Annotated in this window: 48 protein-coding genes (2 of these 48 cut by a window edge); 27 read left to right on the top strand and 21 right to left on the bottom strand. The window is 62.1% G+C overall.

From position 1 onward, the window contains the following. Positions 1-38, bottom strand: partial view of a nucleoside/nucleotide kinase family protein gene (locus tag H351_RS05245; protein ID WP_021345896.1) — the 5' portion only. Its footprint begins 604 nt before the window's first position; 38 of the gene's 642 nt are visible here — the first part of the coding sequence; the start codon lies at positions 36-38; its stop codon lies off the left edge, out of view. 117 nt (positions 39-155) lie between these two features. On the opposite strand from H351_RS05245, the gene H351_RS05250 reads away from it, so the two are divergent. Genes H351_RS05250 through H351_RS05270 form a run of 5 tightly spaced genes read left to right on the top strand, consistent with a single transcriptional unit; the run spans position 156 to position 6,222 of the window. After that, positions 156-755, top strand: a complete 600-nt coding sequence (locus H351_RS05250; protein WP_021331692.1) for a TetR/AcrR family transcriptional regulator — start codon at positions 156-158, stop codon at positions 753-755. 42 nt (positions 756-797) lie between these two features. Beyond that, on the top strand, positions 798-1,679 hold the full coding sequence (locus H351_RS05255; RefSeq protein ID WP_029256539.1) for a crotonase/enoyl-CoA hydratase family protein: 882 nt from the start codon (positions 798-800) through the stop codon (positions 1,677-1,679). A gap of 14 nt (positions 1,680-1,693) precedes the next feature. Continuing rightward, positions 1,694-3,337, top strand: coding sequence for an AMP-binding protein (locus H351_RS05260; protein ID WP_029256538.1), 1,644 nt, complete (start codon positions 1,694-1,696; stop codon positions 3,335-3,337). A 58-nt stretch (positions 3,338-3,395) separates the two neighbouring features. Further along, positions 3,396-4,973, top strand: a complete 1,578-nt coding sequence (locus tag H351_RS05265; RefSeq protein ID WP_420876484.1) for an acetyl-CoA hydrolase/transferase family protein — start codon at positions 3,396-3,398, stop codon at positions 4,971-4,973. A 37-nt stretch (positions 4,974-5,010) separates the two neighbouring features. Then, positions 5,011-6,222: a PucR family transcriptional regulator gene (locus H351_RS05270; protein WP_029256536.1), complete on the top strand. Its 1,212-nt coding sequence runs from the start codon at positions 5,011-5,013 to the stop codon at positions 6,220-6,222. Here H351_RS05270 and H351_RS05275 read toward each other — a convergent pair whose 3' ends face one another. Next, complete coding sequence (locus tag H351_RS05275) at positions 6,223-7,050, bottom strand: SDR family oxidoreductase (RefSeq protein ID WP_019745803.1); 828 nt, start codon at positions 7,048-7,050, stop codon at positions 6,223-6,225. A 171-nt stretch (positions 7,051-7,221) separates the two neighbouring features. On the opposite strand from H351_RS05275, the gene H351_RS05280 reads away from it, so the two are divergent. Continuing rightward, a complete protein-coding gene (locus H351_RS05280) occupies positions 7,222-8,454 on the top strand; it encodes a PucR family transcriptional regulator (protein ID WP_019745802.1) in 1,233 nt (410 codons plus the stop codon). A 4-nt stretch (positions 8,455-8,458) separates the two neighbouring features. On the opposite strand, the gene H351_RS05285 is transcribed toward H351_RS05280, so the two are convergent. Continuing rightward, positions 8,459-8,806 (bottom strand): hypothetical protein, encoded by a 348-nt coding sequence (locus H351_RS05285; RefSeq protein WP_019745801.1) that lies wholly within the window; start codon positions 8,804-8,806, stop codon positions 8,459-8,461. A 225-nt stretch (positions 8,807-9,031) separates the two neighbouring features. Here H351_RS05285 and H351_RS05290 point away from each other — a divergent pair, with 225 nt between their 5' ends. Together H351_RS05290 and H351_RS05295 are read left to right on the top strand one after the other, a co-directional pair. Beyond that, complete coding sequence (locus H351_RS05290) at positions 9,032-10,117, top strand: TerC family protein (protein WP_019745800.1); 1,086 nt, start codon at positions 9,032-9,034, stop codon at positions 10,115-10,117. A gap of 176 nt (positions 10,118-10,293) precedes the next feature. After that, positions 10,294-11,223: an alpha/beta hydrolase gene (locus H351_RS05295; RefSeq protein ID WP_037119910.1), complete on the top strand. Its 930-nt coding sequence runs from the start codon at positions 10,294-10,296 to the stop codon at positions 11,221-11,223. Here H351_RS05295 and H351_RS05300 read toward each other — a convergent pair. From H351_RS05300 to H351_RS05320, 5 genes are all read right to left on the bottom strand, one after another. Then, positions 11,206-11,877: a Dabb family protein gene (locus tag H351_RS05300; RefSeq protein WP_029256534.1), complete on the bottom strand. Its 672-nt coding sequence runs from the start codon at positions 11,875-11,877 to the stop codon at positions 11,206-11,208. The genes H351_RS05295 and H351_RS05300 overlap by 18 nt on opposite strands. After that, on the bottom strand, positions 11,870-12,217 hold the full coding sequence (locus tag H351_RS05305; protein WP_019745797.1) for a hypothetical protein: 348 nt from the start codon (positions 12,215-12,217) through the stop codon (positions 11,870-11,872). The genes H351_RS05300 and H351_RS05305 overlap by 8 nt, the downstream gene beginning before the upstream one ends. A 45-nt stretch (positions 12,218-12,262) precedes the next feature. After that, a complete protein-coding gene (locus H351_RS05310) occupies positions 12,263-13,780 on the bottom strand; it encodes an MFS transporter (protein ID WP_020909510.1) in 1,518 nt (505 codons plus the stop codon). Between the two features lie 132 nt (positions 13,781-13,912). Continuing rightward, on the bottom strand, positions 13,913-15,376 hold the full coding sequence (locus tag H351_RS05315) for a benzaldehyde dehydrogenase (protein ID WP_029256533.1): 1,464 nt from the start codon (positions 15,374-15,376) through the stop codon (positions 13,913-13,915). 92 nt (positions 15,377-15,468) lie between these two features. Next, positions 15,469-16,359 carry a LysR family transcriptional regulator gene (locus tag H351_RS05320; RefSeq protein WP_019745794.1) on the bottom strand — a complete coding sequence of 297 codons (891 nt, stop codon included), beginning with the start codon at positions 16,357-16,359 and terminating at the stop codon, positions 15,469-15,471. Positions 16,360-16,482: 123 nt separating this feature from the next. On the opposite strand from H351_RS05320, the gene H351_RS05325 reads away from it, so the two are divergent. From H351_RS05325 to H351_RS05335, 3 genes are all read left to right on the top strand, one after another. Further along, the gene (locus H351_RS05325) at positions 16,483-17,850 is read left to right on the top strand and encodes an NAD(P)/FAD-dependent oxidoreductase (protein WP_019745793.1); all 1,368 of its coding nucleotides are present in this window, start codon (positions 16,483-16,485) and stop codon (positions 17,848-17,850) included. Positions 17,851-17,929: 79 nt separating this feature from the next. Beyond that, entirely contained in the window at positions 17,930-18,682 is a 753-nt protein-coding gene (locus tag H351_RS05330) for an IclR family transcriptional regulator (protein ID WP_029256531.1), read from the top strand. Positions 18,683-18,781: 99 nt separating this feature from the next. Further along, entirely contained in the window at positions 18,782-19,969 is a 1,188-nt protein-coding gene (locus H351_RS05335) for a 4-hydroxybenzoate 3-monooxygenase (RefSeq protein ID WP_029256530.1), read from the top strand. A 341-nt stretch (positions 19,970-20,310) separates the two neighbouring features. Here H351_RS05335 and H351_RS05340 read toward each other — a convergent pair whose 3' ends face one another. Next, positions 20,311-21,633 (bottom strand): ClC family H(+)/Cl(-) exchange transporter, encoded by a 1,323-nt coding sequence (locus tag H351_RS05340; protein WP_029256529.1) that lies wholly within the window; start codon positions 21,631-21,633, stop codon positions 20,311-20,313. Between the two features lie 113 nt (positions 21,634-21,746). Next, positions 21,747-22,367, bottom strand: coding sequence for a LysE/ArgO family amino acid transporter (locus tag H351_RS05345; RefSeq protein ID WP_029256528.1), 621 nt, complete (start codon positions 22,365-22,367; stop codon positions 21,747-21,749). A 75-nt stretch (positions 22,368-22,442) separates the two neighbouring features. Here H351_RS05345 and H351_RS05350 point away from each other — a divergent pair, with 75 nt between their 5' ends. The 5 genes from H351_RS05350 to H351_RS05370 all read left to right on the top strand — a co-directional run bounded on the left by H351_RS05350 (position 22,443) and on the right by H351_RS05370 (position 29,628). Further along, positions 22,443-23,336, top strand: coding sequence for a LysR family transcriptional regulator ArgP (locus H351_RS05350; RefSeq protein ID WP_029256527.1), 894 nt, complete (start codon positions 22,443-22,445; stop codon positions 23,334-23,336). Between the two features lie 131 nt (positions 23,337-23,467). Then, on the top strand, positions 23,468-24,940 hold the full coding sequence (locus H351_RS05355; RefSeq protein WP_029256526.1) for a class I adenylate-forming enzyme family protein: 1,473 nt from the start codon (positions 23,468-23,470) through the stop codon (positions 24,938-24,940). An 85-nt stretch (positions 24,941-25,025) separates the two neighbouring features. Further along, a complete protein-coding gene (locus H351_RS05360; protein ID WP_029256525.1) occupies positions 25,026-26,873 on the top strand; it encodes a DUF3556 domain-containing protein in 1,848 nt (615 codons plus the stop codon). Then, positions 26,870-28,303 (top strand): phytoene desaturase family protein, encoded by a 1,434-nt coding sequence (locus H351_RS05365; protein WP_029256524.1) that lies wholly within the window; start codon positions 26,870-26,872, stop codon positions 28,301-28,303. Before H351_RS05360 ends, H351_RS05365 begins: the two co-directional genes overlap by 4 nt. Positions 28,304-28,338: 35 nt before the next feature. Beyond that, the gene (locus tag H351_RS05370) at positions 28,339-29,628 is read left to right on the top strand and encodes a PucR family transcriptional regulator (RefSeq protein ID WP_019745783.1); all 1,290 of its coding nucleotides are present in this window, start codon (positions 28,339-28,341) and stop codon (positions 29,626-29,628) included. Between the two features lie 91 nt (positions 29,629-29,719). Here the strand turns inward: H351_RS05370 and H351_RS05375 are convergent, their stop codons facing one another. After that, on the bottom strand, positions 29,720-31,027 hold the full coding sequence (locus H351_RS05375) for an HNH endonuclease signature motif containing protein (protein WP_059016322.1): 1,308 nt from the start codon (positions 31,025-31,027) through the stop codon (positions 29,720-29,722). 116 nt (positions 31,028-31,143) lie between these two features. On the opposite strand from H351_RS05375, the gene H351_RS05380 reads away from it, so the two are divergent. The 7 genes from H351_RS05380 to H351_RS05410 all read left to right on the top strand — a co-directional run bounded on the left by H351_RS05380 (position 31,144) and on the right by H351_RS05410 (position 42,667). After that, a complete protein-coding gene (locus tag H351_RS05380; protein WP_029256523.1) occupies positions 31,144-32,442 on the top strand; it encodes an SWIM zinc finger family protein in 1,299 nt (432 codons plus the stop codon). Next, positions 32,439-33,923: a DUF5691 domain-containing protein gene (locus tag H351_RS05385; protein WP_029256522.1), complete on the top strand. Its 1,485-nt coding sequence runs from the start codon at positions 32,439-32,441 to the stop codon at positions 33,921-33,923. Before H351_RS05380 ends, H351_RS05385 begins: the two co-directional genes overlap by 4 nt. Further along, positions 33,920-35,035 carry an ATP-binding protein gene (locus tag H351_RS05390; RefSeq protein ID WP_051636517.1) on the top strand — a complete coding sequence of 372 codons (1,116 nt, stop codon included), beginning with the start codon at positions 33,920-33,922 and terminating at the stop codon, positions 35,033-35,035. Before H351_RS05385 ends, H351_RS05390 begins: the two co-directional genes overlap by 4 nt. Further along, positions 35,032-37,218 (top strand): DUF5682 family protein, encoded by a 2,187-nt coding sequence (locus H351_RS05395; RefSeq protein WP_029256520.1) that lies wholly within the window; start codon positions 35,032-35,034, stop codon positions 37,216-37,218. The genes H351_RS05390 and H351_RS05395 overlap by 4 nt, the downstream gene beginning before the upstream one ends. Continuing rightward, positions 37,215-38,378, top strand: coding sequence for a VWA domain-containing protein (locus H351_RS05400; RefSeq protein WP_029256519.1), 1,164 nt, complete (start codon positions 37,215-37,217; stop codon positions 38,376-38,378). The genes H351_RS05395 and H351_RS05400 overlap by 4 nt, the downstream gene beginning before the upstream one ends. Positions 38,379-38,470: 92 nt before the next feature. Next, positions 38,471-40,093, top strand: a complete 1,623-nt coding sequence (locus H351_RS05405) for an MFS transporter (protein ID WP_029256518.1) — start codon at positions 38,471-38,473, stop codon at positions 40,091-40,093. A gap of 237 nt (positions 40,094-40,330) precedes the next feature. Beyond that, positions 40,331-42,667 carry a putative bifunctional diguanylate cyclase/phosphodiesterase gene (locus H351_RS05410; protein ID WP_021331710.1) on the top strand — a complete coding sequence of 779 codons (2,337 nt, stop codon included), beginning with the start codon at positions 40,331-40,333 and terminating at the stop codon, positions 42,665-42,667. A gap of 1 nt (position 42,668) precedes the next feature. Here H351_RS05410 and H351_RS05415 read toward each other — a convergent pair whose 3' ends face one another. Then, positions 42,669-43,793, bottom strand: coding sequence for a GGDEF domain-containing protein (locus tag H351_RS05415; protein WP_021331711.1), 1,125 nt, complete (start codon positions 43,791-43,793; stop codon positions 42,669-42,671). 121 nt (positions 43,794-43,914) lie between these two features. Beyond that, positions 43,915-45,354, bottom strand: a complete 1,440-nt coding sequence (locus H351_RS05420; protein WP_029256515.1) for an amino acid permease — start codon at positions 45,352-45,354, stop codon at positions 43,915-43,917. A 148-nt stretch (positions 45,355-45,502) separates the two neighbouring features. Here H351_RS05420 and H351_RS05425 point away from each other — a divergent pair, with 148 nt between their 5' ends. Further along, the gene (locus H351_RS05425) at positions 45,503-47,035 is read left to right on the top strand and encodes a PucR family transcriptional regulator (protein ID WP_244891443.1); all 1,533 of its coding nucleotides are present in this window, start codon (positions 45,503-45,505) and stop codon (positions 47,033-47,035) included. On the opposite strand, the gene H351_RS05430 is transcribed toward H351_RS05425, so the two are convergent. The 3 genes from H351_RS05430 to H351_RS05440 all read right to left on the bottom strand — a co-directional run bounded on the left by H351_RS05430 (position 47,011) and on the right by H351_RS05440 (position 50,729). Then, entirely contained in the window at positions 47,011-48,447 is a 1,437-nt protein-coding gene (locus H351_RS05430; RefSeq protein WP_029256513.1) for an aldehyde dehydrogenase family protein, read from the bottom strand. The two genes, H351_RS05425 and H351_RS05430, sit on opposite strands and share 25 nt — an antisense overlap. Next, positions 48,444-49,817 (bottom strand): 4-aminobutyrate--2-oxoglutarate transaminase, encoded by a 1,374-nt coding sequence (gene gabT, locus H351_RS05435; protein ID WP_029256512.1) that lies wholly within the window; start codon positions 49,815-49,817, stop codon positions 48,444-48,446. The genes H351_RS05430 and gabT overlap by 4 nt, the downstream gene beginning before the upstream one ends. Before the next feature lie 102 nt (positions 49,818-49,919). Further along, positions 49,920-50,729, bottom strand: coding sequence for an alpha/beta fold hydrolase (locus H351_RS05440; RefSeq protein WP_029256511.1), 810 nt, complete (start codon positions 50,727-50,729; stop codon positions 49,920-49,922). A 75-nt stretch (positions 50,730-50,804) separates the two neighbouring features. Between H351_RS05440 and H351_RS05445 the strand changes: the two genes are divergently transcribed. Then, entirely contained in the window at positions 50,805-51,566 is a 762-nt protein-coding gene (locus H351_RS05445; protein ID WP_029256510.1) for a DUF2127 domain-containing protein, read from the top strand. On the opposite strand, the gene H351_RS05450 is transcribed toward H351_RS05445, so the two are convergent. After that, entirely contained in the window at positions 51,550-52,689 is a 1,140-nt protein-coding gene (locus H351_RS05450) for a cation:proton antiporter (RefSeq protein WP_029256509.1), read from the bottom strand. The genes H351_RS05445 and H351_RS05450 overlap by 17 nt on opposite strands. Positions 52,690-52,696: 7 nt before the next feature. Beyond that, complete coding sequence (locus tag H351_RS05455) at positions 52,697-53,059, bottom strand: hypothetical protein (RefSeq protein WP_029256508.1); 363 nt, start codon at positions 53,057-53,059, stop codon at positions 52,697-52,699. Between the two features lie 272 nt (positions 53,060-53,331). Here H351_RS05455 and H351_RS05460 point away from each other — a divergent pair, with 272 nt between their 5' ends. Together H351_RS05460 and H351_RS05465 are read left to right on the top strand one after the other, a co-directional pair. Then, positions 53,332-53,778 (top strand): cupredoxin domain-containing protein, encoded by a 447-nt coding sequence (locus tag H351_RS05460; RefSeq protein WP_029256507.1) that lies wholly within the window; start codon positions 53,332-53,334, stop codon positions 53,776-53,778. Between the two features lie 82 nt (positions 53,779-53,860). Continuing rightward, positions 53,861-55,651 carry a CocE/NonD family hydrolase gene (locus H351_RS05465; RefSeq protein WP_029256506.1) on the top strand — a complete coding sequence of 597 codons (1,791 nt, stop codon included), beginning with the start codon at positions 53,861-53,863 and terminating at the stop codon, positions 55,649-55,651. A gap of 18 nt (positions 55,652-55,669) precedes the next feature. On the opposite strand, the gene paaI is transcribed toward H351_RS05465, so the two are convergent. From paaI to paaZ, 3 genes are all read right to left on the bottom strand, one after another. After that, on the bottom strand, positions 55,670-56,038 hold the full coding sequence (gene paaI / locus H351_RS05470) for a hydroxyphenylacetyl-CoA thioesterase PaaI (RefSeq protein WP_046380079.1): 369 nt from the start codon (positions 56,036-56,038) through the stop codon (positions 55,670-55,672). A 66-nt stretch (positions 56,039-56,104) separates the two neighbouring features. Beyond that, positions 56,105-56,416: an EthD family reductase gene (locus tag H351_RS05475; RefSeq protein ID WP_003943191.1), complete on the bottom strand. Its 312-nt coding sequence runs from the start codon at positions 56,414-56,416 to the stop codon at positions 56,105-56,107. Between the two features lie 6 nt (positions 56,417-56,422). After that, positions 56,423-57,671, bottom strand: partial view of a phenylacetic acid degradation bifunctional protein PaaZ gene (gene paaZ, locus H351_RS05480; protein WP_029256505.1) — the 3' portion only. It continues 794 nt past the right edge of the window; only the last 1,249 of its 2,043 coding nucleotides appear in the window; its start codon lies beyond the right edge, outside the window; the stop codon is at positions 56,423-56,425.

The following is a 57,671-nucleotide window of genomic DNA, read 5'->3' on the forward strand; positions in this document are numbered from 1 at the left end:
TCGAGCGTCAGCGAGACGGTCGGCGGTGAGGTCCTCACTTGTTGCTCCGATCAGTCCGAGGTCCGGTGGATCGAGGGTACGCCGGCGGTCTTCAACCGTTGACAGTCTGAATGGACTGTGAAACTGTGAGCCATGCCACTCGAGAGACTGGAGGTGTGACCGTGACCCTGCGTGACGCGCAGCGCGAAGCCACGCGCCACCGGATTCTCGATGCGGCAACGGATTTACTGATAGCGGACGGGTATTCGTCGTTGACGACGCAGTCGGTTCAAACGGCTGCCGGAGTCAGTCGGGGCGCTCTCCTGCACCACTTTCCGAATATGCAGGAGCTCACTGCCGCGTTGGTGTCGAATATCGTCGTGCGGAACGAGGCGGCGGTGAGGTCGGCGATGTCTCGACAAGACCCGTCGGTGGATACGATCGAGAATTCGATCTCCGCTTTGTATTCGGCGTTGACTCAGCCGCCGTTCCAAGCGGAACTCGAACTGTGGTCGGCGGCTCGGACGGATCCGGTGTTGGCGGAGGTTCTCCGCGAATCGGAGCGCGTCGCCGGGCGGGATTTGCAGCGAGTTGTCCATGACGCGTTCGGGCCTGAAATTGTTGCTTCCGAGAACTATTCGCAAATTGCAGATCTAACCGTGCTGATGCTCCGTGGTTTGGCGTTGTCCCGGGCGGTACACAAGAGCGATGCCTCTGCGCGTCGTTCGATCAGTCAATGGGCGGGCGTCGTTCGCCTGCTGCTCACCCAGAACTAGCGCAACTCGTTTCGTTCGAGATGCGCTCGATCGACAGGACCGATGATGACAGATTTTGCGACCCTGAAATACGAGACCTCTGGTGGTAAGGCGTACATCACCCTGAACCGCCCCGATCGGCTCAACGCAATCGACGATCGGATGCCGTCGGACATCCGAAATGCAGTTGCGGCGGCCAATGACGACGACGACGTTCGCGTGATCATCTTGCAAGGCGCAGGCAAGGCGTTTTGCGCCGGGTACGACCTCAAGAAGTTCGCCGAAGGAGATCTCGACGGAAAGTGGAATCAAGGCCCGGTGTGGGACCCCATCAAGGACTTTCGGGGCATGAAGCAGAACACCGACGACTTCTTCACCCTCTGGCGATCGCTCAAGCCGACCATCTGCAAAGTTCAGGGTCATGCAGTCGCAGGCGGAAGCGATATTGCGCTGTCTTGCGACATGCTGATCATGGCTGACGACGCCCGCATCGGATACCCGCCTGCTCGCGTCTGGGGTTGCCCGACCACAGCTATGTGGGTGTACCGCCTCGGGGCGCAACGCGCCAAGCGAATGTTGTTGACGGGAGACACCATTGACGGTGTCACCGCCGCCGATTGGGGATTGGCGCTCGAATCGGTGCCGGCCGACGAACTGGACGCTGCGGTGGAGGCGTTGACGGATCGCATCGCCGGTGTCCCGCTCAATCAATTGGCAATGCAGAAGATGATGATCAATCAGGCGTACGACAACATGGGGTTGCAGGGTACCCAGGTGCTGGCAACCCTGTTCGACGGAATCACGCGCCACTCGCCGGAAGGGCGCTGGTTCAAGGATTTTGCCGAACGCGACGGATTTCACGCCGCGGTGCAGTACCGCGATTCCGGCCGCAAGATTCCAGACGGAGGCGGGCCGCTCCCCGAATCCGACACCCCTTCACGATAGAAAGTGGATGTGAGATGAGCAGTGTTCTCGAAACGTCGTACTTCCCCGCGGACGTGTCGGACCCGATAGTGGAACAAACGGTCGGCGGGCTGCTCCGAGAGTGCGCCGCGGACTCGCCGAACCTGATTGCAATCAGAGAAGTGGTTCCGACGCAATCGCATTCGTTGTCCGGTGCCTCCGAGACGGATCGCACCTGGACCTTTGCGGAACTCCTGGGTGAAGCGGAGGTGTGCGCGCACTACCTCTTGTCGCAGTTCGACCGCGGCGACCGGATAACGGTCTGGGCTCCGAACATTCCGGAGTGGATGATTCTGCAGTACGGCGCCGCGCTCGCCGGAATGGTTCTGGTGACTGCCAATCCGGCGTTGGGCGCCGAGGAGTTGGCGTACGTCTTGTCGCAGTCCCAGTCCCGCGGGTTGTTCCACACCGGAAAGTTTCGCGGCGGTGACATGGCGGCGGTGGCATCCGAGGCGATTTCGATTGCGGGAGCAGAAGTTCTGGCAGTGAACTTCGAGGACTGGGATCGTCAGGTTCGAGGTTGGGCCGGCGAACGGGGCGCACTGCCGGAAGTCTCTCCTGACGACAATGCGCAGATCCAGTACACGTCGGGAACCACCGGAGTTCCCAAAGGTGCGCTGCTGCATCACCGAGGACTGGTCAACAATGCCGATTTCGTCAGTCGGAGAGGTCAATTCCCCGAACGGGGTTCGGTGGTCTCGGCGATGCCGCTCTTCCACACCGCTGGGTGCGGCATCCTGGTCCTCGGCGCCGCACAGCGAAGAATGTCCATCGGTCTGATCCAGTATTTCGACCCGACTGCGGTTCTCGATGCGGCGGAACGCTTTCGCGCGGATGTGGTCAGTGGAGTTCCGACGATGCTGATCGCGATGATCAACGACGCCAGCTTCGCGAGCCGCGATTTCTCGACCTGTTCGGTGGTCGTGTCGGGTGGGTCGTCGGTCCCGCCCGAACTCGTGAGCACGGTGGAGTCGGCCTTCGGTGCGGGGTTCAGCATCGTCTACGGACAAACCGAGGCGAGCCCCGTGATCACGCAGACCAGCCCCGCCGACACCCCCGAAGACAAATCGGAGACGGTCGGTCTCGCGTTGCCGCAGGTCGAGGTGAAGATCTCCGACGTGGTGACCGGGGACAGCGTGCCACTCGGCGAACAAGGTGAGATCTGCGCGCGCGGGTACCTCGTCATGACCGAATACTTCCGCAACCCGGAGGCTTCGGCTGCCACCGTGGACAAGGACGGTTGGTTGCATACCGGCGACTTGGGGACGATGGATCACCGTGGATACGTCCGGGTGACCGGCCGGCTCAAGGACATGATCATCCGCGGCGGGGAGAACATCTATCCGCGAGAGGTCGAGTCCGTGATCTTCACGCATCCGAAGATCCTCGATGTAGCGGTCGTGGGTGTGCCCGACGAGGTATGGGGCGAGCGGGTGGTTGCCGTCATCAGGTGGAAAGACGAGTCCGACCAGCCGACCGCAGCCGAACTGGTCGAGTTCTGCACCGAGCGACTGGCACGCCACAAAGCACCCAAGGAGTGGTTCAGTGCAGAAGCATTTCCTCTGACCGGCTCGGGCAAGATTCAGAAATATCGAATTGCAAGCCTGGTCGGCGAGGGCGCCTACGGCGTCGTCAGCTGACCCGAGCGCATAGCACGTCGGAGCGATTCTGTCTGGGTTATCCCCGTAAATCGCTCCGATGTGCCCTGTTTATCCTGGTGGCGTGAGTTCATCTTTCGGTGAGACCGGACACAAAGCCACCTCCAGCCGCATCCGCGCCACAGCCTTTGCGTCGAAGGTGATGCCCGCGTCCGACGCAGTGAAGTTCATTCACCCCGGCGACACGGTCGCGATCAGCGGTTTCGCAAGCGCCGGTACTCCCAAGGTGATCATTCCGGCGCTGGCCGAGCGCATTCACCACACCCGGGGCAACGGATCGAACTTCACGATCAATCTCCTGACCGGCGCGTCGGTGTCCACCGAGACCGAAAGGCTGCTCGCCGAGGTCGACGGAATCGCGCTGCGAATGCCGTATCAGTCCGAGGCCACCGCGCGTCGCCGCATCAACGACGGTCGCATGGACTACGTCGACATCCATCTCTCCCACGTTGCTCAGCAGGTGTGGGAGGGCTACTACGGCAACGTCGACGTCGCGGTCGTCGAAGTCGCCGGTGTCACCGAATCAGGTGAACTGATTCCCTCCGCGTCGATCGGCAATAACAAGACGTGGCTCGACGTCGCAGACAAGGTCATTCTCGAAGTCAACTCCTGGGTGCCCGAGGCGATGGAAGGCATCCACGACGTCTACTACGGCACCGCGTTGCCGCCGCATCGCAAGCCTCTCGAGATCACCCGCGTCGAAGACCGGATCGGCCAGACGACATTCCGAGTGGATCCCGCGAAGGTTGTGGCCGTTGTCGAGACGGACTGCCGAGACAGCGCGAGCCCTCTCACTGCACCCGACGCCGTCAGTGAGGCGATCGCCGGCCACGTCCTGGAATTCTTCGACTTCGAGGTGCGCGCCGGACGGATGCCGGCGGATACCTTGCTTCCGCTGCAGGCAGGCATCGGCAATGTTGCCAATGCGGTCCTCGGCGGTCTCGATCGGGGGCCGTACCGCGGCCTGACCTGCTACTCCGAGGTCATCCAGGACGGGATGCTCAAGCTGATCAAGGACGGAACCGTCGCGCATGCGTCGTCGACGGCTTTGGCGCTCACCGACGAGGGCATCGAAGAACTGACCGCGAACATCGACTTCTACCGCAACCACATCACGCTCCGTCCGCAGGAAATCAGCAACCACCCAGAGGTGGTGCGCAGACTCGGAATCATCGCCATGAACGGCATGCTCGAGGCCGACATCTACGGCAACGTGAACTCGACGCACGTCATGGGGACGAAGATCATGAACGGAATCGGCGGCTCGGGGGACTTCGCCCGCAACGGCTACGTGTCCATGTTCCTGAGCCCGTCGACGGCCCGCGGCGGTGAGATCTCGGCGATCGTTCCGATGGTTCCGCACGTCGACCATACCGAGCACGACACTCAGGTGTTGGTCACCGAGCAGGGGTTGGCCGATCTGCGCGGTCTGTCTCCGCGGCGACGCGCGCGCCTGATCGTCGACAACTGTGCTCACCCGGAGTTCCGGCCACTGCTCCGCGATTACATCGCTCGCGCCGACGCTCAGCCGGGCGCGGGGCAGACGCCGCACATCCTGGGCGAGGCATTCTCGTTCCATCAGCGGTACATCGACACGGGTTCGATGCGCCTTTCCTGACGCCGGGCAATTCCGCTGACAGTGAGAGAATGCGAGGGTGAGCCGAACCGGGGTACCTGACGACGCCATCCGCCGGGTTGCCGCGGCAGGGGCGGACGACGCCGGTGGCCTACCCGTCGAGTTGCTGGGTGATTTCCTGGACGTGCTCAGTGTCGCCGTATGCGAGGGGAAGCCGCTGCAGCGTCGTCAGCTGCATCGTTTCCGCGCCCGTGGTGAAGAAGCGGCGCAGCAGGGTGTTGCCCTGCGAGCCTTGCTCGATCTTTATCTCTCCTCGGCTTGGCGCCTGTGGCGTGAGCTCCCCGCTGTTATTGCGGCACAATCGGATCCGACTGCCGTCGTCTCGGCCGGCGAAGTCATGCTCCGTGCCGTCGACGATGCCGTCGCCGAACTGGCCGAAGGATTTCAGTTGGCCAGGCGTTCTCTGGTCCGCTCGCAGGTATCGGCACGCCGTGAGTTCGTCGACGACCTGTTGACCGGTGGAGCCGATGTCGTCGGATTGTTAGGTCGTGCTTCGGGATTCGGGCTCCATCTCAGCGGTCCGCATGCCGTCGCGGTGGTGACCGCGACGCGCGAGTTCACCGACGACAATCCCTTGGTGCGGGCCGTCGAACGTGCCGTGCTCGGCAGCAAGGGTGACGCCGACGCGTTGGTTGCCAGCAAGAGCGGCAAACTGGTCGTCGTTTTCGCGGCGCCGGACCGTGATGCCGTTGATCACGTGCTGGCGGGTATTCGGTCGGCTCTTGGACCGGGAACCGATGACGACGGGCGAGTTCAGTTGCAGCGGCGTGCTTTGGACGGCACCTGGCAGATCGCTGTCGGGCGCCCTCGCACCACTGCTTCGGGCGTCGTGGCGTCGTACCGGGAGGCGCTCGACGCACTGGACCTGGCGCAGCGCCTGTCGTTGACCGCACCGATCATCGATGCTCGTGACCTGCTGGTCTACCGCGTTCTGGTCAACGACAGGCCGGCGGTCACCGACCTTATCCACACCCTGCTCACCCCGCTGCTCGAGGCACGCGGCGGCGCTGGGCCGATGATCGACACCCTGCTCGCGTACTTCTCCGCCGGCGGCAATACGGCAAAGACCGCCCGAGGCCTGCATTTGTCGGTCCGGGCGGTCACGTACCGCTTGGACCGTATCCGTGAACTCACCGGCCAGAACGTCAACGACCCCAACGACAGCTTCGCGCTCCACGCTGCCGTGTTGGGCGCGAAGTTGCTCGACTGGCCGGCCACGGAGCTGGCCTGATCAGCTGGTGCGCGCCCGTTCCTCGTAGGCAGCACGGGCCGCGGTGTCCACGTCGCCGAGAAACTGCGTCTCGACGCCGAACAGTCGGCTCAATGCCTCGTAAGGCCGTCGGGGTACGAAACCCTGTGCCTGGACAAGCAGTCCGGATACTCGCGTAATGCGCACGCGTGGTCGAGGTTTGGTGATCAAGCCGACGATTGCTTCGGCGATTTCCTCCGGCTGAACCTCACGGAAACCCTTCATTCCCGAAGTCCCGGAAGTGAGTTGGGTGTTGGTGAGCGTCGGCAGTACGGACGAGACGTTCACTCCGGTGCCACGAACTTCCTTGCGGACAGAATCGGTGAAGCCCAACACCGCATGCTTGGCGCCGCAATACGTCGACAAACCGGGGCACGGGAGTTCGCCGGCAAGCGAAGCGATGTTGATGACGTGTCCACGTCCGCGTGGAAGCATCCGTCGCAGTGCGAGTTTGGTTCCCGTGATCACGCCGAGGACGTCGATCTCGATGATGCGTCTGGTCACGGTGTCGTCCTCGTCGACGATCCGTCCGACCGGCATGATGCCCGCATTGTTGACCAGTACGTCGATCGGGCCGAGTTCACCTTCGACGGTGTCGAGGAAGTCGAAGAACGACGCGGGGTCGGTGACGTCGAGACGCCCGAACGTACGGATGCCCAAATCTTTTGCAGCCTGCGCGAGAGTGGCTTCGTCGATGTCGCCGATCGCGACCCTCGCGCCCAGGCTGATGAGCCGTTTCGCGGTGGCGTATCCGATGCCCCTGGCGCCACCGGTGATGACCACTACCTGACCGTCGAAAGGCTTGTTCATATCGCGAGCGTCTCCAAAAACTAGAGGGATGGGATTGCAGTGACGTAAATCTGCAGCGACGTGAAACTGCAGTGAGATGTGATTGTGGACCAGTTGAAGTTGGGTAGATAGGGCTTGTTGGCCGAACCAAGGCGATAGATTTATGACTAAGTCACAATTCGGGGAGGCGCCATGGAAACATCGGAGTTGGACGGCTGGATTGCGAATCTCGCACCCATCTATCTCCAGCCGGAGGTGATCGACGGTTTCGTCCAACGCATCGACGACGCCATTGCCGAGGCCAATCCCGAGGTAGCGGCTGATCGGGAGCTACGACGCGATGTGGATGCGAGCACCGCGGCGCAGCTCCGCGTCATCGTGGCGGCGATCGCGGGCGGTTCCCAGGAGGTCACGCCGCCGGCGGAGTCGGTTGCGCTTGCACTCACCGTCGCTCGGCGCGGTATGGATCTTCGGGTCCTGCTCAAGATCTACGGCGCCGGACGCCTCGCGATGCTGGGTTTCGTCGACGAGTCGATAGAGGCACTCCCGATCGGTCCGGAACTCAAACGCGCACTTCTCGTTCGAGTGTGGGGTTCGGCGATGAGATGGCTGGAAGTGACCACCGAATTGTTGGTCGCGACGTACGCGAAGGAACGGGAGAGCTTGGCGCGCGGCGCTTTTGCGCGTCGGTCCGAGACGGTGCACGCGATTGTCGCGGGCGAAGCCCTTCACTCCGACGAAGCGTCCCGGATCCTGGACTATCCGATGCGGCGCCACCACACGGCGTTTGTTCTCTGGACGGACGACACCGACCCGGCTGCAGACGTATTGGCGCGGTTGGACTCGTACGCCCGTACCTTTGTGGACGAGTCCAATGGCGAGCGTGTTCTGACTTTGCCTTCGGGCGCGCGTGAGCTGTGGTCGTGGGTCGCGCATTTCGACGGCCAGGAGTGGGCGTCACATGTTGATGCCCGGCATTCGGATCTTCGCGTTGCAGTGGGAGCGAGCGGTTACGGAATGGAAGGATTCGCTCGCAGTCATCGCGAGGCGCTCGCCGCGCAGCGCGTGGCGGTCCGTTCCGGGGGCTCGCCGGGTATCACCGTCTACGAGGATGTTCAGGTTCCCTGTCTGCTCACCGAAGATCTGGGCGAACTGCGTGAGTTGGTGGCTCGGGAACTGAAAGGCCTGGCCGGCGCGGACGGCGTCACGACGCGCATCCGTGACACCGTCCGGGTCTACTACGAGAACAACTGCACCGCGGCCGCTACTGCCGCAGCCCTCGGTCTGCACAAGAACACCGTGCGGTATCGACTCGATCAGGCCGAAAAGCTACTGGGTCGCAGCGTCGACCAGCGTCGCCTGCCGACGGAGTTGGCCCTCATCGCACTGGAGAGCTACGGAGCCACCATCGCGCCGGCGCCGTGATTCGCTACTGCATGTCATCGAGTCCGGGGAGCGAGTAGCCGGAGTTGTCATCCCAATCTGCGGGGGTGTCGTCGAGTGAAACGTCCCAGTCGGCGTCGGGCACCGCTCGCCGGAGTTCGGTCAGTGCCTTGAACCAGTAGACGAGTGACGGAATCACCTCGGTCGGATCGCTCGAGATCTTGGTCGAGCCGTTGAGCAGAGTGTTGGGGATATCCGACGGGTAGAGGTCCAGGACCTCGTAGTCGAACGGAAATTCGTCGTTGTGGACGGCGATGAGTCGGTCGACTTCGGCCTTCTCGTCGTCGGTCAGCGGTGTGGAGCGGACGGCGGAGTAGTACAACGAGGTGCTCATGTTTGCCAGGCTAGAACAAGTTGCCTTCCAACGGCGGTTTCGGATGCAACACCTTTGGATTGCATGATCTCGGCAACTTTAGATACAAAAGTCGTCGATATTTCGACAGGGATGGATAGAAGTCGGCAAGGAACACTGGAGAAGACGGCGAGACGGCCGTCCGAACCCAGTGAAGGAGCTCCCCGTGACCGCAGTCATCAGTGCCATTCGGGTAGGTGGTCAGCGATGAACGTTCCCATGTGGGCGTGGGCCGCGTTCGCCGCAGTCATCGTCGTCATGTTGCTCATCGACTTGCTCGCCCACCGCGGCGCGCATGTCATCGGCTTCAAGGAAGCGGCCTGGTGGAGTGCACTCTGGGTCGGTTTGTCTCTCGTGTTCGCGGTGGTTGTCACCCTGACCTTGGGGGTGAACTCGGGCGTCGAATTCACAACAGCCTGGCTGTTGGAGAAGAGCCTCTCGGTCGACAACCTCTTCGTGTTCGCCCTGATCTTCGGTTACTTCAAGGTGCCCCGTGAGTACCAGCACCGTGTGCTGTTCTTCGGTGTCATCGGCGCCCTGATCTTCCGCGGAATCTTCCTCGCTGCCGGCGTTGCCGTGGTCAGCAAGTTCACGGCCGTGCTGTTCGTCTTCGCCGCCATCCTGCTCTACAGCGCTTACAAGCTGCTCAAGGACGACGACGAGAGCTTCGATCCGGGTACGTCGCTGGCAGTTCGCCTGCTGCGCAAGATCATGCCGGTTCGCGAGGAATACGCGGGAACCAAGTTCTTCGTCAAGGAAGCCGGAAAGCGCGTCGCAACACCGCTGTTCGCCGTCGTCGTCGCCATCGAAGCCGCCGACCTCGTGTTCGCAGTCGACAGCGTCCCGGCAGTCCTGGCAGTGAGCGACGACCCGTTCATCGTGTACTCCAGTAACGCGTTTGCGATCCTGGGTCTGCGTGCCCTGTACTTCCTGCTCTCGGGTCTGCTCGAGAAGTTCCACTACCTCTCCAAGGGTCTGTCGATCATCCTCGCCTTCATCGGCGTGAAGCTGATCATGCAGGCCAGCCACAAGGTGATCAGCACGTCGATCCCCGAGATCCCCTCGCTGGTCAGCCTCGCGGTGATCATCGTGGTCTTGGCAGGCTCGATCATCCTGAGCCTCAAGAAACCGCTACCGCAAGAGCCTGAGGCCGAAGAGGTTGCGTCCGGTGATGCACCGGTCGACCTCGAGAAGACAGGCCCGAATGGGGGCGTCGAGTCTTCCGACATCGCGCTTGCTGCCGGCGAGCACGACGACGATGACGACAAGGTGGATGCTCGCAGTAGGAGCTGACGCCTGATCGGCTGAACCGAATCGAAAAGGGAGACCACACAACGAGGTGTGGTCTCCCTTTTCGTTTCTCACGACTTCTCGTAACCAAACAGACCACTGATCGGGAAGGTGTGTTCTCACTCGGCCGCGCGCGATCTACCTTGGCGGATGCCCGACGTCCGAGATCAGGAGTGCACATGACAATTCACGCGGAAGTCATCACCATGCTGGCCACGCTCAACGCCGCATTTCCGGATGTCACCAGCTTCGAGCCGTCGGAGTTACGTGCTCTGCTTCGGAATCGACGCGCCCCGTTGGAGCGGCTTCCCGATTTGCGTACGGTCGAAGATCTCGCAATCGAGGGCCCCGGTGGAGATCTGGCGATCCGTGTCTACCGCCCGCACACTTCCTCCGACGCCATACCGCTGGTCGTCTTCGCTCATGGCGGAGGCTTCGTGTTCTGTGACCTGGACAGTCATGACGAATTCTGCCGGTCCATGGCGGAAGGGGTTGGCGCCGTCGTCGTCTCCGTCGATTATCGTCTGGCCCCTGAGCACCCCGCGCCGGCAGCACACGACGACGTCTACGCCGCATTGGAGTGGGCGGTGAAACACGCGGCACAGTACGGCGCAGACCCGAGCAAGATAGTCCTTGCCGGCGACAGCGCGGGCGGCAATCTTGCTGCGACAGTTGCCATCGCCGCCCGCGATCGTGGGGGGCCGGCGGTTGCGGCGCAGGTTCTCATCTATCCGGTGATCGACGACGATTTCGACACCGAGTCCTACCGTCTCTACGGTACCGACCACTACAACACGACCACGGCCATGAAGTGGTACTGGGACCAATATGCTCCCGAACGCCGAGATGACGTGCGGGTGATACCCACTCGGACCGAGTCATTCGCCGATCTTCCAGCTGCTGTTGTCGTGACAGCCGAGCTGGATCCGCCGTGCTCGTCCGGTGACGAGTACGCGAAACTGCTTGCCTCGGCCGGCGTCCCCGTGCAGCATCATCGCTTCGACGGGTTGTTTCACGGGTTCCTCACTATTCCGTCATTGTCGCTCACAGAGCCGGCACGCCAGAAAGTTTGGGCGATGATCCGCGAGGTATCAGCCGCCGCTCGATAGGATCTCGTCGCCCAGTTCGCCGAAGGTATGGCAGATTCTTTCGCGCACAATGACTTCGGTGCATTCGGGATCGAACCATCGATCAACGACGCTCCAGTGGATCGGATGATCGAGGTATTGGGTCTGCAGTGATTCGAGGTCGGTGAACTCCTGCTCCCACACATGGGTCCACGGCGCTTCGTCACGTGCAGGTGTTGCGCCGGTCGCCGCACTCACCCGACTGAGTCGCCAGGCAGCGATCGAGGAGATATGCCCGGGCAGCTTCAGCAAGTCGCTTTCGAAGCGTTCGATTTCGTCCTCGGAGGTAGTGGGTTCAACGCGAATCAGCAACGCTCGATACACCCCGTTCGGGCCCGTGGCGCGCGAGCGACCCTCGGTTCCGGAAACGTACTCGGCGCCGTGAAAGCGTTCGATGGCATCGTGGTGAAGTTCGGCGTCGACGGAATCGCTAACGGCTCGCCACGCGGCTTCATTCGCGAACTGAAGATAAACGATCAGATCTCCGCCGTTGATGGCGCCGGGCAGAGTAGCGGTGACGAGATGGCGAACTGCGCCCGACGATTCTGCCACTGCCGCAATGGTGTTCACCGCATTCGCCCAGCCGTCCGAGTCCGTGCTGTCGGCAGCAAAAACAACCCTCGTGACGTTATACATCGGCCAGTGCCTCGACGTCGTCGGCAGCAGCCGCCATGGTGCGGCTACGTTCGCAGATGAGTGGTTCCATGGCATCCCACCACTGCCGAAGCGTGGTGTCGCCGCGACTCAGACGAGTCATGGCCCACCAACCGGAGGCTCCGTCGACGGTCCACGTGATAGTCACGACGTTCGGTTCGTACTCGGACCACAACGGCGGACTGACAAGTATGTTGTCGAGGGTCAGGCTGCGTCGCCGGGCGTTCGGCAGGTAGCCGGCACGCCATTCGTCGACGAACTTCTGCCCGCATCCGGGATTCGTGACGATCCGGTCGATCACGTAGAGAGTCTCACCTGCCATGTGCGCAGGCTACGTTCCGTCTAAGTCTCTGCGGTACTACCGATCTCACGCAGCGGGAGGTTGTTCGGAAGCGGAAGGGGAGTGCGCCGGTCGGAGCCCCAGCCACCCCACCAGTCCCACCAGAACGAAGGCAACGCCCGCGGTCGCGAACGTGACGGTGAAGGCAGATTCGCTTGGCATCGCCGGAACCCCTTCGGGGAGGTTCGCGATTGTCATCGACGCCAGAATCGTTGTCACTACTGCGCTGCCGATGGCGCTGCCGGTGGAACGTGAGATCGAGTTGATGCCGTTGGCGATGCCGCTCTGATGATGCGGGACGTTGGACATGATGATGGCGGGCATGGCTGCATAGCCGAGGCTCAGGGCGGCGCCGATCACCATGCCCGCACCGATGACCGACGCGGTGTGGGTGTGGTCGAACGCGAGCCACGCAAACGGCACCGCGCCCAGGATCGCAGTGAGTCCCAGAACGAATCGCGGCCCACGCAGCCTGATGAGACGACCGCCGATCGGGGCGGCGATCAGCGAAACTATCGCGCCAGGCAGCAGGAATTCGACCGACGCACGCAGAATGCTCGCGTCGAAGCCGTATCCAGTGAGATCGCGGGGAAGTTGTGCGAGATACGAGATCCCGAGGAAGTTCGCGAACATGCCGAAGCCCACCACGACGCCGGCAAGATTTGCCATCATCACCGGGCGGTGGACGAACATCCGCATGTCGACAAGCGGTTCGTCGACGATCTTCTCGATCCATACCCAGACTGCGAACATCACGATCGAGGCCACGAAAACACCGACGGTCAAGGGCGACAACCACCCCCATTGGTGGCCTTGAGAAATCGCCAGAAGAAGCAGAAGTAGTGCCGCGCCCAGACTCAGCGCACCGATGAGGTCCACGCGCCCACCGCTTTTGTGCGTGGTGGGCGGGACCAGCGTGGCGACGGCAATCAAGGCCAGCACTGCGAATCCGGTGGCCATCCAGAAGGCGTTGCGGTAGTCGGCATCCGGAGCCGATGTGAGCAGACCGGTGGCCACGAGGGCGAGTCCGCTGCCGAATGCGAGAGTTCCGCTGACCAGGGCCATGGCGCCGGGAAGCTTCTGTGGTCGTATCTCTTCGCGCAAGACCGAGAGTGCGAGAGGGAAGATCGCGGTGGCTGTTCCCTGGAGTACACGGCCGAGGATCAGCAGTGGCAGATTGTGTGCCAATGCCGCGACAATCGAACCGATCACCATGACGACGAGGACGCCGACCAAGGTGCGCTTCTTGCCGTGCTGATCGCCGTAGCGTCCCAGCAGGGGAGTGAAGACGGCAGCGGAAAGCAGGGTCGCCGTCGTCACCCAACTGACGCCGGCGGACGAGGCTCCGAGGTCGGACTGAATCCGTCCCAGGATCGGAACCGGCAGCGTCTGCATCATCGAGACGATCATCGCTGCCAGGCTCAAAGCGCCGATGATCACGGCCTCCCGGCGCGGCGATCTTGCTACGGACTGGTCCGGGGAATCGGTGGCAGTTGGCGTAGCGCTGGGGCTCGCGGCACTGCTCGTCGTAACTGTGTTCGTCAACGGGTCCTTCTCGGGAACAACAAGAGAAAATGCTTAATGTGGCGAAGTAATTTTCCCTGGATGGTAAGTCCGCGAGATCGATCCCGTCAATGCTGGTCAGCGACCGAGTGGGACATGCCCTGTGAATTCGTTCTAGAAGGGGTATACCGGGAGTGCACTTTGCGCCGTCACCCATTGTGTTTCCGTGAAGGCATCGAGGTTTGCACCGATACCGCCGACACGGCCGCCGTTACCCGAAGACGCCATGCCGCCGAACGGGATGACGGCTTCGTCGCCGACCGTCTGATCGTTGATGTGGACCAGGCCGGTGGGAATCTGTTGGGCGAGTTCGAGTCCGCGCATCGCGTCGGAGGTCAGAATGCCCAGCGACAACCCGTACTCGGAATCGTTGGCTATGGCGACGGCTTGTTCGACGGTGGCGAAGGAGGTCACCGGTGCGACCGGCCCGAAGACCTCGTCGGCGAAGGCAGGCGCGGTGAGTGGGGTGTCGGCCAGCACGGTGGGCCGGTAGAAGAGATCCTCGTAGGTGCCGCCGGCAGCCAGTTTTGCTCCGGCCGCGATGCTTCCGTTGACCAGAGAGTGGATGTGGTCGCGTTGTTTGGCGTCGATGATGGGTCCGAGTGCGACCTGACCGGTGAACGGGTCGCCTACCGGAAGCTTGTCGGCGTGTTCGGCAAGGAGTGCGGTGTAGTCGGCGGCGATACTTTCGTGGACCAGTTGGCGGCCGGTGGTCATGCAGATCTGTCCCTGGTGCATGAACGATCCGAAAGCGCCGACAGATGCGGCCTTTTCGAGGTCGACGTCATCCATGACGATCAGCGCATTGTTGCCGCCGAGTTCAAGATGAGCGCGCTTGAGATGGCGGCCCGCCAGTTCGCCGACCGCGCGTCCAGCTCGGGTCGACCCGGTGAATGCGATGACGCGAACGCTCGGATGAACCACGATTGCCTCACCGGCGTCAGCGCCGCCCGGCAGCATGCTGAACACTCCGGCGGGCAAGCCTGCTTCTTCGAAGATGCGAGCGAGAACCACACCGCCGCAGATCGCCGTGCGCGGGTCAGGCTTGAGAATCACCGAATTGCCCAGCGCCAGTGCGGGAGCGACTGCACGGATCGACAAAATGATGGGGAAGTTGAACGGCGCGATGACGCCGACGGTTCCGACGGGTACGCGACGAGAGAAGCTCAGCCGAGGTTGCTCCGAGCGCAGAACCTCTCCGACAGGGTGTGCGGCCAAAGCTGCTGCGTTGTAGCACTCTTCGGCAGCGGTATGGGTTTCCAGCCCGGCCTTGGCCGGGATGCTGCCGGCCTCGCGGATTACCCATTCGCCGATTTCGTCGGCGTACTGCTCGAACAGTTGACCGGCGCGGCGTAGAACGGCGGCTCGTTCGGTATATGGCCTTGCTGCCCAATCCTTCTGAGCTGCAGTAGCTTTTGTTGCAGCGGCTGCCACGTCGTCGGGTGTTGCCATGCCGACTGTCGTCAACTGCTTGCCGGTGGCCGGCTCGACGACAATACGATCGTCAGCGCTACCGCGAACCCATTCGCCGTCGAAGATCTTCGATTCCCACACAGGGTCGCTCAGCAAACGCGTCATGGCTGCTCCTCGGTAAAGGGATGCAACCGCGCGCCGCATCACATGGTTGCCCACCACGTTGCTCTGTGAGGGGGTCGATCGCCATCACACTTTCACTCAGTGAAAGACGGATTCATGGCGTCCTTGAGTGCTTGGATCAGATCGGCGAACTCGGCGGAGTGGGTAGCGCCGCTGCGGGTCACTCCCGAGACGGGAATTCGCAAGCGGCCGTGCGATTCTCGCATGAAGCTGATTCCGGCGCGTGGAGATTCGCCTGCGGTGATCGAATAGAGCAGGGTCCAGGCGCGCGGGTTGGTGATCACGTCCAGCGTGGCTGTGTGATCGCTCGGAATTGCGGGGCCCAGTTGGACGCGTCGATCGATCTCGCGGAATGCGTCCTCGACGACTTTGTGAATGAGCACCTGACTTTGGCGCGGCGGCAGGAGCAGGGGATATGCGGCCAGATCATTGAGGTCGACGCTTTGCTGGCCGGCTAGGGGGTGTCGGCTCGACATGACGACCAGCAGATCTTCGACGCCGAGGTCCAAGGGTTCGAGTCCGGGGCGGTCGACGCCGCCGCGAATCAGGGCGATGTCCGCGTCACCGGAGGCCACAGCATCCATGCGGTGGGCAAAGCTCTTGATGACGAACTCGACGTCCAGGTCCGGATGAAGTTCGCGCACGTGTGCGATGGCGTCCAGCGTCTGAGCGGCAAAGCTCATGTTTCCGGTGATTCGGATCCGGGCTCTCGGGTCTCGTGCGACGGAGTACGCCATCGTTTCGAGACTGAGGACTTGCTGCGCGATGGGCACCAGTCGCGATCCTGCCGGGGCCAGGCGAACCGCCCGGGTCGAGCGCTCGAAGAGTGTCGCCCCGAGCTCCTTCTCCAGTCGTGCGACCTGATGGCTGATCGCCGACTGCGAGATGAAGCAGCGTTCGGCAGCGCGACTGAAGCTCAGTTCCTCGCTCACGACGAGAAAGTACTTGAGTTGGCGGAAGTCCATGAGGACAGCTTACTTATGAGCAATCGAGATAACAGTCTTGCGAATACTCCAGCTAGCTGGACCCGACCCATGATCAGTCCATACCGTAATAGTCATACTTTCAATTTGGTTGAGGAGTTCGTTGTGGATAGAACAGCTGCGGGTCGCGCCGACATCGACGCGACTGGACACGAGAAGACTCAGGTTGTGATCGTCGGTTCGGGATTCGGAGCCCTCGCCGCGGCCAAGACCCTCGCGAAGTCCAAGACGCCGTTCGTTCTCATCTCCGCCACCACCGAGCACCTCTTCCAGCCGTTGCTCTACCAGGTGGCGACGGGTGTCCTGTCGGCCGGCGAAGTTGCTCCGCCCATCCGCACGATCCTGCAGAAGTACCCCAACGCCGACGTCCGCCTCGGCCGCGTCGTCGAGGTCAACGCCGAAGAGAACACCGTCGTCTACGAAGCCTCGGGCACCCGCCACACGCTCGGGTACCGCTCGCTCATCGCAGCCACCGGTGCCACGCAGGCGTACTTCGGTCATGACGAGTTCGAAAAGGTCACCTACAAGCTCAAGACAGTTGAGGACGCCGAGGTACTGCGTAAGCAGATCCTGCGTTGCTTCGAGGAAGCGCACACCACCAACGACGCGCTGGTTCGCCGTAACCTGCTGAGCTTCGTTGTCGTGGGTGCCGGCGCGACCGGCGTCGAGCTCGCCGGACAGATCAAGGAACTGGCGCGTCGCTACTTTGCGAAGGCCATCAACAACATCAGTGCCGACGAGGTCACGGTCACCATGGTCGAGGGCGCCGGCGTTGCGCTTCCGGCCTTCGGCGGCAAGCTCAGTGAGTACACGCAGGCCTCGCTCGAGAAGTCGGGTGTCGAGGTAGTCCTCAACACCATGGTCACCGCCATCGACGAGCATGGTGTCACCGTCTCTTCGGCAAAGACCAAGGAAGAGAAGCGCATCGACGCCGAGACCGTCATCTGGTCGGCCGGTGTACGCGCCAACGACTTCGCCGCAGTGCTCGGAGAGGCAACCGGTTGTGAGAGTGACCGCGCAGGTCGTCTGCTCATCAATCCGGACTTGACCGTCGGCGGGTTTGCCAACGTCTTTGCCATCGGCGACATGACTTCGCTGAACGGTCTGCCGGGTCAGTCGCCCGTTGCAATGCAGGGTGGCCGTCACGCCGCGAAGACTGTGAACGGAAAGGTCAAGGCCGGAACGCCTTTCAAGTACTTCGACAAGGGCAGCATGTCGATCATCAGCCGATTCAGCGCTGTATGTCGCGTCCGCAAGGTCGAGTTCAAGGGCACGATCGCCTGGTTCATGTGGCTGGCCGTGCACGTGATGTATCTGGTGGGCTTCCGCAACCGGTACGTCGCTGTGATGTCGTGGTTCGGTTCGTTCATCGGTCACCGTCGTCCGCACTTCCACTACGCGCAGGAACCGATGAAGATCGAGGCCGCGCCGCCGGTGACCGAACGCGAACCGGAATTGGCGCACTCCGCGTAGCTCCGCACCGCCTGAACACGTTTCGCCTGATGTCAGTCACAGTGGATTCTTAGTGGCACTGCCCTGTCACACTGTGTGAATGGCATCAGGCGACCGTTCGTTGATCGGCCGGGCATTTATCGTGCTCGGTGCCTTCGACGCGAAATCGCCGCGGTTGACGCAGTCGGAGATCAGTCGTCGCAGCGGTTTACCTCTGCCCACCGTTCATCGGCTGTGTGGGCAGTTGGTGGCTGAGGGCGCACTCGAGCGTCGGAGTGACGGCAAGTACCAGGTCGGAGTGCGGTTGTGGGAGATCGGCGCTCTTGCTCCCGGCGCTCACGGCCTGCGGCAGGTGGCGTTGCCGTTCCTCGAGGACCTGTACGAGGTCACCCGGGAGAATGTGCAGTTGGTCGTTCGTGAGGGTACCGAGGCTCTGTACCTCGAGCGCTTGTCCTCGCGTAGCGCTGTCACCGTTGTCGGTCGCGCCGGGGGAAGATTGCCGTTGCATGCGTCCAGCGGTGGACTGATTCTCCTCGCACACGGCGGAACCGAACTTCTCGACGACGTCCTCCATGCCGGTCTCGAGTCGTTCACTCCCAAAACCATTACGTCCGAGCGGATTTTGCGAGCAACTCTCGACGAGATCAGACGCACCGGATTTGTCGTCTGCCGTGAGTATCTGAACGTCGGAACCCTTGCCGTCGCCGCTCCGGTCCGCGAAGCCGGCGGCAATGTCGTCGCAGCGGTCTCGACAGTTGTTCCGGTGGAGCAGGATCCGGCTCCATTGCTGCCGGCCTTGGTCGCGGCCGCCCGTGGAATTTCACGCGGGCTTGGTGGCGGTGGACTTGGATAGCTCGTATTCGGTCTTTCACTGAGTGAAATTACAGCTGTTCAGGGGAGTGATCGTGGTCGATGGTGGTCTCAATCGTCACTTACCTCAGGAGTTCTCTGTATGTCTTCTTCGCGCACCCAGGTCGGAATCGTCGGTGGTGGTCCCGCCGGGTTGATGCTCTCGCATCTGTTGCATCTGAAGGGAATCGATTCGGTAGTCCTGGAATGTCGCACCCGTGAAGAGGTAGAAGGCACCATTCGTGCCGGCGTGCTCGAACAGAACACGGTTGATCTCATGGTCGAGACCGGACTCGGTGATCGACTGAAGCGGGAGGGCCTCGAACATCACGGAATCGAGCTGCGATTCGGCGGGCGAGGGCACCGAATTGCGTTCGACGAATTGACCGACGGGCGCGCCGTCACGGTGTATCCGCAGCACGAGGTGCTCAAGGATCTGATCGCGCGACGTCTCGCTGACGGCGGGGACATTCGGTTCGGAGTGTCCGACGCGAAAGTGCACGATCACGAGTCGGATCGCCCGAGCATCACTTTTGTCGACTCGGACGGAAACGACCAGAAGCTCGAGTGCGCCCTGGTGGCCGGTTGCGACGGATCACGTACGCAAACGCGAAAGCTGATTCCCGAACCGTCGATCCGAACGGATCATTTCCGCCAGTATCCCTTCGCGTGGTTCGGCATCCTGGCCGAGGCTCCGCCGTCATCGGAAGAATTGATCTACGCCAACCATGAGCGTGGGTTTGCACTGATCAGCACGCGGACGCCCGAGGTGCAGCGTCATTATCTTCAGGTCGATCCGGACGACTCCGTGGACAACTGGTCCGACGATAGAATCTGGGACGAGCTGCACATGCGCGTCGACGGCGAGGGCGCAGAGATCAAGGACGGCAGGATCTTTCAGAAATCGATCCTTCAGTTCCGCAGCTTCGTTTGTGAACCGATGCAGCACGGCAACCTGTTTCTTGCCGGCGATGCGGCGCACACCGTGCCGCCGACCGGTGCGAAGGGTATGAATCTCGCGATCGCCGACGTTTACGCTCTGGCGAAGGCAATGGACAGTTTCTTCACCGCGTCCGACCGAAAGATGTTGGACGGGTACACCGAAACGGTGCTGCCGCGTGTGTGGCGGACGCAGCACTTCTCGTGGTGGATGTCGTCGATGCTCCATCGCTTGCCGGACGACAGCGGTTTCGGGCATCGCCGTCAATTGGCCGAGTTGGACATGGTCACGCGTTCGGTCGCCGGACGAACGCTGATCGCCGAGAACTACGTCGGAACGCCCTTGATCTAGACAGCTGTCGCAGATTTGCGGTGCGTAATCAGTAGAGCGGGGTGCCTTGATGGTGTACCAGTTGCCATCCGATCGGGGGTGCGGCGCCACAGGGATGTGCGCCGCGCTCGACGCACGCCACGGAGTGAATCCCACTGTGTCAGGACGTATCCGTCGGCGATGATTCGACCGGTCAAGTTGTGAACTTCGATGCCGTCGCCGTCGATGGGTTCGTTTCGCAGTGATTCAACGGTCGACGGTAGGTCCCGGACGCTACCCGACGCACCTATCTCGGTGAAGACTTTGTGGGGTCATGAATGCTCCTCTGCCTACGCATTGGTCGGGCACGATGTCGATCGTGATCATCGCAGAGGTGGGTGTCGAGTTTCCAACATCCGTTCTCGGAGACTGTCGTAGATAGGTGCCGACCCTGCCGCGGTGGCGACGAATACCGCTGCCGCAGTGGCAGCGAGCATCGGAATTAGCGTCGACGTCACCGCTGTCATCTCGACCACGATCACGATGCCGGTGAACGGTGCGCGCACTACAGCGCCGAAGAAGGCAGCCATGCCGATGGTGGCCATGGTGACCGTGAGCCCGGCGTCCACTCCGGGCACGAAGCTCGACAGTCCGGTGAAGATCGACCCCCAGAGTGCGCCGAGTGCGAGTAGGGGAGCGAACAGTCCGCCGGGAGTTCCAGCGGCATACGAGAGCGGGCCAGTGAAGAACCGAACCGCCAAGTACAGCAGCAGGATCGGCAGTACGAAGGTCCTTCCGCCGACGATCATCTGTGCAAGAACGTCGCCGCCCCCACTGGCCAGCGGGTCGAGGAACAGCGTCAGGCCGATGGTGGCGCCGATCGTTGCGCCGATGACAGTCGGCGGGATCCTGTCGAGTCGTGCAACGGCGTCGAGTAGACCCAGAATCAAGCGGTTGTAGGCGATACCGAGTAGCCCCGTGAGGATTCCGAAGACGACAAACAGTGGCAAGAGTGCGAGTTGAGGCGTCGGGACGGTGCCGACCTCGAAATCGGGTTGGTCACCGATGACAAGTCGTGCACAGCCCACCGCGACCGAAACACCGAAAAGTGTTGGCAGCACGGTGCGCAGCCGAAATGAGTGCGTCACCTCCTCGCAGACGAACAGTGCCCCGGCGATCGGTGCGTTGAACGCGACGGCGAGTCCTGCTCCGGCCGTGGATGTTTGCAGCATGGCGACGTCCGGTTCGGCAAGGCGGGCCCGCCGTCCCGCTTCTGCCCCGATCGCCGCACCCATGTGTACGGTGGGGCCCTCGCGGCCGAGAACCAGGCCGGAGCCGATCGCCAAGAGGCCGCCGATGAATCTGGCAGGCACGAGATTGATTCCCGGCGGCTTCGCTTCGCCGCGGGACACCGCCTCGACGTGCTGGATGCCGCTTCCCTTTGCGAGGGGTACTCGTCTGACGATCAGTACGGCCAGCACGGTGCACAAGGCCACCAGGACGACGGGCACGAGCCACCCGACGTACGGAACGTGATGCGCCCAGTTCACGATCGTCCGACGGAGTTCGTCGGCCCTGATCAGACACCAGCGGAATGCACCGCCGACAAATCCGACCCCGACGCCCGCGACCGCAGCGAGTAGACACAGCAAACTCAGTCCGCGGTTGGAGTCACGCGGTTCGGTGCCGCCGTCGTCCTCGGTCATCGTGATCAGCCCTACCTGATGGTCACAACTCGCGACAGTGAATTGAGCTTCCTCACCTTGGACGGTAACCCATCCCGATACCCGCAGTGTCGGATCGAGGTTGTGCAGCCGAGTCACAATTCGACAAGCAGACTGATTCCGAGAACCGCCATCATCACGGCGATCAGAGCGTCGAGAATCCGCCAGGCGTTGGGTTTCGCAAAAAGCGGCGTCAGCAGGCGTGCGCCGTAACCGAGGGCGCTGAACCAGACCACACTCGCGGTGATGGCACCGGCCGCAAACCACCAACGTCCGATTTCGCCGCGACCGTTGGCAATTGAACCCATGAGCACCACGGTGTCGAGGTAAACGTGTGGATTGAGCCAGGTGAGGGCCAATGCCATCGTGACGGCGGTCAGCCTCGAACCGTTGCCGTGCTGATCCGGTGCCAGCGTCTGGGGTCGAAGCGCCCGCTTGGCGGCGAAGATTGCATAGCTGAGGAGGAAGACCGCACCGGCGATACGAACGAACGTGATCAGCGACGGTGCGTGTTCGAGGAGGGTCCCGATTCCGCTGATGCCTGCAAGGATCAGAATTGCGTCTGACAACGCGCACACTGCGACGATCGGGAGTACGTGCGATCGCGTCAGACCTTGGCGAAGAACAAACGCATTCTGGGCGCCGATTGCGACGATCAATGACAGTCCGATTCCGAAACCGACGAGGGCCGACGCAGGGTCGTTGGTGCTGAGCATGTTGTCGAGCCTGCCGCGCAGATTTCATTCAGTCCAGCTAATGATTCTTAGGACACATCAGAGTAGCTTCAGATTATGTTGGATTTCGAGCAACTGAGGGCATTGCACGCCGCGGTCGACGAGGGAACCTTCGAGGCGGCGGCGCGGAAGCTACACATCACGCCTTCGGCGGTCAGCCAACGAATCAAAGCTCTCGAGACGTCGGTTGGCCGGATCCTGGTGCAGCGCACCAAACCCATCCAGGTCACCGATTCCGGGAGGGAAGTCCTGCGTCTTGCCCGTCAGATAGACGCACTGTCGCGTGACACCGTGCGAGAACTCGGTTTGGAAAACGGTTCGAACACCTTCGCCCGCGTCTCGATCGCGGTCAATGCCGATTCGCTGTCCACTTGGGTTCTCAGGGCCCTCGCGGAGTTCACGCAAGAAGTCAGTTTCGATTTTCATCTCGACGATCAAGACCACACCACCGAACTGCTGCGCGACGGTTCGGTCATGGCTGCTGTCACGTCTGTTGCGTCACCGATTCAAGGGTGTACCTCCAGTCGGTTGGGCAACATGCGGTATCGGCCGATGGCGAGCGCAGAGTTCTGCCGTCGCTGGTTCGCAGATGGTGTTACGGCCGAATCTCTTTCGGAGGCGCCGCTGGTGGTGTTCAATCGCAAGGATCTGCTGCAGGATCGGTACCTCGATCAAAAGGTCGGCCATCCGGCAGATCCGCCTCGCCATCTTGTTCCGTCATCGGCAGACTTCGCGGACGCCGTCAGGCGGGGATACGGGTGGGGGTTGATACCGGACCTGCAGTGCGGCGAGGACGATCGCGGCGGGTTGTTGATCGGATTCGATCCGGACTTCGTGGACGACGTTCCGCTGTACTGGCAGCAGTGGAAACTGTCGTCACCCGTCTTGCGCCGGATCTCCGAGGTGGTGACCCGACGCGCTCACGAGGTGTTGCATCAGCCTTCGAGCTGATGGCACCGCACGTACGGTGTTGTGCTCAGGGAACAAAGAACCTGGATAAGTTGATCCCCTGAGACCGTTTCTTCGGCCACAGGACGCCGATAGTGTTTTGAGTCACACACGAATGAAAGGTGCTGACTCTCGTGGCGGACATCGGATATCTGGCTTGGGATCTTGCGGAGAAGTACGGGAAGAAGCCGTGCCTGCGGGACGACCACGTCGAACTCACGTATGAAGAGTTCGCAGATCGTACGGAAGCTGTTGCCGCGCAATTGGCCGGACTCGGAATCGGACTCGGTGACGTGGTGGCGATCATGCTGCCCAATCGCGTCGAGTTGCTGATCGCGATCATGGCTGCCTGGCGCATCGGTGCTGCAGCTACACCCATCAATCCGATGTTCACCGCGAACGAAGCGGATTACCAGATCGCGGACTCCGGGGCCGAGTTGGTCATCACCGCTACTGCCGATGCGCCCTCGGGCGGCCGTGCGGTGTTGGTCGTCGACGATCTGGCGACAGTGCCGCCGACCGATCCCCGACCCGGAATCGATGTTGCAGCAGACGATCTGGCGTTGCTCATCTACACCAGCGGCTCCACTGGACGGCCCAAGGGAGTGATGCTCACGCATTCCAACCTGCAGTTCATGGCTTCGTCGATGGGCAAGAACATCGGTGTTACCGGCGCGGATCACTGCCTGCTGATTCTGCCGTTGTTCCATGTCAACGCGATCTGCGTCAGCGTCCTGACGCCCTTGCGTGTCGGCGGACAGGTGAGTGTCACCGGGAAGTTCTCGGTTTCGAGATTCTTCGACGACGTTGCGCGGCTTCGCCCCACGTATTTCTCGGCGGTGCCGGCAATCTACGCGATGCTGACCTCGCAGCCGGAAGACGCCTCGATCAACACGTCGTCCTTGAGGTTTGCCGTGTGCGGTGCGGCGCCGATCAGCAAGGAACTCCTCGAACGCGCGGAGCAGCGTTTCGGTTTCGTGATCGTGGAGGGTTACGGACTCACCGAGGGGACCTGTGCGTCGGCCTGTAATCCTGTGGAGGGCCTGCGCAAACTGGGTACGGTCGGCCCGGCGTTGCCCGGCCAGCAGATTGCCATTCTTGCCGAGGACGGAACCTTTGCTCCCGTCGGAACTGCCGGAGAGGTGGTCATCAAGGGCGGCAACGTGATGCGTGGCTATCTGGGCAAGCCGGAGGAGACCGCGAAGACCGTCAAGGATGGTTGGTTGCATACCGGCGACGTCGGGGTCCTCGACGAAGACGGCTACCTGACCCTGGTCGATCGCATCAAGGACATGATCATCCGTGGGGGCGAGAACATCTACCCCAAGGAGATCGAAAATTCGCTCGCCACACATCCTTCCGTGCTCGAGGCCGCCGTCATCGGCGCTCCGCACCAGGTCTACGGAGAGGTGCCAGTTGCCTATGTCGTTGCCTACCCCGACGCGCCCGTCACCGAAGGCGAACTGCTCGAACATGTCACGGCCTTGCTCACCCGAGTAAAGGTGCCAGTGGCGATCTACGTCGTCGATACGCTTCCCCGAAACCCGGTGGGCAAGATCGACAAACCCGGAATGAGACGAGCTTTGAGCGCAACTCCCGCTCACTAGTCCCTTCCCCGTAATACCAGCACAACTCGACGACGTGCGTCGAGTCGATCCGTCATGCCCACATTCCGTATTTCAGGAGCACATCATGGGATTCAAAGAAGGAAACTTCCCTCCCGTCGATCCGGCAACCTTCATGGACAAGCCGTTTCTCGAGCGTCTGCGTGACATGTCCACGCACTGGGTGGATTACGGCTTCGGTACACCGAAGATGGTCCACACCGTCTACATCATGAAACTGTTCTTCCTCTACCTGGCAGCTGGAACAGCCGTTGCCACTTTGACTTCCGGCCTCTCGTGGTTCGACATCGGATCATGGTGGAACCAGCCGATCGTCTACCAGAAACTCATCATCTGGACGATGATGCTCGAAATCCTGGGCCTGGCAGGGTCTTGGGGTCCATTGGCCGGCCACTTCAAACCGATGACCGGTGGAGTTCTCTACTGGATCCGCCCCGGCACGATTCGCCTTCCACCGTGGCCGGGCAAGGTGCCGCTCACCTCGGGTGACACCCGCACGGTGTTCGACGTCTTCATCTACGTCGCCGTAGTCGCCAATCTTCTTGTTGCCGCGGTTCTTCCCGGCGTTCACACCGCAGGAATCGATTCGGCAATCGCCGACAATGCCGGACTGGTACGCCCGACGGTCTTGTACTCCTTCCTCGTGCTCGTGGTGATTCTCGGGTTGCGGGACAAGGTGCCCTTCATCGCTGCCCGTAGTGAGCAGTACCTGCCGGCGATCTTCTTCTTCACGTTCCTGCCCTTCGTCGACATGATTCTGGCGCTCAAACTGCTGATCGTCATGGTGTGGATCGGTGCCGGTGTCTCGAAGTTCGGCCGTCACTTCTCGCTGGTGGTCCCCCCGATGCTCAGCAATACGCCGTGGATCCCGTCGAAGAAGATCAAGCGTGCGCACTACCGGAATTTCCCGGAGGATCTGCGGCCCTCGCACCTCGGCGGCGGGGTCGCACACGTGGCCGGAACGATGGTCGAAATCGTCACTCCGTTGATACTGCTGTTCTCGACGAACAAGACACTCACCATCCTCGCCGTGATCCTCATGGTCGGATTCCATCTCTTCATCGCGTCGACCTTCCCGCTGGCCGTTCCGCTGGAATGGAATCTTCTGTTCGCTTACGCCTCGGTCTTCCTGTTCCTGGGCTTCCCGGCGTGGGACGGCTACGGCCTCGGCGCCATGTCTTCACCCTGGATCACAGCGGGAATTATTGCAGCCCTTGCCTTCTTCCCCATTCTCGGAAACCTTCGACCCGATCTGGTGTCGTTCCTGCCGTCGATGCGTCAGTACGCCGGCAACTGGGCATCCGCGACGTGGGCATTCGCGCCAGGCGCCGAAGCAAAGATCGACCAGTACATCAAGCGTCCGTCGCCGGATACGCGTAATCAGTTGATGACGATGTACCCCGAAGATGTGTCCGATGTAGTTCTGCATCAGCTGTTGGGTTGGCGTTCCATGCACAGCCAGGGGCGTGCACTGTTCTCACTGATGATCAGGCACCTCGGCGACGACATCAACACGTACTCGCTGCGGGAAGCCGAGTTCATGTGCAACTCCATCGTCGCCTTCAACTTCGGTGACGGGCACCTGCACGACGCGAAGTTGATTGCCGCCATTCAGCGTCGCTGCAATTTCGCGCCCGGCGAGTTCCTGGTGACCTGGATCGAATCGCAGCCCATCCACAAGGGAACGCAGGAGTACCAGGTGATCGACGCAGCTCTCGGCGTCATCGAACGAGGTACTTTCAAGGTCGCCGACGCAGTTGCCGAACAACCGTGGTTGCCGAACGGGCCCATTCCGTTCGACGTTCAGTGGACACTGGACGTACGGGCCGACCGCGCGGCAACAGATCCGCAGGTGGTCTCCGAACCGAAGATGCGTACGAGGGTCAGCGGTAGCGAGCAAGAGGTGAGTAAGTGACAAAGGCCGTAGTCGTCGGTAGCGGGCCCAATGGGCTCGCTGCCGCGGTACACCTCGCACGTAGCGGTGTGGACGTGCAGGTGCTCGAGGCCGCCGACCAGATCGGCGGAGGCACCCGCTCCGGTCCGATCGACGTGCCGGGGTTGATTCACGATCACTGCTCGGCATTTCACCCGATGGGTATCGGCTCGCCGTACCTGTCCAAGCTGGACCTCGAGCGATACGGGCTGATCTGGAGATGGGCAGAGGTGGACTGCGCGCATCCGCTCGACAACGGGGACGCCGGTGTTCTGTACCGCTCGCTGGAGCAGACGGCGGCGGGACTCGGCGCGGACGGACCTCGATGGCAACGGATGTTCGGTGACTTGTCGACGGGATTCGATGCATTGGCGTCCGACCTGATGCGCCCGATCGTCAATGGCCCGCGGCATCCGCTGCGGCTCGCAGCTTTCGGTCCGCGAGCGCTGCTTCCGGCAACCGTGACCGCGAAGTTGTGGAAGACCGACAAAGGGAAGGCGCTGTTCGGCGGGGTTGCCGCGCACGCCTTCTATCCACTCAACCGTCCGGCCACCTCGGCGGTGGGATTGATGATCACTGCTGCTGGTCACCGCTACGGTTGGCCGGTTGCCGAGGGAGGTTCGCGTTCGATCACCGACGCCATGGCCGCGATGCTCCTCGATCACGGAGGCAAGATCGACACCGGCATTCGGGTTCGCACGGCCTCCGAGATTCCGGACGCCGATGTTGTTCTGCTGGATGTCAATCCGGGGGGTGCGCTCGAAATACTGGGCGATCGACTCCCTGGCCGAGTGGCGAGAGCCTATCGAAAGTTCAAGCAGGCTCCCGGAGCGTTCAAGCTCGATTTTGCGATCGAAGGTCATGTGCCGTGGACCAATCCGGATTGCGCTCGGGCCGGAACTGTCCATCTGGCAGGTGGTTTCGACGAAATCGTGGCCGCTGAGCGTGAGACGAATTCAGGCCGCATGCCGGACCGGCCGTTCGTGCTCCTCGGTCAGCAATACCTGGCTGATCCCACCCGATCCGCCGGGAACGTTCATCCGCTGTACGCCTATGCGCACGTGCCACACGGATATGCCGGCGACGCTACAGAGGCGATCATTCGTCAGATCGAGAGGTTTGCGCCAGGATTCCGGGATCAGATCGTCGCGACATCGAGCAGTGGTACAGCTGACCTGGCACAAGACAATCCGAATCAGGTAGGCGGCGACATCATCGGAGGTGCCAACACCGAACTGCAGGTTGTCTTGCGTCCGCGCGTCGCAGTCGATCCGTACAGCACGGGGATCGCGGGCACTTACCTGTGCTCGGCCTCGACCCCGCCGGGTGCCGGAGCACATGGAATGTGCGGGTACAACGCGGCCGAATCGGCTCTGAAGTACCTGCGACGAAAGGGTGCGGAAGTTCTGTGAGTAGTCCATCGCACAAGGAGCGAGGCGCCGGCGCGATGCGGCGTCTCGCCCGAGTGCCTGCAGCCGCGGAGCCGGAAGTGCTTGCGGTGGTTGCCGAGTTGGCCCGACGACTCGACGAGCGCAGTGCCGACATCGCGCGTGAGATGGCCTTCATGATGGCTCACGAAATCGACCAATTGGATGCAGACGCCAAATTGCTCGAAATGCTCGAGGCCAGCGTGCAGGGAAACATCACGACGATCATCCACGTATTGGCCAACGACATTCCGATCGACCATCTCCAACCGACTACTGCCGCAGTGGAATACGCTCTGCGTCTGGCGCAGCGGGACGTTCCGTCCAACTCTCTCGTTCGGGCCTACCACATGGGCCAAGGCGATCTGATGCGGATCTGTCACGACGAAATCAGCACACTGGATATTCCGGCGCGACTCACTTTGGCTGTCCTGAAACACACTTCGGATGTGGTCTACAGCTACATCGACTGGATCACGCTCTACGTCTTCGACGCGTACGAGCGGGAACGCAGTCGATGGATGGCAGCGCAGGGAAACCTCCATTCGGCCGCGATCCACGCCCTCCTGTCCGGCACCAACGCAGATACCGCTGCTTTCGAAGCTGAGACCGGATACCGACTCGGTCAGAACCACGTCGCCCTGGTGGTTTGGTCGACGTGGGATGCGGACGTCATGGGCATCAACACGCTCGATCGACTCGTACGTGATCTCGGCGCAGCGGCGGGAGCGGACAAGCCGCCGATCATCACTGCCATCGATCGACGCACGGTGTGGGCGTGGCTGCCGTTCGGTCGCCGGGTGCCCGCGCCGGATCCGGAGGTTCTCGCGGCGGCAGTGCCGTTGGACGGCGGGGCGCGGGTGGCAATCGGACTGCCAGGGTCAGGGGTCGAAGGTTTCAAGCGATCTCACGAACAGGCAACCGCCGCCTATTCGGTTGCTGCCGTGCCGGATACGCCGCAACGGCCGGTGGTGAGCTTCGGGGACCGCGGCGTCGCTGTGGTTTCACTTCTGTCCGAGAACATCGATTCTACGAAGTCATGGGTCTGGGAGGTGCTAGGCCCGTTGGCGGACGATACGCCTTCTGCTGCATCCTTGCGGACGACGTTGAGTGTGTACTTCGCCCACGGAGAAAGCCATCTGCACACTGCCAATCACATGAATCTGCACCGGAATACCGTGAAGTATCGCATCAACAAGGCGCTCGGGGATCCAGTCGCTGCCGGCCGAGACAAGTTGGATCTCGCTCTGGCCCTGCAGGTTTGTGAGTTGTTGGGTAGATCGGTCTTGCGCCCCGCCAAAACGTCGTGAGTTGTGGACGCGACACGGCCTGTGGGCTCCGTATCGGGGTTTGATGACCGATGCGGAGCCTGGCCGTGTTCTGTTGTGCCTGAGGTTCTTCTCAGGTTTTGAAGGTGGTGTTCGCGGGCCGCGGGTGCTGGCCGGGGTCGATCGAGGGTGGTGGGATGAACCACGGTTTGTTGTCGGTGCCTATTCGGATTTCCCATTTCCCGACGAACCCGGATTTCCGGTGCATCAACCGGTGATGTGAACGGCACAGCAGGACAAGGTTGTTCATCACCGTCGGGCCGCCGTTGGCCCAGTGCCGAATATGGTGCGCATCCGTCCACGCGGGCTCGCACGCGCAGCCCGGGAACGCGCACCCCTTGTCTCGGGCGATCAACGCCACTCGCTGCTCCGCGGTGACCAACCGTTTCCCGGGTTTCGCATCCAAAGGCGCGCCGTGACCGTCGAGCAGCACCGTGGACAGGAAACAATCACACCCGAGAAGCCTTGTCTGCGAAACCGACAGCGGCCCCAGCCAGGGCATGTGCCCGACATCAAGATCCGACACAGCCACAGCACCACCATCGGGCGAGGGTGCGGCGGCGCAGTCCCGGTGCTCGGCGAGATCACGAGCGTTGATGTGCACGTTCACGTGCGGACGCTGCCCACCGTCGGTGCCAGTCTTGGCGGAATCGAGGTAACGCCGGATCAGTTCCGTGAACCCATCCGCAGTCCGCTTCGCCGCCGACCGAGAATCCGGGGTTCCATCCGGTGCCGGGGTCGGCATCGTCAGATTCGACAACGCCGACAACAACATTTCCCCGGTGAGGGCGTCGAAATCACCGCGCACCACCACCCGACCATTCAACGTCGACGCGATCCGCAACTCGTTCCGATCCACATCCTCGGCGGGCGGAATCTCATCGGACTCGAACACTCGCTCCAAGGTCGCGATGACGTTCCGTACTTTCGTGGTCGTGGCCTCCACGCCCGACGCAGCAGCCAACAACAAGTCGATACAGCGAGGGAGCGCCTCCTCCGGCATGCCCTTCGGCGGTGATTCGCAGAACGCCACGATCAACACTGCATGATCGAACGAGCAGTCCCCGTCATCGAATCTGGCCGCCACTGCCGGAAACGGGCGTAGCGCTGCACCGAGGGCGGCGATCTTCTTCCCGTCCCGGACCTGCAGCATCGTGTTTGCCGCCAACCACGCACCGACACCGCGGCTGGCGATCACCTGATCATCGGGACGCATCGACAACTCGTCCACCACCGCCACCCGCACAGCCTCGAGACGCAGAATCTCCGAACTCGCCTCGATAGCGACGGCCCGCAGCTCCGCCGTGGTCAGCTGCCACAGACGTCCGCGCAAGCCCACCGCAGAACCACAAACGACGTCAGATGATGTGTTGATACTCATTGAATCCCCCGATCCCCACCTCAAACCATATTCGAATATGTGTTCGAGTCAAGAGCTAATTCACTAAAGAATCGGCCTGACTCTGCGATGTCAGCGGGTTGTCATACTGTGGTCGAGTGACTTCGCCGTGGACAGCTGGGCAGGTGGCGTCGGTAGCTCCCGACGCCGCATCGCTGGCCGCTGCGCGCAAGTTGGCTGGTTCGTGGAGCCATGCCGGAAGTAGCGGTCTCGCGCTCTGGGGGCTGTGTCAGGGCAGCGGCTCGAAGCCGTATCAAGCAGTGGTTGACCTGCGGGGCCCTGCATACAAGTGCTCGTGCCCCAGTCGAAAGTTTCCGTGCAAACATGCTCTGGGGCTGCTGGTGGAATGGTCGGAAGGGCGTGTGCCGTCGACGGACGAGCCGGCCGACTTCGCGGCAGAGTGGTTGTCGCGCCGCGAGGAGAAGGCCGAGAACACCGGCGAAAGCGGCGACGAGGCGCCCAAGAAGTCTCCCGACCCGGCGACAGCGCAGAAGCGCGCCGACCGCGTTGCGGGCGGGCTCGTCGAATTGGACCTGTGGATCACCGATCAGATCCGCAGTGGTCTGGCAGCGATGGACACATCCTGGGCGGGCTTCGACGCGGTAGCCGCTCGAATGGTGGATGCTCAGGCGCCCGGTATTGCAGGCACGCTTCGAGCATTGGCGGGAATCGTTGCGTCTACGGAGAACTGGCCCGAGAAGGTCCTCGACGAGTTGGCTCGGTTGCACCTGCTGGTCGCTGCGCATCAGAAGCTGTCCGAGTTGCCGGAAGATCTTGCCCATTCGGTGAAAGCGCACGTCGGCTATCCCGTCTCAACCGAGAGTGTGATGGAATCGATTCCGGTGAAAGAGAACTGGATGATTCTCGGTTCCGGGATCACCGAGGAGAAGCGACTGTTCACCCGAACCGTGTGGATGCTCGGCAGGAATTCGAAACGGTGGGCCATGCTGCTCGACTTCTCCCACGGGTCACCCAACTTTGCCACCGAAACGCCGCCAGTCGGGTTTCTGCTCAATGCCGATGTTCATTTCTATCCCGGTGCCGCGGCATTGCGGGCGCGGATGGGGGCAACGCACGGTGAACCGGAGCCCTTCACAACCATGCCGTTCGGAAGCATCGACGCTGCGTTGCAGCAGTTTACCGATGCCCTCGCCGCAGATCCCTGGTTGCGCTCGTGGCCGGCAGTGATCAGTTCGGTGGTCCCGTCGTTCGTCGACGGTTCCTGGTTTCTCGTCGACGAATCAGGCACAGCGCTTCGGGCAGAAGGTGATTCGGATCTTCTGTGGAAGTTGCTCGGTATTTCCGGCGGTTACCCGGTCACGGTCTGCGGAACGTGGAATGCGCTGGCTCTTGCTCCGATCTCGGTTTTCACGGGAGGGCAGGTGATCGTGCTGTGAGCACTTTGATCTCGGCTGCTCTTCTCGGGACTGCCAGAACCTCGACAACATTCGAGGAGCTGCCGGCCGAAGTGCGGGGCCACGCCCGCGAACTCGACGGCGATCCTGCCGAGATGCTTCTCGCAGCAGCAGCGTTGGAGAGGGCGTACCGCCGTGGCGGTGCGGGCTCCACCACGGCGGCCGTGCCGACACCTGCTCCAGACGATGTGCGATTCACGCTGCCGGAATCCTCATCGGCGCACCTGCTGTCGATGCTCGCGGCCAAAGCGACCTTGCTCGACGAGTGGTTCGCAGTCGCGTTGGAGCGCAACTACCGTGCGCCTGATCATCTGGTCGCCGAGTTGCTTTCCTTTGCACGTGCGAGCGAAGCTCACCGGGAGAGCATCCTGCAGATCGTCGGCGAGCGTGGCCGATGGCTAGCCGCGCAAAACCCCGAGTGGAGCAAGCTCGTCCGAACCAGGGATGCAAATCCGGATGTCTGGCGTCACGGAAGTTCGTCCCAGCGCACGCAGTGGCTGATAGACACTCGCCGAACAGATCCCGCGCTGGCACTGGCCGAACTCAGAAAATCGTGGGGCACCGAGCGGGGCGAACAGAAGGCTGCATTTGTCTCGACTCTGGCAATCGGATCGAGCGCCGACGATCAACCATTGTTGGAGGAAGCCCTCGACGACCGTCGCAAGGACGTGCGACGCGCAGCAGCGGAGGTGCTCGGACGTATTCCCGAATCGGAGTTCGGGGAGCGAATGGCTGCGCGGGTTCAGAAATGGGCGCGGGTGGAGCGGAAACTGCTTCGATCCACGTTGGTCATCCTGCCGCCTGAGGAAGTCGATGCGGCGTCGAGGCGAGACGGCATCGAAGATCGGCCGAATCCACACACCGACTATCGTGCCGAGTATGTGCGTCAGGCGATCAGTTCTGCACCGTTGTCTCTGTGGAACAACATGATCGGTGAACCCGGCAAGGTCATGGGGATGAGCGTTGACGAAGGCTGGGAGCCGATCCTTCACGACGCTTGGTCCACCGCTGCAGTCGCGCAGAACAATGCGGAATGGGCGCTGGAACTCTTTCGCATACGCGGCACGGCCACCGATCGACGCCTACTCCCGTTGGTGCCGGCCAAGGCGTTGGCTGACCTGTTGAGGTCTGGAAACGGCGACGCCAATGTTCTGCACCCGGGCCGGGCAGCGATCTACGACGCTCTGCCAGGTCCATGGCCAGACGACATCACCCGGGCAGTCGTGGCCCAGTGGGAACGAGTTGCGGCCAGACGTGCCGATGGGGGCGCCAAGGCCGGCGAATTCTCGCGCTACAAATACAGCGCATCGCTACGCCTAGCCGAGAGTCGATTTCCCTACAGCGCAGTAACTTTGCTCGATCGGGCTGCGGAGCGTGCACGTGACCCGGACTGGCGTCAGACCTTCGCCAGAACTGCCAGCGCCATCACCCACCGCAAGACCCTGCTCGAGGAGCTCACATGACTGACAGCGTAACCGTGCCCACCACAGAACCGGCAAAGCTGATGCGGCCCCACGCGGAGCAGGAGTACGCACTCGAACTCGAAGCACTGGCCGCGCAGGACACCCGCCCGCGTCCACCGTCGTGGAACTTGTCGCCCTGGGCCGTGGTTACGTATCTGTTGGGTGGCACTCTCGACGACGGAACGGTCATTTCACCGAAGTACGTCGGTCCACGGCGGTTGATGGAAGTGGCCGTCGCAACCCTTGCCACCGACCGGGCGCTACTGCTGTTGGGCGTGCCGGGTACAGCCAAGACCTGGGTCTCCGAACACCTTTCGGCTGCAATCTCGGGTGCGTCGACGCTCCTGGTTCAAGGCACGTCGGGTACGCCCGAGGAAGCTATCCGCTACGGCTGGAACTACGCACGCCTTCTCTCGGAGGGGCCGACCGCCGGTGCGCTGGTGCCGTCACCTGTGATGACCGCGATGGAAACCGGGAAGATCGCCCGCGTCGAAGAGTTGACGCGTATTCCGGCCGACGTGCAGGACGCCCTCATCACCATTCTCTCCGAGAAGACGTTGCCGGTGCCGGAACTGGGCATCGAGGTGCAGGCAGCCAAGGGCTTCAATCTGATCGCTACCGCCAACGATCGCGATCGCGGTGTCAACGATCTGTCGTCCGCACTACGTCGACGGTTCAACACAGTTGTTCTCCCGTTGCCGGCCAGCGAGGAGGACGAGGTGGCTATCGTGGCACGCCGAGTCGAACAGTTGGGCGCAGCACTGGAATTGCCGACAACCCCCGCAGCAGCCGAGGAAATTCGCCGGGTCGTCACCGTGTTCCGGGAACTGCGATCAGGCACGACCACCGACGGCCGCACCAAGTTGAAGTCCCCGTCCGGAACTCTGTCGACGGCGGAGGCGATCTCGGTGGTCACCAACGGTTTGGCGTTGTCTGCGCATTTCGGGGACGGCGTACTTCGGGCATCCGACGTCGCTGCCGGAATCCTGGGTTCGGTGATCAAGGATCCGATCGCAGACAAGGTTGTGTGGAACGAGTACCTCGAGGCAGTAGTGCGTGAACGCGGCGAGTGGTCCGACTTCTACCGGGCGTGCCGCGAGGTCACCGGGTGACCATCGTGATTCCGGACCTGCGTGTCCGGGTCTTCGGTATCCGTCACCACGGCCCGGGATCTGCTCGTTCGGTTCGGCAGGGCCTGGAAGAGTTTTCCCCCGACGTGGTCCTGATCGAAGGTCCTTCGGATGCAGACCCGTTGGTGATGCTGGCGGCATCGGAGTCGATGGAACCGCCGATTGCGTTGCTCGCGTACGCTACTGGCGAACCGTCGAAGGCGGCCTTCTGGCCGTTTGCGGTGTTCTCACCTGAATGGCAAGCGCTGCAGTGGGCTGCGAAGAACGGTGTGCAGGCAAGGTTCTGCGATCTGCCCGCGTTCAACGTGTTGGCGGATCAGGGGATTCGTACTGTCCGCGAGGGCGATCCTCTGTCTGAACTGGCCGCGGCCGCGGGTTTCGACGACACCGAACGCTGGTGGGATTCGGTGATCGAATCAAGCTCGGGCGCAGATTCTTTCGATGCGATCACCGAGGCGATGGAGGCGCTGCGTGAGACAGCGCCGATCGACGAGGAGACAGCGCATCGCGAAGCGTATATGCGGCAGGTGCTGCGAAAGACGTTGAAGGATGGCGCCGAGCGGGTAGCGGTCGTCTGCGGAGCTTGGCACGCGCCGGCGTTGGTCGGAGCCCTGGGGCCTGCGGCTCCCGACGCCCGCATTCTCAAGGGGATGTCCAAGGTCAAGACCTCGCTGACCTGGGTTCCCTGGACACATTCACGCCTGGCGTCGGCATCGGGTTACGGAGCCGGAATCACCTCGCCGGGCTGGTATCACCATCTGTTCACCGCGAACGACAAGACGATCACGCGGTGGCTCACCAAAGTTGCGAGGGTGCTCAGGGACGAGGACCTTCCCATCTCGAGTGCTCACGTCATCGAAGCTGTCCGATTGGCAGATACGTTGGCTGCACTGCGTTCTCGCCCGCTGGCCGGATTGTCGGAAGTTACCGAGGCTACGAGGTCGGTGATGTGCGACGGAAACGACGTTCTTCTGGATCTGATCACACGAAGACTCGTTGTGGGCGAAGCCCTGGGCACGGTGCCCGAAGAAACTCCGACGGTTCCGCTCGAAGCAGACCTGCGAGCACGTTCGAAGACTTTGCGGCTCAAACAACAAGCGGGAGCCAAGAATCTCGATCTGGACCTGCGACGCTATATCGACGTCGAGCGTTCCCAGTTCCTGCACAGACTGGGGATCCTCGAGATCGATTGGGGAACCCCGGCCGACAGTGAGGTCCGTTCCACCGGAACTTTCCGAGAGACTTGGGCGCTGCAATGGAAGCCCGAATTCTCGGTCTCGGTGATCGAGGCGTCGCTGTGGGGTACGACGGTGGCCGCAGCGGCGGCATCACGTGTCGTCTCGAAGATCAACGAGCCGGACATCACTCTCGCGTCACTGATCGGACTACTGGAGAACTCACTGCTCGCAAACCTCCCGGCAGCTTTGTCTGCGGTTTTGGAGAGTGTGAAAACAGTTGCGGCACTAGACCATGACGTGTCACATCTGATGGCGGCGCTACCGACGCTGACCCGAACGCTGCGATACGGCGATGTGCGCGGAACCGATGTGACGGCGTTGATCGACGTCGCCGACAGCTTGTTGATCCGGATCTGCACCGGCCTCGCAGTCGCCGTCACCGGACTGGACGATCCCAGCGCCGAGGAGTTTCGCGATCACCTCGACAAGGTTCACTCGGCAGTCATGGTCCGTGACGATCGCGATGCGAGCGCACGGTGGCTGCAGGCGATGGCCGGCGTGATCGACCGTGACGACGTCAACGGTTTACTCGTCGGACGGATGGTGCGGCTACTGCGCGACAGCGGTTCGATCACGGAAACCGCTGCAGCCCAGCGCTTGTCTCGGGCCCTGTCCGTGGGAAGCGCGCCGACCGCCAAAGCCGGGTGGGTCGACGGGTTTCTCGGTGGGGGAGGGCTTGTGCTCGTTCACGATCGAGCGTTGCTCACGCTGATCGACACGTGGGTCCGCCAACTTCGCGAGCAGGACTTCGTCGATACGCTTCCGTTGCTTCGACGCACGTTCGGAGCCTTCGAGGCAGGGGAGCGTCGAGCGATCGGTCAGGCGGTCAGAGGTGGACGACGCGTCGAGACGACAGTGGAGACTGACGCGCGACGCGGCCGAGCGGCAATGGCGGTCGTTGCCGAGATACTGGGAGCGCGCGTATGAGCGACGACGATCAGCGCCTTCGGCGCTGGAGATTGATGCTCGGGGAATCCGCCGAAGAATCGACGGGAGGGTTGGGCCAACCGGGCGACAGTCGAATGGATGCAGCTCTCGCAGCGCTCTACGACTCGTCCGGCCCGACCAAGGGGCGCCGCCGCTCAGCCGGATTGGGGGCGTCGGCGCCGTCCGTCGCCAGATGGCTCGGCGATATCCGGACGTACTTTCCCAGCACGGTGGTGCAGGTGATGCAGAAGGACGCGATCGACCGACTGGGTTTGGCGCAGTTGCTGCTCGAACCGGAACTGCTCGATGCCGTCGAGCCAGATGTACATCTGGTCGGGACGCTGCTGAGCCTCAACCAGGTCATGCCGGAGGCCAGTAAGGCCACTGCTCGAATGGTCGTCGGCAAGGTGGTTCGGGAAGTCGAAGAGCGAATCGCGCAGAAAACGAAGGCCGCGGTGACCGGGGCACTCAATCGTTCGGCCAGAACGTCGAGTCCGAAGTTGCGTGACATCGACTGGGACCGAACCATCCGAGCAAATCTGTCGCACTACCTGCCGGAGTATCGAACCGTCGTCCCCGAGCGGCTCGTCGGATACGGCCGCAAGTCGAAATCTGTGCAGCGCGACGTGGTCCTGGCGATCGACCAATCGGGTTCGATGGCGTCCAGCGTCGTCTACGCGTCCGTGTTCGGCGCGGTGTTGGCGTCGATGCAAGCGCTGAAGACTTCGCTCGTGGTTTTCGACACCGCCGTCGTCGATCTGACGGACAAACTGTCCGACTCCGTCGACGTCCTGTTCGGGACCCAACTTGGTGGGGGCACGGACATCAACCGCGCAATCGCGTACAGCCAGTCGCTGATCTCGCGTCCTGCCGAGTCGATGTTTGTTCTGATCTCGGACCTCTACGAGGGCGGTATTCGGAACGAGATGCTGCGGCGCATGGCGGCCATGAAGAATGCCGGCGTTCAGGTTGTGGTTCTGCTGGCGCTCTCGGACGACGGCGCTCCATCGTTCGATCACGACAATGCAGCGGCGCTGAGTGCCCTCGGGATTCCCGCGTTTGCGTGCACGCCGGACAAGTTTCCGGAACTGCTCGCGGTCGCTCTGGAACGCGGCGACGTGTCGGCCTGGGCGGATCAACTCGCACTCGAACAGCGCTGACTCGAACGGCACTGACTCAAACAGCCTCGAACAGCCTCAAACAGCACTGACCGGTCTGCTTCGAAGACCTGAGCACCGGGTACACCCGCACGATGGGTGACGGACAGGTTGCTGGTTCGACTACGCAGGCGGGTTCGGGGCTGGTTCTCACGGTGTTGGCGAGCAGCCAGTTCCTGATGACCCTGGACAGCTCGGTCATGAATGTTTCGATGGCGACCGTCGCCGAGGACGTCGGCACGAGTATCACCGGCATTCAAACCGCGATCACGCTGTACACCCTGGTCATGGCGACTCTGATGATCACGGGTAGCAAAGTCGGTTCGATGATGGGCCGTCGCCGAGCCTTCGCACTCGGCTTGGTCATCTACGGCGCTGGTTCTCTGACGACTGCGCTCGCCCCGAATCTCGTGGTCCTGTTGATCGGGTGGTCGTTCCTCGAAGGCGTCGGCGCGGCGCTCATCATGCCCGCGATCGTTGCGCTCGTCGCCACCAACTTCCCGGCGGAGAAGCGTCCGGCGGCCTACGGCCTCGTCGCTGCAGCAGGCGCGATAGCCGTGGCAGTGGGGCCGCTGATCGGCGGCGCGGCGACGACATTTGCGTCGTGGCGTTACGTGTTCGTCGGCGAAGTCGTGATCGTCGTCCTGATCTTGCTGGTGCTCAGCAAGGTGGTCGACGTCCCACCGTCGAAGTCGCGCCTCGACTACTTCGGTTCGATCCTGTCCGTGGTGGGACTGGGCATGATCGTCTTCGGTGTGCTGCGTTCGAGCGAGTGGGGTTGGGTACAGGCCAAACCTGGCGGGCCGCAGCTGGTGGGGTTGTCTCCGGTGGTGTGGCTACTGATCGTCGGGCTCCTTGTCGTTTACGGATTCCTACGCTGGGAAGGTCGACTGGCCGCTGCGGGGAAGGAGCCGTTGCTTGATCCGGCGATGCTGCGAAACCGCGAACTCAGTGGCGGGCTGTCGATGTTCTTCGCGCAGTTTCTGGTGCAGGCGGGCGTGTTCTTCGCGGTTCCTTTGTTCTTGTCCGTAGTTCTTGAGCTCAGCGCTCTCGAGACCGGAATTCGCATCCTGCCGTTGTCGGCGGCGCTCGTCGTGGCGGCGATCGGTATTCCGAAGCTACGGCCTACCGCGAACCCTCGACGCGTGGTCCGAGTCGGATTGTTGGTCATGGTCGTCGGCATTCTGATGCTCGTGGCAGGCATGGACCCCGGCGCCAATGCGGCGATCGTGATGATTCCCATGCTGTTCATGGGTTTCGGCTTGGGGTGCCTGTCTTCGCAGCTCGGAGCCGTCACGGTGTCCTCGGTCCCGGACGAGCGCAGTACCGAGGTCGGCGGGTTGCAGAACACCGCCACCAACCTCGGCGCATCCTTGGGAACTGCCCTGATCGGATCGGTTCTCATTGCCACTCTCACGACGTCGGCGATCGCCGGAATCGAAGACAATCCGGCGGTTCCGACATCGGTGCAGCAGCAAGCGAGCACCGACATGGCCTCGGGCGTGCCGTTCCTGTCGACGACGCAACTCCGATCCGCTCTCAATGACGCCGGCGTCGCCGAGTCCACGGCGGATGCGATCGTGGACGTGAACGAAGAAGCCAGGCTGGACGCGTTGCGTGTCGCTTTTGCCGTGGCAGCGCTGCTCGCAATCGCCGCGTTGTTCCCGACCGCTCGAATCCCCCGCGTCGCGGTCGGCGACAAACGTGGTTCGAGCTAAGAATCAGCAATCGCGGATCGACCTGGACGATCGACGGAACGACCTCTGGATATAGTGATCTGCGCACAATCGATTCGTCAGATGGCTACCGTTGTGAAGGAAACAAGCAGCGAGTCTGAAACACTGACGTTTCACCGGATAAGGGTTCGGTGGGGAGCCAGGGGAGGTTCGGATGGCCAGGCGAGCGGATTCGACGCCCGCTGATGGCGCCTGCGCTGGTGTCGGGATGCCTCACTGATGAACCGTCTGAGTCGATTGAGTCGATTGAGTCGGCAAGATCCTGCTTCGGAGACCGACTGCAACAGCCTGTTTCGCCGTCAGATCGACGAGGCTGCGGCCGTCGCGCCGTTCGCCAATCTTGCGTACATGGCGAGTTTGGTCGTGATTCTGACCTACACCGTCCCGCCCGGACGTCAGACGCTCAGGTGGTTGGGCGGCGCCCTCATCTTTCTTGTCCTCGCGAATTCGATTCGAGTATGGATACCGCTTCGCTGGCGACCGTCGAAGCACACACCGCGCTACGACTACGTGGGTCTGCTCGTCGAAGTGATCGTTGTCGCGACCCTAGACGTCGCACTTTTTGCCCTGCTCTTTCACGACATGGACGTCTTCCGTGACTTGGTTCTGATCGCGACGATGGCAGGAATCATGGGCGCCGGGACCGTGACGTTCTCCAGTCTGAGATCGGTGAGCCTGACCTGGATCTACATTCACGGCCTCGGCGTCTTCACTGTTCTCATTGTCCACGCCGAACCCCACTTTCGCGTACTTGCGATTCAGTTGTGCATCTACATGTTTGCGCTCACCGTAGGGGCGGTCTATCTGTCGGCCTCGTTCCAGAGACGTTGTCTCGCAGAGTTTCAGGCGGAATCCGAGCGTCAGACGGTGGCGTTGTTGCTCGACGGTTTCGAGGGCGGTTCCCGCGACTGGCTGTGGGAGTGCGACACCAACGGCCGGTTCTCCCACACCTCGGCACGTCTCGCCGAGGTCGCAGGTATGACGGTGGACGAGTTGCAGCAACTCACCTTCGGGCAACTCCTCACCAGACTCCAGATCGCGTCGAGTCCGGAGGGGCGTGCGGCCGCGGCCCAGATGATCGACAAACTCGAATCGAGTGCCCCCTTCCGGGACACCGTCGTGCCGGTGCATGTCGACGGTAGGCGCCGCTGGTGGTCTCTTTCCGGTAATCCACGGGTCCTCGAATCCGGCGTGATTCTGGGTTGGCGCGGTGTCGGTTCCGACATCACGGAGAGGTATGTCCACGAGCAGGAGATCCTTCGGCTTGCGGCCACCGACTCGTTGACCGGGTTGCCGAACCGTCGTGCGTTCGGTGTGGCGCTCGAGGAAGCGATCAATTCTCGGGCGCCGGACAAGCAGGTTCTCGTCGGGATTCTCGACCTCGACAATTTCAAATCGGTCAACGACACCCTTGGACATCCGATCGGGGACCAATTACTTCTCGAAGTCACGAAACGCCTGCGCAAGGTCGTAGGTTCGGACATGTGCTCGCGGATGGGCGGCGACGAATTCGGGCTGATCGTCTGCACGTCGTCGCGCGACGATCCCGGGGTGATCTTCGATCGGTACCTGGAAGTGCTGCACGAACCATTCTTCGTCGAAGGCAATCGAATAGAAGTGCGGGCCACGATCGGTTACTCCAGCGCGCCCGAGGATTCAACAGACGCCGACGGATTGGTGATGCTGGCGGATCTGGCTCTGTACGAAGCGAAGTCGACGGGGCGCAATCGAGTAGGCAAGTTCTCGCCGCTGCTGCGGGCGAGGGCATCGGCGCGGGCGACTGCGCTCCACGAGCTGGACAGAGGGATCGAGGAAGGGCAGTTCGATCTCCACTATCAGCCTCAAGTCGATACTCAGACCGGTGAAGTGGTGGCCTTCGAGGCTCTTCTACGGTGGAACCATCCCAGTCGCGGCCTCATCGGGCCCAGCCAGTTCATCTCGGTGGCGGAGGAAACCGGAATGATCATTCCCCTCGGCGCGCAGGCAATGGCGATGGCGACCGCGGCTGCTGCGGGGTGGCCGACCGGAATCGGCGTCTCGGTCAACGTTTCACCAGTGCAGTTGGTGTCGCGAGAGTTCGGTGCGATGGTGAAGAAAGCTCTGACGGATTCGGGCTTGGCTCCGCATCTGCTGCAGCTCGAAATCACCGAGACAGGTGTTGTGGACGATCGCGCGATCCGGGATCTCTACAAGCTGCGTGAGCTCGGGGTTACCGTCGCACTCGACGATTTCGGCACCGGCTATTCTTCCTTCGCCACGCTCCAGAGACTTCCAATCGACGTTCTCAAGATCGATCGCATGCTGGTCACCGACTCGGACGATCCGAAGATGTCCGTGGTGAAGTCCATTGTCGAATTGGCCGCGGCTCTCGGTATGAAATCGTTGGCCGAGGGCGTGGAGACCATCGAGCAGTTCCGCCGCGTTCAGTGGGTCGGGTGTGACCTGGTCCAGGGCTATCACATCAGCAAGGCTCTGACCGCTGAGCGCGTCGATGTGTATCTTGCCGCCACGGACACGGAAACCGGGCGCAGCGTCCACCCACTTACGTGGCTGTGAATCAGATCTGAGCCGAGCGGATCGTATTACCGCCTGCCGCTTTCGCTTGATACATCATCGAATCCGCGACATTTGTCGCCGCCAGGATTGCGGAAGCACCGCCGCTCCACGCCTTCGATTCGGCGGTCATCATCACAGCTCCGACACTCACCGTTGTGGGGATCGCGTCGGAACAATCCGACAGCGCCGCGTTTATCCCTTCGATCAACAGGATTGTCGATTCGGGATCACCGGCAATGACAGCCAGATATTCTTCTCCGCCCGTACGAGCGATGATTCCGTGTTCGCCGAGATGTGTGCTCAATCGGTTCGCGGTTCTTCTGATGACATGATCGCCTTCGGCATGACCGTGAAGATCATTCACCGTCTTGAATTTGTCGATATCGACGACGACGAAAGCGAGAGACGAAGAATCGTCTCGGGTGCTCTCGAAGAGATCGCCGACTGCCCCCTCCAGTCCCCGACGGTTGAACAGGCCAGTGAGGGGATCCCGGTCCGAATACTGGGCATCGCGGTAGAGAGTGCGCCAGGTCAGGTGCGCAAAAATGGGAACGAGTGTGACAGCTCCGAAAAGAACGGTGCCACGGGCCAGAAGCGTCGTGATATCGACGTCGCCTTCTAGATAGGCAAGAACAAAAACGGTAGTCGTGATGGTCGTCGACCAAACGACATGAGCGACAAGCCACCTTGCGCTGACAAAGAGCGTCGCAAAGGTTCCGGTGACCGCGAAGACGGTGCAACCGAACGTCGCGGACGAGCGATCCGGCACCAGAAGGACTGCGGCCGCGATCCCGAGATCTGCGAATATCCCGAATGCAAGCAACCCCCGGCGTCCGGGAAATGGTTGTGTGAACCAGCACGCGGCGATTCCCACACACGTGCAGATCATGAAAATCGAAAGTGCTTTGCCGGGAGTGGTCGGCGGCGTATCCGGGCCGATCAATTTGTAGAACGCGGAGAGTCCGAAGATGATCGTCATCATTCCGAGCAAGGTTCGGAAGATCGGAATGATTGCTCGGCCGGATCTCTGGTGCTTTATCCACTCGTAGTCGTGTGGTTCGTTGAACCATTCGTGAAGTGTTTGCCAAGAACTGTGCCCTTCGGGGGCGATGACAGGGCTCGGCATGCTGTCTATTTTGCCTTGAATTTAGGTAAAGAGAAGATCTGTGTTCGACCGGTTCCACCGGTTCGATTTTTTTCGGGGAAGAGGTTCTCTTATCGAGTCGAGCGCTTACTCGATGCTTGTTTCAAGCCTTCTTCGAACTGCTGTGTGCGTTGTTCGGGGCGGTCGCGAACGATACGACTTTTCGCGTACGAGACCTTCTCACGCTGTAAGCGACGAGGATGACTCCCAGCGCGACCAGGCTTTGGACGAACTCCGCGCGCGTCGGTTCGTTGAGACCCATTCCCACCAGGATCACGAGAATCAGGCCGGTGACCACTATCGGTAGGCCGGGATACAACCAGACACGGAATTTCAGAATCTCGGGACTTTCGCGTTCCCATCGGCGTCGGAGGCGTAGTTCGGATACACAGATCAGGATGTAAACGAACAAACAGATTGCGCCGGACGAATTCACGAGGAACAGGAAGATCGTGTCTGGCCAGATGTAACCGGCCGCGATACAGAAATACCCGGCCACGGTGCAGGCGAGTACGCCCTTCACGGGCACGCCGCGACTGTTGGTCCGTGTCATCCATGCCGGCGCGTCGTTGTAGACGGAGAGTGCGAAGAGCATCCGTGACGCCGTGTACAGGCCGGAGTTGAGGCAGGACAGCACAGCGACCAGAACCACGAGATTGAGAATGTCGGCGGCGCCGGGAATTCCGAGCAGGTCGAGTGCGGAGATGAACGGAGAATCGCCGACGACGAACGAATCCCACGGCAGCATCGTCACGAGGAGGAAGGTGGCGACAACGAAGAACGCGAGAATGCGGAAGACGACGGTGTTCGTGGCTCGTCTGATCGCTCCGGCCGGTTCGGCGGATTCCGCTGCGGCGATTGTGACCAGCTCGGCTCCGGTCATGGAGAAGATCACGGCGACAACGCCCACCAGCACGGGGGTGAAGCCGTTCGGCAGAAATCCTCCGTGGCCGGTCAGATTACTGAAATCGACTTCACTGCCGGGCCAGATGCCGAAGACGAACAGACTGCCGAGCACGATGAAGCCGATGATGACGGCGACCTTGATACCTGCAAACCAGTATTCGGCCTCACCGAAGTTGCTGACGGAGAGAAGGTTGACCCCGGTCATCACCAACAGGAGTACTGCTGACATGAGCCAGAGCGGTACACCATGGATCCACCGGGAGAGCAGGGTAGCTCCGACGACGGATTCGATGCCGACGACGATCACCCAGAAATACCAGTAGAGCCAGCCCGTGGTGAAACCCGCCCAGTCGCCCAACGCCATTCGCGCGTACTCGGTGAATGATCCCGTACACGGCTTGGCGACGGCCATTTCACCGAGCATGCGCATCACCAGGAACACGATGATGCCGCAGATCGCGCAAGTGATGACTGCGCCGGGGCCGGCCTGGTTGATGATTCCGCTCAGCCCGACGAAGAAACCGGCGCCGATGACACCACCCATGGAAAGCATGGTGAGGTGGCGCTTCTTCAAGCCTGTCTTGAGCGTCGAATGAACGCTGGCGGCTTCGGCTGTTTCGGTGCTGCTGTCGGGCATCTGGGCTCAGCTCCTATTGCATGACGCGATCAGTTCTTTCGGAGAGACGCTAAGCTCGTCGTGTGATCCAGAACATGGACCTGATGTACAAATTGGAACTGAAGACTGTCAGTTCTGTCCACTGCCTTCGGAGGTTCCGGTAATGCCGATGACTGTCCGGCGCTTGGCGGCTACCAGCTCTCTCGGTCTCTCGGTTGTTGCAGGTCATGGCCACGTCGATCTGCCGATCAGTTGGGCGCACGCAATCGAGTTGCAGGATCCGAGTCGATGGCTCGCCGGTGGAGAGCTTGTCATGACGACGGGGCTGCACCTTTCGCGATCGGCGACAAAGCAGTACGAGTACGTCGAGCGCATTGCGCGGACCGGCGCCGTGGCACTGGCATTCGACACCGGCACCGTGCACGAGAAGGTGCCGAACGCGATCATCAGGGCCGGCGACGAACTGGGTTTTGCCGTGCTTTCCGTCGCCAAGGAGACGCCGTTCATCGCCATCTCGCGGGCCGTGATCGACGAGCTGACCGCCGACCAGATACGAACGGTGCAGGCGGTGGTCGATGCCCAGGAGAAGTTGGCGCGTGCCCTGCTCGACGGAGTGCCGGCCCTGATCGCTGCACTGGGTCGAGCGGTTCACGCAGCAGTGTGCGTTCTCGATCGGGACGGAGCGGTGCTGGCTCTGACGGAAGGTGCGAGTTCGTCTCTGCCCGAACGCATCAGGGAGCGATCAGGCAAGGAGCGCAGCCGGGTTGTGGTGGACGACGACGGCCATCTGGCCATTCACAAGCTTGCCGTGAGCGGCACGCTGGCGGTGGCGTCCGATGCCGCCTTGGATCAGTCCGAACGACTGCTGGTCGGCCACGCGGTGTCGCTGTTGACCATCGAGCTCGCCAAGCCGTTGCGGGTTGTCGATGCCGAACAACGGCTGAGGTTGGCGGTCGCGACGATGGTGCGCCAGACTGGTGGCGAAGTAGACGAAAGTCTGTTGCGGTACTTCGGATTCGAATCCGGATCCCCGGTGGTTGCAACTGCCTTGACCGATGTCGGGCCTTTGCTGGCGGCAACCGATATCACTTCAGCGGCCCTCGAAGAAGTGGCGGTGCCGTACCTGTTGGCTCCACTGAATGACGGCACCGGCGTGTGGTTCGTCGTGAAAAGTGAAGTTGCGGAGAAGGTCACGCGCAGTGTGTATGCGAGAGTGCGGGAGAATTCATGCCGGAGTATCAACGGCGGAATCGGTAGCGTCCGGCCGATGAGCGGTGTAGCAGCGAGTCTGCGCGAGGCCGTCTCTGCTGCCAAAGTGGGGCAGGTCGAAGGACACACGCTCGTTCCGTTCTCGGAACTCGGGACTTTCAGTCTCTTGTTGAGTGTGCAGTCGAACGATGTTCTGCAGTCGATCGCGGCCGGCGGCCTCGGTGTGCTGGAAGGCTACGATGCTGAGAACGGTTCCCGTCTGGTGGACTCGATCGAAGCGTTCCTGCACCACAATGGTCAATGGGAGTCCGCTGCAACGCAGTTGGGTGTTCACCGGCACACGCTGCGTAACCGCATGGACAAGGCTGCCGAGTTGATCGGCCGAGATCTCGATTCCGCCCACACTCGGTCCGAGTTGTGGATCGCACTCAAAGCTCGTGAACTGCTGCAGGCGGAATCGAATTCAGATCACGCTCGGCCGCCCCTGAGATAGACGGTGGTGGTGTGAGTGAAGAACTCTCGCGCCGCGTCGCCTTGTTCCTTGGGCCCGTATCCACTCTTCTTCGCACCGCCGAAAGGTACGTGAGGATCAGCGCCTGCCGATTCCGAGTTGACGTGCAGGATCCCTACGTCCAGATCATCGATACCGGCAAGTGCGCTGGTCAGGTCCTGAGTGAACAACGCTGCGGACAAACCGAATTCGCCCTCGTTCGCTAAGCGGAATGCGTCTGCAGTTGTTGCTGCCCGCTGCACCGCAAGCACCGGGCCGAAAAGTTCCTCGAACCATAGTTCGGTGCTCGCCGACAGTTCCAGCACCGTCGGCCGGACGTAGTGGCCCGATTCAGGCGCTTCGGCGCTGGCCACAACTCTGGCGCCGCCGCCGACGGCTCGATCGATTCCCTCGATGATCGTTTGCTGCGCGTATGCGCTGACCACGGGACCTGTAGTGACGTCGGGATCGAGTGGATCTCCGACTCTCAGTTCTTCGACCTCGACGGTCAGTCTCGCCAAGAATTCCTCGGCGATGGATTCATGGAGCACCAGACGCGAAGTGGCCGTGCATTTCTGGCCGGTTGACCGGAATGCTCCCAACATGACCTGCTCGACTGCAAGCTCGAGATCTGCGTCGGCAAGTACGATGGCTGCGTTCTTTCCACCCATTTCCGCCTGGGCCGGAACTCCGCGCGCTGCAGCAGATCCCGCGATTCTTCGGCCGACGCCGGTGGAACCGGTAAAGGTGACGGCGTCGAGGTCCGGGTGGTCGACCAGCGCTTCACCTGCTGCGCTGTCGGCAAGGATCATGTTCAGAACGCCGTCGGGTAGGCCCGCTTCGGTCAATGCCTGCGCGAGACGGAAGGCCAGAAGGGGCACCGCGGCAGCCGGTTTCCAGACAACAGTGTTTCCGTACACCAAGGCGGGCGCAATCTTCCACGCCGGGATCGCGATCGGGAAGTTGAACGGCGTGACGACGCCTACCACGCCGAGAGGTTTGCGAGTGACAAGAATCTGCTCGCCGCTACGTGGGGAGGAATACACCGTCCCGGACTCGCGGTCTGCGGCGTTGCCGTAGTAACGCAGAATCTGCGCAGCCCGGCGCACTTCTCCGATACCCTCGGCCAGCGTTTTCCCCTCTTCGCGGGTGAGTTCTTCGCCCCAGGCATCGGCGTTGGTTTCGATGATTTCCGCTGCGCGAGTGAGGTATGCGCCGCGTTCGGACATCGGTAGGCGCGCCCAGTCGTTCGCGGCGATGCGGGCGATGCGAACACCGGTCGCCATTTCAGATGCGCCGGCGCGGCCTCCGGTGGCGACAACTTCGTCCGGGCGAGCCGGGTTGGTGTCCGTCAGTGTGCCTTCGCTACCCGTGACCCAAGCTCCGCCGATCAAGCTGTGAACAACGACGCTCATCGGACTGCTGTCACAGCGTCGCGAAGGATGCCCAGTCCTTCGGCCAGCAATTCGTCGGAGATGCTCAGCGGCGGGAGGAATCGAACGACGTTTCCGTAGGTGCCGGCAGCGAGGAGAAGTAGGCCGTGCGCGTGGGCGTAGCTGACGATCTGGGCGACGGCCTCGCGATTGGGAGCCTTGTCTTCGTCGTGGATCAGCTCGATTGCAATCATGGCGCCGCGTCCACGAATGTCGCCGATTATATTTGTGTCCGAAGCGATTTCGGACAGCCCTGTGGTCAGGATTTCGCCGATGTCCTTTGCGCGGTCGAGGAGGCCTTCCACCTCGATCGTCTCGAAAACTGCCAGGGCGGCCTCGCAGGCCACGGGATTGCCGCTGTACGTACCGCCGATACCACCGGGATGCGCGGCGTCCATGACTTCGGCACGGCCGGTCACGGCGGCGAGTGGCATTCCGCCGGCGAGACCTTTTGCAGTTGTGATGATGTCGGGGACGAAGTCCTCACTCTCGCTGGCGAACCAGGCTCCGGTTCGAGCGATACCGGTCTGGACCTCGTCCGCGACGACGAGAATGCCCCGCTCACGGCAGAATTCGGCGATGCGCTTCAGGAATCCCGGAGCGGGAACGATGAAACCTCCCTCACCCTGAATCGGTTCCACGACCACAGCGGCTACCGATTCGGCACCGATCTGAGTGTCGATCGCAAGACGGAATTGGGCGAATGCTTCGTCGGCAGCGTTTTCGGGGCCGCTCGGCCAACGGTAGGGGTAGGCCATCGGAACCCGGTAGACCTCTGGTGCGAACGGGCCGAATGTGGCCTTGTACGGCTGGTTCTTGGCCGTCATCGTCATGGTCATCAACGTGCGACCGTGGAATGCGTGGTCGAAGACGACAACTGCCGGGCGACCGGTCGCGGCACGTGCGTATTTCACGGCGTTCTCGAGCGCCTCGCTGCCGGTGTTGAACAGCGCTGTACGTTTCTCGTGATCTCCCGGGGTCAGGCGGTTGAGCGCTTCGCAGACCTCGACGTACCCCTCGTAGGGGTTTGCGAGGAAACACGTATGGGTGAACTGGCCGAGCTGGCGTGTGGTGCGTTCGACCACGCGCGGCGCGCTGTTTCCGACGGTGGTCACGGCGATGCCGCTGCCGAAGTCGATGAACGAGTTGCCGTCGACGTCGACGACAACTCCTCCGCCCGCTGCAGCTACGTAAATGCTGGATCCGCTGGTCAGTCCGGCCGGCAGTGCGGCGCTCCGGCGCTTCGCCAAAGTGCGCGAGTTGGGGCCAGGCACTTCGGTGACGAGGCGTCGTATCTGGGGAAGGGTCGGTCCACCGGTGCACGTTTCCGTGCCGTGCTCGAGAATGGTCATCGCAGTGCCTCCAGTTGTTTTCCGAACTGTAGGACGGCGATTAACAGACCGGACATGGCCGGATTGTCGAGTGGCTTCTACCTCATAGGACGCCGCGTCCAGCTAGTTATTCGCGAAACTGCCGAGGAACCGCTGCAACAGTGGGTTGTAGATCTCGGGTGCTTCCCAGAACGCTGCATGCCCGACTCCCGGGATCACGTGGTAGGTGCCCTCCCAGAGATTCGCGAAGGTCAACGACGCGACATAGGACGTGTTCACGAACGGGTCCTCGGCGCCGTCGATCACCGCGAGTGGCACAGACGCCGTTGCAACCAGAGCCTTCTGATCCGATTCGCGGCCGGCGCCGAATGCGTCGAACATGATCTTGCGAGCGCGCCCGTCCGTGCGTATCGCGGCGTCGAGGGCTGACTGCTCGAAGGGAACGGCGGTCATCCGTGCGTAGAGTTCGGCTTCCTGCGCGGTGATGACCTCGGTGCCGCCGATGGACAATCCGTCGCCGGCATTGAATGCCTCGCCGAGCGTCTCGGGATTTGCCGGCGGCGTACCGGTGATGACGACTCCGGTGAGCCCGGGGAATTTCGCGATCAACTCGAGGGCGATGTGTCCGCCGAGCGACCACCCGACGACAACCGCTCGTTCGACGCCGAGTTCGGCTAGAACATCGACGATGGCGTCGGCGTAACCGTTCTGCGTGTACGCGGCTTCGGGTTCGCTCGCGTCCTCGGAGTCGCCGTGGCCGAGCAGGTCCAGAGTGATCATGCGGTAGTCGCCCGCCCAGCCGGCGTCGACCTGATGACGGAAGATGGAGCGGCTGGCCGAGTTTCCGTGGATGAAGACAACCGGGAAACCAGCGGTGGCACTGTCGTCGACTGCCATGACGCCATGCCGGGTTTCGATCTTGGTGGTTGTCATCGGAATCCTCATCGTTCGAAGTGCACGGTCAGCGGGTATCCACGCTACCGGGCATATGCGGCATAGAGTTCACCCGTGGACTTCGCATTGCGCTCGTGCAGTTGGCACGGTCACGAGACCTACGCTCCGGACGAACCTGAGCTGCGGGATCGACTTCATGTGGACACTGCGGTGGGCCAGGCATGGCGGTGCCTACGTTGCGGCAACTTCGTCCCGGGAGCGCCGCCAGCGTCCGGGCCGGCGGACGCCGCTCCCGAGGTTCCGCGGGGACGGCTGCTTCGCGACCGGTTGATCATGCGACTTCTTGCCACCGAGAGAATGTTCCGCGCTCTGGGGTTGGTTCTTCTGGCGATCGGGGTGTTCAAACTCAGATCGTCGAAGGGGCGCGTCGAGGACGCCTTCGAGAACGAATTGCCGTTGATCAGACCATTGGCCCGCCAGCTGGGTTGGAACATCGACGATTCCAAACTGGTCCATCACATCGAGCAGGCGTTTTCGTTGTCGGCGACGACGCTCACCTGGATCGCGGTCGGTCTGTTGGTCTACGCCGGCCTGCAAGTGATCGAGGCCGTTGGGCTGTGGATGGTCAAACGCTGGGGCGAGTACTTCGCAGTGGTGGCGACCAGCTTGTTCTTGCCCCTCGAAATCTACGAATTGACCGAGAAGATCACGTGGTTGAGGGCCGGGCTGCTGCTGGTGAACGTCGCCGCCGTCGTGTGGCTGATCTGGAGCAAGCGGCTATTCGGTGTCCGCGGCGGTGGCGCGGCGTATCACGCCGAACATTCGGAGGAGAGCCTGATGACGGTGGAGCGGGCCGCGGTCAAACAGGCTTCGTGAGACCGGCTTTCGACGCGGCAGCACCAGCCAGTGTTGCTGCCCCGATCGTGATCATGGCGGCGAGGAGGATGGCTGCGGGTTCACCGTCGCCCATCACCCCCAATTGAGTGCCCACCGTCACTGCGGCAACCGGTACTCCCAGTTGTGCGGCGGACAGCACGCTGAGCGGGAGCGGAAGACCGAGGACGCGTATCGCGGCGTGAACCACGAGAGTTGCTCCGCCCAAGACCAATCCGAGCCAGATGGCGGACGGATGAGTGACGAGGTCGCGCAGATTGATCGCCGCTCCCAACCAGACGAAGAAGAGGGGCGCGAAGAAGCCGTCGGTGATCGCGAAGAGTTGTTTGGCGAGGCGGCGGGGTTCACCGATTGCGGCCAGGACCAGTCCGAAGGCGAAGCCCGCGAGCATGATCGACACGTGAGTGCTGGAGGCCAGCGCTGCCAGAGAAAAGAGGATCACCAGATTGATCCGGAGTTCGAGTGCAAACTTTCGTTTCTCCGAGAATTTGTGGAGCTTTCGCCAATGGCCGGACCGGTGGAAGGCTCGCAGTACGAAGAACAAGGCAACCGCACACGCCGCCACCGCCAATGCGCCGACACCGGCACGAGGGGCATTGTCCGGATCGATCACCAGAGGCAGCGCGACAATGCAGACGGTGTCCGCGATCGCGACCTGGGCAGTCATCTGCAGAACCGAGGTTCCACCGAGCCCCAGCGAATCGACGATGGGGAGAATCAACGCCGCGGACGACGACGCGATCAGGACCGCGTACAGCGCGGCGTGACCGGTGCCGAATGCCGTCGCCGCACCGTAGCCGGCAACCACCGACAGGAGTCCGACGACAACCGAGCGAACGGCACCCTTGCCGATTGCCGCACGAACTGCCGGATCGCGGACCGGGACGTGTGAGCCGGCCACCATCATCGTGAGCGCGAACCCGATATCGGCCAGGAACGTGAAAGTCTGGTCCGAAGAGTCGAGCAGCCCGAAACCGGTGACACCGAAGACGACGCCCGCGGCAAGTTCGCCGACCACCACGGGGACATGCCAACTGACGCGAGCGCCGAGCAGCGGACCGAGGATGCCGGCCAGCGCGACGAGGGCAAGGATGCCGAAGGTCATCGACGACCTACGACGTCACTGTCGAGGGAGCGATCTTTGCAGGGATGCCGGTGTTCTCGTCCACGTGGTAGCTCGCACAGACACGGTGGTAGCCGTCGGCGATCTGCGCCGGCACTCCGGCGCGGAAGTCTCCCTGCACCAGCAGGATCGGAGACAGCGCGATCCCCTTGCGGATCTTCTTAAGGTCGGCAGCAACGTGCGGGTTGTCGACCGGAAGCAGGGGTAGCCCGGCGGCCCGCAGGATGTCCTTGGCCTTCTTCGAGACCAGCGTCGCCGTCTTGAGGGCGTACACGAGAGCTTGGACCTGAACCGGTGTCGCGCCCAACTGGAGGTAATCGCGGGCCGCCGGGTAGTCGTGCTCGTCCGGCAGGTCCTTCCAGAGAACGGCAGGAGCCTTCTCGGCTACCTTCGGCTCTGCTGTCTTGGGAGCCTTCGGCTGGGCTGTCTTGGGAGCCTTCGGCTGGGCTGCCTTCGACGTTTTGCTCTTGGCCATCTGTGCTGTTTCCTTCAGTGTCGGTCCGCGAGTGGAGCTGGTGCAGAAATCGTGCACTATCAGCGCCGCAGGCACCACATCGGAGCTGTTTGGCCCCCTAGGCGGCGGGTAATCAGCAGACTGCGGGGGAACGAGCAGGAGGCGAAGCAATGAAGCGGATTCTCGCAGTGCTCGCAGCGCTGATCCTGGCGGTGTTCGCACTGACCGCGTGCAGTGACAACAACGATTCGTCGGACAACGATTCGGCCGATCACGACGGCATGGCGATGACCAGTATGCCGATGACCAGCATGCCGACCAGTATGTCGATGCCGAGCATGCCTCTGGGTATGTCGACGCCGGGAGCGTCGTCGATGGGAATCGTGATCAGCGGCTTCGAGTATTCGACGCCGGAGTCGGTGATGCCTGGACAGGTACTGACCATTCAGAACAACGACACCGTCGAGCACTCGGTCACGTCCGATACCGCAGGGTTGTTCAACGAGGACATCGAAGCGGGTGAGACCGAAACCATCACGGTGCCGAACGAGCCTGGAACATACACGTTCCACTGCACCTACCATCCGAGTATGCGCGGCACCTTGACGGTCAAGTAGAGGTCGTCTCCGTCCAGCGTAGCTTTTGCTCCGGAAACTTCGGCGGCGCGCACCCGATCAGACTGGTGGAGAACAGATCCGGGTGTACGGTTTTCAGGTGCGCCGGAGAATTGCGATCAGTGTCGTCACGCTCGTGGTTTGTGCCCTCGGCTTTTCGCCGCCGGCGCTCGCGGATCCACCGAACGGCTCGTATTCGTCACAGCTGCTGTACTTCTCGGTCGATGTCGGGCCTGAACTCTCGACGCCCTGCACCGTCGTCGGTGAACTTTTTGTTCCCGACGGCGTCGATGCGGACAACCCAGCGCCCGCGATCCTGACCACCAACGGGTTCGGTGGTTCGTACAAGGACCAGATTCCCGCGCTGCAGAACTTCGCCGAGAACGGGTATGTCGGACTGACGTATTCGGGATTGGGTTTCGGCGGCTCGAGTTGCAAGATCACACTTGATTCTCCCGCGTACGACGGCGTCGCCGCCTCCCAGTTGGTCAGCTTCCTCGGCGGCCAAGAAGGGATTGCCTTCACGGATCAGGCTCTGACGCAGCCCTATCCGGCGCTCACCGCGGTGGTACAGGACTCCGTCGATCACACCGGTGCACCGTCGACGAACGACCCGCGGGTCGGAATGACGGGTGGCTCCTACGGCGGCGGCATTCAATTCGCCGCCGCGAGTGTCGATCCCCGTATCGACACGATCATCCCCATGATCACCTGGAACGATCTCTCGTATTCTCTGGCGCCCAACAGCACGGGAATCATCTCCGGTGTGTCGACAGCGGAGCCGGGAGCAGCGAAGGTGCTCTTTGCATCGCTGCTCTTCGGCGCGGGCATCGCGAATCCCGGTGTGGACGGCTACATCGCAGATCCCGCACGGCTACCCGGCTGCCCGAACTACGTCCCCTACATGTGCAACGCGATCGCCGAGGCGGTCGTGACCGGCGACATCGGACCGCAGGTAGTGAGTGAGCTCCGAGCGTCGTCGGTCTCGTCGTTCGTCGACCGGATCAACATTCCGGTACTGCTTGCTCAGGGACAACAGGACACCCTGTTCGATCTGAACGAGGCAACCGCGACTTACGACGCGCTGAAGGATCGTGGCGTCGATGCCAAGATGATCTGGCATTCGTGGGGGCACAGCCACTTGGCCGCTGCGCCCGGCGAATTCAGCTTCTCCGCTCCTGACGAAGACGCGCAATACGAAACCGGTCGCTTCATGGACTGGTTCGATCACTACCTCAAGGACGAGAACACGGAGACGGGACCGGAATTCGCGTATTTCCGTAACTGGATCGACTACGAGGGAAACGCGGCGCCGGCATACGCGACGTCCGACACCGTCGATGTCGGGACCGCCCGCGCCTTCCATCTGTCCGCTGACGGGGGACTGCTGCCGGACGGCACGCCGGTGGTACCTGGTCCGAAGACGATCGTCACGGCACCGGGTGGGCTGCCGACAGGCGTCGAGCCGCTCAATATCAATCCGGCCGGAAACATTCCGAATGCACAGATTCCGGGAACCGAGGCGCTCTGGACCACTGCGCCGATGACCGAGGCGATGGACGTGGTGGGAGCTCCCACTCTGACGCTGCGTGTCGCGGCGCCCGGACAGCCGGTGGTGTTCGCGAAACTCTACGACGTGGCCCCGGACGGAACTTCCTCGCTGATCAACGGACTGATTGCGCCCATACGCATCAGTGATCCGTCCCAGCCGGTCCCGGTGACGATGCCGGCGATAGTGCATCGATTCGAGCCAGGGCATTCCGTGCGTCTCGCGATCACCGGTGGCGACATCAGTTTCCGTGGGAGACTGCAAGGTATGCCGGTGACAATCTTTGCCGACGGTTCCGGCCCCCTCGAACTTCCCGTCGTGAGCTGAAACACCGTGGGCTGAATTTCAGCGGGTGATGGTTCGACTGTCGCCGCGGAACTCGGCCACGACGGTGTCGCCGTTGCGAACGGTCACGTCGTAGATCCCACTTCGACCGCCTCGTGCCTTCTCGGTGGCGACCGCGGTCAAGGTGTCGCCCAGACGGGTCGGACGTAGAAATCGGATGTCCGCGCGCGCTGCAACGGCTGAATCCTCGTAGCCGTTGCAGGCGAGCGCAAACGCGGTGTCCGCGAGCAGGAAAACATAACCACCGTGTGTGATTCCGTGACCGTTCACCATGGTTTCGCCCACGGTGACGGTCACGGTTGCGCTACCGGGCGCCAGCTCGGAAATCTCGATACCGAGTGCCTGCGACGCCTGGTCCGCGTCGAACATCTCTCTGGCGGTGATGCTTCCTGTACTCACGAGACAACTCCTGTGGGATCGGAGAATTGCAGGGGTCTAGAGGACCGAGACAACTTCCTGGACGTACATGTCGACTGTGCCGGTGGCAAAGTTTGCGACATCTTTTCCTGCGGCGCCCATCTCCGGGGACTTCAGGCCGCTCTGCATCGTCTCGAGATCGGGAAACACCAGGTTGGCGACGGCGTAGAAGACTGGATCGGAGCCGTCAAGCGTCGAGCACTTGCTGAACGTGAAGTCCGAGAGTCCTGGCACTGCGCTGGCGAGCGGGACGTGGATCTCGTTGTAGTACTTGTCGAAAGCCTCCGGATCGGTGGGGCGTCCGTAACATACTGCTACTCGATAGGTCATGTGCTTTCAATTCCCTTCGGGGCGAGTCTTGGCTACCAGAGTCAGGACGTCGTATGTCGCGACCGGATCGTTGTCCTGGTTCGTCACCACGGCATCCCAACGAACCTCACCGTAGTCGGCGCTGCTGCGAGGTGTGATGGTCTTGGCTGTGAGGGTGACCGTCAGGCTGTCTTCGGCTTTCACCGGGGTCAGGAACCTGAGGCTGTCCACGCCGAAGTTCGCGAGAACCGGGCCGGGAGCCGGGTCGACGAACAGACCGGCAGCGAGTGAGACAACCAGATAGCCGTGTGCGACGATGCCGCCGAACAGCGGGTTCGCCGCTGCGGCCACCGGATCGGTGTGTGCGTAGAAGGTGTCACCGGTGAACTCTGCAAAATGATCGATGTCTGCGAGTGTGACCTGGCGCGGACCGCCGACAACGGTGTCGCCGATCTTCAACTCGGCGAGACTCTTTCGGAATGGATGTTCGGATCCGGTCGTGCGCGCTGACCCGGTGAACCAGCGCTCGCCGACCGCGGTGAGCACGTCGGGTGTGCCCTGCACGGCCGTCCGCTGCATGTGGTGTAGAACTCCGCGGATGCCACCCAGCTCCTCACCGCCGCCGGCACGGCCCGGACCGCCGTGTACGAGGACTGGAAGGGGAGAGCCGTGGCCGGTGGATTCCTTGGCGTCGTCGCGGTTCAGGACGAGCACTCTGCCGTGAAAAGCTGCGAGGCCCAGCACCAGTCGACGTGCGATGTCGGTGTCGGCAGTGACCACCGAGGCGACGAGGCTTCCCTCGCCACGGGCCGCGAGTTCGATCGCATGATCGATGCCGTCGTATCCGATGACGGTGCTGACGGGTCCGAAGGCCTCCAGCTCGTGTACCTCGTGCGCATTCTCTTCCGCCCGGAGAAGGACAGGGGAAAGGAAGGCCCCTGACTGGCCGTCGGCACCGACCACGTCGACGTTGTCCGGGTCTCCGAATACGATAGTTGCCGACTTCGTCAGACCGCGAATGGATTTCAAGACTTCATCGCGCTGCTCGATGCTGGCGAGCGCACCCATCGTGACGCCGTCGGCATCGGGGTGTCCCACGACCACTTTGTTCAGTCGCTCGGATGCGGCATCGACAACGGCGTCGACCAGCGAGACCGGCACCAGGGCGCGCCGGATCGCCGTGCACTTCTGACCCGCCTTGACTGTCATTTCGGTGGCGAGTTGTTTGACGTACAAATCGAATTCGGGCGTTCCTGGTACGGCGTCCTCGCCAAGG

Source organism: Rhodococcus erythropolis R138, assembly GCF_000696675.2.
In the GTDB taxonomy this organism is placed as follows: Bacteria; Actinomycetota; Actinomycetes; order Mycobacteriales; family Mycobacteriaceae; genus Rhodococcus_F; species Rhodococcus_F erythropolis.

Bases quoted from the DNA above. Each gene is read 5' to 3' on its own strand.
- H351_RS05255 (WP_029256539.1), top strand. From the start codon at position 798: ATGATGACAGATTTTGCGACCCTGAAATACGAGACCTCTGGTGGTAAG.
- H351_RS05260 (WP_029256538.1), top strand. From the start codon at position 1,694: ATGAGCAGTGTTCTCGAAACGTCGTACTTCCCCGCGGACGTGTCGGAC.
- H351_RS05265 (WP_420876484.1), top strand. From the start codon at position 3,396: ATGTGCCCTGTTTATCCTGGTGGCGTGAGTTCATCTTTCGGTGAGACC.
- H351_RS05275 (WP_019745803.1), bottom strand. From the start codon at position 7,050: ATGAACAAGCCTTTCGACGGTCAGGTAGTGGTCATCACCGGTGGCGCC.
- H351_RS05280 (WP_019745802.1), top strand. From the start codon at position 7,222: ATGGAAACATCGGAGTTGGACGGCTGGATTGCGAATCTCGCACCCATC.
- H351_RS05285 (WP_019745801.1), bottom strand. From the start codon at position 8,806: ATGAGCACCTCGTTGTACTACTCCGCCGTCCGCTCCACACCGCTGACC.
- H351_RS05290 (WP_019745800.1), top strand. From the start codon at position 9,032: ATGAACGTTCCCATGTGGGCGTGGGCCGCGTTCGCCGCAGTCATCGTC.
- H351_RS05295 (WP_037119910.1), top strand. From the start codon at position 10,294: ATGACAATTCACGCGGAAGTCATCACCATGCTGGCCACGCTCAACGCC.
- H351_RS05300 (WP_029256534.1), bottom strand. From the start codon at position 11,877: ATGTATAACGTCACGAGGGTTGTTTTTGCTGCCGACAGCACGGACTCG.
- H351_RS05305 (WP_019745797.1), bottom strand. From the start codon at position 12,217: ATGGCAGGTGAGACTCTCTACGTGATCGACCGGATCGTCACGAATCCC.
- H351_RS05315 (WP_029256533.1), bottom strand. From the start codon at position 15,376: ATGACGCGTTTGCTGAGCGACCCTGTGTGGGAATCGAAGATCTTCGAC.
- H351_RS05320 (WP_019745794.1), bottom strand. From the start codon at position 16,359: ATGGACTTCCGCCAACTCAAGTACTTTCTCGTCGTGAGCGAGGAACTG.
- H351_RS05330 (WP_029256531.1), top strand. From the start codon at position 17,930: ATGGCATCAGGCGACCGTTCGTTGATCGGCCGGGCATTTATCGTGCTC.
- H351_RS05335 (WP_029256530.1), top strand. From the start codon at position 18,782: ATGTCTTCTTCGCGCACCCAGGTCGGAATCGTCGGTGGTGGTCCCGCC.
- H351_RS05340 (WP_029256529.1), bottom strand. From the start codon at position 21,633: ATGACCGAGGACGACGGCGGCACCGAACCGCGTGACTCCAACCGCGGA.
- H351_RS05345 (WP_029256528.1), bottom strand. From the start codon at position 22,367: ATGCTCAGCACCAACGACCCTGCGTCGGCCCTCGTCGGTTTCGGAATC.
- H351_RS05350 (WP_029256527.1), top strand. From the start codon at position 22,443: ATGTTGGATTTCGAGCAACTGAGGGCATTGCACGCCGCGGTCGACGAG.
- H351_RS05360 (WP_029256525.1), top strand. From the start codon at position 25,026: ATGGGATTCAAAGAAGGAAACTTCCCTCCCGTCGATCCGGCAACCTTC.
- H351_RS05370 (WP_019745783.1), top strand. From the start codon at position 28,339: ATGCGGCGTCTCGCCCGAGTGCCTGCAGCCGCGGAGCCGGAAGTGCTT.
- H351_RS05375 (WP_059016322.1), bottom strand. From the start codon at position 31,027: ATGAGTATCAACACATCATCTGACGTCGTTTGTGGTTCTGCGGTGGGC.
- H351_RS05390 (WP_051636517.1), top strand. From the start codon at position 33,920: ATGACTGACAGCGTAACCGTGCCCACCACAGAACCGGCAAAGCTGATG.
- H351_RS05400 (WP_029256519.1), top strand. From the start codon at position 37,215: ATGAGCGACGACGATCAGCGCCTTCGGCGCTGGAGATTGATGCTCGGG.
- H351_RS05405 (WP_029256518.1), top strand. From the start codon at position 38,471: ATGGGTGACGGACAGGTTGCTGGTTCGACTACGCAGGCGGGTTCGGGG.
- H351_RS05410 (WP_021331710.1), top strand. From the start codon at position 40,331: ATGAACCGTCTGAGTCGATTGAGTCGATTGAGTCGGCAAGATCCTGCT.
- H351_RS05415 (WP_021331711.1), bottom strand. From the start codon at position 43,793: ATGCCGAGCCCTGTCATCGCCCCCGAAGGGCACAGTTCTTGGCAAACA.
- H351_RS05420 (WP_029256515.1), bottom strand. From the start codon at position 45,354: ATGCCCGACAGCAGCACCGAAACAGCCGAAGCCGCCAGCGTTCATTCG.
- H351_RS05425 (WP_244891443.1), top strand. From the start codon at position 45,503: ATGACTGTCCGGCGCTTGGCGGCTACCAGCTCTCTCGGTCTCTCGGTT.
- H351_RS05430 (WP_029256513.1), bottom strand. From the start codon at position 48,447: ATGAGCGTCGTTGTTCACAGCTTGATCGGCGGAGCTTGGGTCACGGGT.
- gabT (WP_029256512.1), bottom strand. From the start codon at position 49,817: ATGACCATTCTCGAGCACGGCACGGAAACGTGCACCGGTGGACCGACC.
- H351_RS05440 (WP_029256511.1), bottom strand. From the start codon at position 50,729: ATGACAACCACCAAGATCGAAACCCGGCATGGCGTCATGGCAGTCGAC.
- H351_RS05450 (WP_029256509.1), bottom strand. From the start codon at position 52,689: ATGACCTTCGGCATCCTTGCCCTCGTCGCGCTGGCCGGCATCCTCGGT.
- H351_RS05460 (WP_029256507.1), top strand. From the start codon at position 53,332: ATGAAGCGGATTCTCGCAGTGCTCGCAGCGCTGATCCTGGCGGTGTTC.
- paaI (WP_046380079.1), bottom strand. From the start codon at position 56,038: ATGTTCGACGCGGACCAGGCGTCGCAGGCACTCGGTATCGAGATTTCC.
- H351_RS05475 (WP_003943191.1), bottom strand. From the start codon at position 56,416: ATGACCTATCGAGTAGCAGTATGTTACGGACGCCCCACCGATCCGGAG.